Genomic DNA, 54055 nt, shown 5'->3' with positions numbered 1-54055 from the left:
CTTTCAACAGTTGCCTTCTTTACAACAGAGGAGAAGAAAGCTGTTGAGGAAACTCCTTAATTCAAGAGAGGTTTAGCTTGTAGGTTTTAAGGAGCTCCTTCAGTCTTGCAAGGAGCATTAAAGCTTCAAGGGGTGTTGTTGTTGATATTTCAACTTTTTCTATCTCTGAAAGGATTCTCTCAACTTCCTGGGGGAGCTCCTCTTTCACTTTTGGACTTTCCAGCCTGTAGGCTTCTCCCCTCTCTGCAACTGTAAAGAGGGGGAGCTCCTCTATCTCTATCTTCCTATCTCTCTTCTCTAAACCTTCAAGTATCTCTTCTGCCCTCTTAACTACCTCATCAGGCAGACCTGCAAGCTTTGCAACGTGTATTCCGTAGGACTTCTCTGATGCTCCCGGGACTAACCTGTGGGTGAAGAGGACTTTTCCGTCAACCTCTTTTACCTCAACGTGGTAATTTTTAACTCCCTCTACCTTTCCTTCAAGTTCTGTAAGTTCGTGGTAGTGGGTGGCAAAGAGAGTCTTTGCTTTTACTTTCTTAGCCAAGAACTCAACTACAGCTCTTGCTATGCTCATTCCGTCGTAAGTGCTCGTTCCTCTCCCTATCTCGTCTAAGATAACGAGGCTCTTTTCAGTTGCGTTCTTCAGTATGTTTGCCGTCTCTACCATTTCCATCATAAAGGTTGAGAGGCCTCTGCTTAGATTGTCTGCCGCTCCTACCCGGGTAAATATCCTGTCAACTACGCCGACCTTTGCATACTCTACCGGAACGAAGGAGCCTATCTGAGCCATCAAGGTAATCAGTGCAGTCTGCCTTAGGAAAACAGACTTTCCTCCCATGTTGGGGCCTGTGATTATCAGAACCCTTTCTTCCCTATTTAAACGGGTGTCGTTTGGAATGAACTCGTCCTCTAAGAATTTCTCTAAAACCGGGTGTCTTCCTCCCTTTATCTCAATAGAGAAGGAGTCTGTAACTTCCGGCTTTGTGTAGCCTCTCTCTTGGGCAACTTTTGAGAGTGAGAGGAGGACGTCAACCGTTGCAATGATTTCTGCAGACCTTGAGATTCTCGTTGCGTTTTCTGTGATGTATCGGCGGAGCTCCGTAAAGAGCTGATACTCTATCTTCTCTATCCTTTCCTGAGCCGATAGGGCTTTTTCCTCAAATTCCTTTAGCTCCGGGGTTATAAACCTTTCAGCGTTTACAAGTGTCTGCTTCCTTATGTAGTCTTTCGGGACTAAGTGAAGGTTCGGCTTTGAAACCTCTATATAGTAGCCGAAAACGTTGTTAAAACCTACCTTTAAGCTCTGAATTCCCGTTCTCTTCCTTTCCCTCTCTTCTATTCCTTTAATTATCTTTTCTGCGTTCTCCTTTATTTCCCTTAAGCTATCAAGCTCCTCATTTACTCCGTTTCTTATAAGCCCTCCTTCCCTTGAGGTGAAAGGAGGGTTGTCAACTAAAACCCTGTCTATCTCACAGTAAACGTCGTAGAGGTCATCAAACTGAGAGGAGAGTTTCTTGAGAAGTGGGGAGTTAAACTCTGAAATTAGCTTCTTTATCTCTGGAAATACTTTTAGTGAGTTCCTCAGAGCTGAAACGTCTTTCGGGTTTGCAATTCCTGAAGAGATTTTTGAGAGAAGCCTCTCTACGTCGTAAACTTTAGAGAGTTTTTCCCTGAGTTCGTCGGCGATGAAGAAGCTGTTTAGGAGCTCCTCAACGGCAGAGAGCCTTTCCTCTATCTCGTCTCTGTTCTTTAAAGGGTGGAGTATCCAGAACTTTAGGAGCCTCCTTCCCATTCCCGTTTTCGTCCTGTTTAGGACGTTAAAAAGAGTTGCAGAGGAGAGCTTATCGTAGAGTGGCTCAATAAGCTCAAGGTTCCTCTGGGTGTGGGGGTCTAAGTAGATGTAGCGCTCTCCCGTATACCTCTTTGGTTCTTTCAGTTTTGGGATGAACTCAATCTGGGTTTCTCTGACGAAAGAGAGGAGAGCTCCTAATGCTTTCTCCTCCTCTCTGCTTGTTGCGTCCGGTGATTTTTCTTCCTTAAAGAAACTCTCGTCTTTCTCCTGAATGAAGCTCTCCGGGAAGACCTCTTTAATCAGTTTTTCCGGAAACTTCGGCGGAACGATTATCTCCTTTGGCTTAAACTTAGCTATGAGGGAGAGGAGTTCCTCGCTGTTAACGGTTGTAAAGTAGAGGTCGCCGCTTGAGAGCTCTGCCCAGGCTACAGCAAACCTCTCCTTTTTTGGGTAGATTGCCATTAAAAACCTGTCCTCAGTTTCGTCCTCAAAGTAAGTTCCTGGAGTTATTACCCTTACAACTCCCCTCTTAACTACCTTCTTTCTCGGCTTGGGCTCCTCTAACTGTTCACATATTGCAACCTTATAGCCTTTCCTGACCAGTTTTGCTATGTAACCCTCAACCGCGTGGTGGGGTACACCGCACATGGGAGCCTTTTCCCCTCCCTTACCAAAGGAGCGCTTCGTTAGTGCAATCTCAAGCTCCCTTGCGGCAACCTCAGCGTCGTCAAAGAACATCTCGTAAAAGTCCCCCATCCTGAACATTAGGATGGCGTCTTTATACTTCTCCTTTAACTCCAAATACTGCTTAAGAGCCGGAGTTATCTTCTTTGACAAAGATCTCCTCCTCTACTCTATACTCCTCGTTGAGCCACTTAGAAAGGTCTGTAAGCTTGCACTTCTCAGAGCAGAAAGGCCTAAAGGGGTTGTTCTCCCAAACAGTTTCCTTACCGCAGTTAGGACATCTAACCTTTTTCAAGTTTTCCTCACATTAGGTTTCCCGTCTTAAATTAGACTGAAACCCAATTCAATCAAGGCTAAGTATGGAAGTTATTGTTGAGAGAGAGCACTCTGGAAAGAGGTTAGACCAGTTCCTCTCTGAGGTTGCCGGGGTTTCCCGCTCACAGGCAAAGGAGATGGTTGAGGAAGGGTTTGTTTTAGTTGACGGGAAACTCCCTAAGAAGCCGTCTCAGAAGGTTAAGGAAGGGCAGAAGGTTAAGTTTGATGTTCCTGAGCCAGAGCCGGTAGAGCTCCAGCCTGAGAACATCCCTTTAGACGTTGTTTACGAGGACAGGGACGTTATTGTCATAAACAAACCGGCAGGTTTGGTGGTCCACCCGGCTCCAGGCCACTACTCCGGAACTCTCGTAAACGCCCTTCTCTACCACTGTAAGGACTTGGAAGGGATAAACGGAACTCTAAGGCCGGGAATCGTTCACAGACTTGATAAAGACACCGCAGGGCTTTTGGTAGTTGCAAAGAACGACCTTGCCCAGAAGTCTTTAGTTGAGCAGTTTAAGAACAGAACTGTTGGGAGGCTCTACAGAGCTCTCCTCCTCGGAATACCCAAAAAAAAGAGAGAGAGAATCGTTCTACCGATTGGCAGGGACAGGTTTGACAGGAAGAAGTTCTCTCCAAACACAACATCTCCAAAAGAGGCGATAACAAACTACTGGGTAACGGAGAAGTTTCCGAGGTTCAACGTTTCAGAGGTTGAGTGTAAGCTTGAGACGGGAAGGACGCACCAGATAAGGGTTCACATGTCAAGTTTAGGCCATCCTCTCTTGGGAGACAAAACCTACGGATACAAACCCTCGCGAGTTGAGGACGAAACGTTGAGGAAGCTAATTGACGAGATGGGAATGCACGCCCTCTGTGCCTACTACCTCTCTTTTGACCACCCAAGGACGGGAGAGAGGATGGAGTTTAGGGTGGAACTCCCCGCCGGCTACCGGAGGGTTTTAGACTACCTGAAGAGTAAAATTTAGTTTCCTTTATAATCTTACCGAAAATACGTTTTCTGAAGAGGTTAGAGTGAACTTTTTGATGGAGTTCCTTGCAACGGGTTTTTTTACCGGAAAACTTCCTAAAATGCCGGGAACTTGGGGTTCAATCTTTGCCGCCGTTTGCTGTTATTCCTTTTGGCCAACAAACCTCTACGTTCAGCTTGCAGTTATCGGAATAACCTTCGTTTTAAGCGTTATCTCCTCAGACTACGTTTCAAAAAAACTCGGGAACAAAGATCCGGACGAAGTTGTTATAGACGAAATACTTGGAATAGAGCTAACCTTCTTCGGCCTTCAGGCAGCCCACAACGTAAAGCTTGCCTTTTTAGGTCTAATCATCTTTAGAGTTATTGATATAATGAAACCTCCGCCTATAAAGCTTTTTGAGCGTTTGCCGGGCGGCTGGGGAATAACAGTAGATGACGCTGTAGCCGGCGTGATCTCAAATCTCCTTCTAAGGCTCCTTGGAGGTTTTCTGTAATGTTTAAGAAGGTTTTAATTGCCAATAGGGGAGAGGTCGCAACAAGAGTTATTAGAGCCTGTAAAGAGTTGGGAATAAAGACAGTTGCCATCTACTCTGAAGCAGACGTTAACTCTCTCCACGTTAAAAAGGCTGATGAAGCCTACTTAATTCACGGAGACCCGATAAAGGCATACCTCAACTACTATAAGATAGTTGACATAGCTAAAAGAGCTGGAGCTGAAGCCATTCACCCGGGATACGGTTTCCTCTCAGAGAGGGCAGACTTTGCCGACTACGCAAGGAGACACGGGATTGAGTTTATTGGACCCCCTGTTGAGCACCTGAAAATCTTCGGCGACAAGATTGAGTCAAAAAAGCTTATGAAGAGCTTAGGAGTTCCTGTAGCAGAAGGTAGCGATGAGCCGATTTCAAGTGTAGAGGAAGCAAAGGAAATAGCAGAGAGAATTGGCTATCCTGTAATGATAAAGGCTGCCCACGGAGGTGGCGGAAGGGGACTGAGGGTAGCAAGAAACGAGAGTGAGCTGGTTTCTCAGTTTCAGATTGCAGTTAAAGAGGCAGAAGCTGCTTTCGGAAAGGGAGAGGTTTTCATAGAGAAGTTTATTGAGAACCCTCGCCACATAGAGATTCAGATAGTTGCAGACAAGCACGGAAACGTAGTTCATCTCGGAGAGAGGGACTGCTCACTCCAGAGGAGGCACCAGAAGGTTTTGGAGATAGCGCCGTCTCCCGTTCTAACGAGACGCCAGAGGGAGAAGTTAGGAAGAATCTGTGTTGAAGCTGCAAGGGCTATCGGCTATTACGGAGTCGGGACTTGGGAATTCTTAATGGACAAATACGGAAACTTTTACTTTATGGAGGTCAACCCGCGCCTTCAGGTTGAACACACGATAACTGAGGGAGTTACAGGAATAGACATAGTTCAGGAGCAGATAAGAATAGCCGCCGGAATGGGTCTTTCCTTTTCACAAAAAAACATCCACATAAACGGATTTGCCTTCCAGTTCAGGATAAACGCTGAAGACCCGACTAAGGATTTTGTTCCAGTCCCGGGAACGATTACCGCCTACTACTCTCCGGGAGGAATTGGTGTAAGGATAGACGGTGTTGTTTATAAGGGCTACACGATTCCTCCCTACTACGACTCTATGGTTGCAAAGCTCATCGTTTGGGGTAGAAACTGGGACGAAACTATAAGGCGTTCAAGGAGAGCTCTTGGCGAGTTCGTCATTAGAGGAGTTCCGACGACGATTCCGTTCTTCAAGAAGATCCTTAACGACCCGGAGTTTGTTAAGGGACAGTTTGATACATCTTTCATAGACAGGAAGATTAAGGAGTTCACTTTTATTCAGGAGACGGATCCGGAGGTCTTAGCTCTTGCTATATCTGCTGCGATTGCGGCACACCACGGCCTTTAAAGAAGTTTCAGGAGGAGTTTAATGGGCAGGAAGATACAGTTTACAGACGTTACTTTGAGGGATGCCCACCAATCTCTCTTTGCGACGAGGATGAAGACGAGGGACATGGTGGACATAGCTCCCGTTATAGACAAGGCCGGTTTCTGGTCTGTTGAGATGTGGGGAGGGGCAACCTTTGATGTTTGCCTCAGGTTCTTAAGGGAAGACCCTTGGGAGAGGCTGAAAACCTTAAGGAAATTGATGCCGAACTCCCGCCTCCAGATGCTCCTTAGGGGACAGAACTTAGTCGGTTACAGGCACTATCCCGACGACGTCGTTAGGGCTTTTGTAAGGAAGGCCGCCGAAAACGGAATAGATGTTTTCAGGATATTTGACGCACTGAACGACCTTAGGAACGTTGAGGTTGCCGTAGAAACGGCAAAAGAGATGGGAAAGATAGTTGAGGGAGCTCTCTCCTACACCATCAGCCCTGTCCACACAGAAGACCTCTACATAGAGCTTGCCCTTCAGTTTAAAGAGATGGGGGCAGATATAATCACGATTAAAGACATGGCAGGCCTTCTCTCTCCTGAGAGGGCATACTCTTTGGTTAAAGCGTTAAAGGAAGAGGTTGGGCTTCCTGTCCACGTCCATACACACTGCACCAGCGGATTGGCAGAAATGGCTCAGCTGAAAGCTGCAGAGGCGGGAGCCGATATCTTTGACGTTGCAATCTCTCCAATGGCGTCGGATACCTCCCACCCGGCAGTTGAGACGATGGCCTACGCCTTAGGGGAGTTTGGGTTTGAAATAGGTTTAGATAAAAAGGCCTTGAAGAGGATGGCTCAGCACTTTAAAGAGGTAAGGAAAAAGTATAAGAAGTACGACATAGACTTTAAGGGAATTGACGCAGCCGTCCTTGAGCACCAGATACCCGGAGGAATGATCTCAAACCTCGTAAACCAGCTAAAGGAACAGGGAGCTCTTGATAAGTTAGAGGAAGTTCTGGAAGAAGTTCCAAGGGTCAGGGAAGACTTAGGTTATCCGCCCCTCGTTACGCCGACCAGCCAGATAGTTGGAACTCAGGCAGTGTTAAACGTTCTTGCCGGTGAGCGCTACAAGATGATTACCCAAGAAACTAAGAACTATGTTAAGGGACTTTACGGAAGGCCTCCCGCTCCGATAAAGGAAGAGATAATTAAGAAGGTGTTAGGGGACGAGGAACCAATTACCTGCAGGCCTGCAGACCTCCTCCAGCCGGAGCTTGACAAGTGTAGGGAGGAGATAAAAGACCTTGCAAGGAGCGAGGAAGACGTTCTCTCCTACTGTCTCTTCCCTAAAGTTGCCAAAGAGTTCTTTGAGTGGAGAGAAAAGGTTGAAAAGGGAGAGATTCCTGCTATTTCAGAGGAAGACCTCCACGATATGGAGGAAGAAGAGAAGAAGTGCCCTCAGCCCCTTGCTCCAACGGAGTTTATCATTAACGTTCACGGAGAGAGTTACCACGTTAAGGTTGCCGGTGTAGGACACAAGAAAGAAGGTAAGAAACCTTACTTTATAAAGATTGATGGAAGGCTTGAAGAGGTTATGGTTGAACCGCTGGTTGAGATAGTTCCTACAAAGGAAGAGGTTGAGATTGCCGGAGAGTTAACCAGCGCATCTAAGAGGCCAAGGGCAACGAAAGAGGGAGACGTTACTTCTCCGATGCCTGCAAAGGTTGTTGAGATTAAGGTTAAAGAGGGAGACAGGGTTAACGAAGGAGACGTTGTTGCTATCGTTGAGGCAATGAAGATGCAGAACGAAGTTCACGCTCCGATCAGCGGAGTCGTTAAGGCTATCTACGTAAAACCGGGAGACAACGTTAACCCGGACGAAGCCCTTATGACAATTGAGCCGGAGTAGGGATAAAGAGGTTCTTAAATTTTGGAGCTCTGTCACCACAGGGAGTGCACTTGTCCGTGCCGCAGGTAGGGTATATATTTCCCAGTGCGTCGGGGCGTGGCGTAGCCTGGTAGCGCGCTGGCATGGGGGGCCAGAGGTCGCCCGTTCAAGTCGGGTCGCCCCGACCATTTATTAAATAAAAACAGTTAAGGTCGGCTGTGAAGAAAAAAATTTTATTAACTTTACTCTCAGTTTTCCTCTTTCCTTTGAACCTCCTTGCTTCTGAAAGTGGTTGGCTTGAGAGAAACGGTTATTACAAGCCTTTTGTTAAAGTGAAATTAAAGAACTGTTTAGTTCTGTTTGTTACTGAAAAAGGGAAAGTCTACAGAGGAAAGTGTAGAAAAAACCGTTCTATAGTTACTCCTGGGAAAAATTTTCTATCAAATTCTCAAAAATTAACTTACATTGTTCTTAAAATCAGCGACTTTTCTTACCCTCAGGTGGTTGAAACGGGAGAAATAGGTAAGTAATGGTTTCTACTGTTTTAAGCTTTGCAACTATTGGTATTGATGCTATCCTTTTAAAAGTTGAAGTTGACGCTTCAAGAGGACTTCCGGCTACAGTTATCGTTGGCCTTCCCGACTCTGCAGTTAAAGAGAGTAAAGAGAGAGTAAGGTCTGCAATAATAAATTCCGGTTACCCTTTTCCTGTAAAGAGAATAGTTGTAAACCTTGCCCCTGCTGACGTTAGGAAGGAAGGGACTCTCTACGATTTACCGATAGCTCTGGGAATTTTGGGGAGCTCCGGCCTTTTAAACCTTGAACGACTCGGAAAGTTCTTGATAGCCGGAGAGTTGGGGCTTGAGGGAGAACTCCACCCGATAAAGGGTGTTCTTTCAGCTGCAATTCTGACAAAAAAGCTCTCATTTGAAGGTCTCATAGTTCCACCTCAGAACGTTGAAGAGGCACTCCTTATAGACGGCGTTTCCGTTTACCCTGTAAAGAGCTTAACGGAGGCCGTCTCTTTTATAAACGGAGACCTTGAGATAGCTCCGGCTGAGAGGAGCTCCTTTAACCGGTCTTTTAACTACGATGTTGACTTTTCAGATGTTGTAGGCCAGTTTCAGGCAAGGCGGGCACTGGAGGTAGCCGCAGCAGGTAGGCACAATATTTTTATGGTCGGCCCGCCAGGTTCAGGTAAAACGATGCTCTCAAGGAGGCTTCCCACAATTCTCCCGCCTATGACAGAGGAAGAGGTAATAGAGACCAGCCGAATCTACTCCGTTGCCGGGTTAACAGATGAAGTTCCCGTTCTCCGTAGACCTTACCGTTCACCCCATACCTCGGCCTCAGATGTTTCAATAATAGGCGGAGGAAACTCTCTAAAACCGGGAGAGGTGAGCCTTTCCCACAACGGCGTTCTCTTTATGGACGAGTTTCCGGAGTTTAAAAGGAGCGTTTTAGAAGCCCTGAGGCAGCCTTTAGAGGATAGGGTCGTTACTATATCAAGAGCTTCTGGCTCCGTTACGTATCCGGCGGACTTTCTCCTTGTGGCAGCAGCTAATCCGTGTCCCTGCGGTTATTACGGTTTTGAAGATGGTAAGAACTACTGTAAATGCTCACCTTCTCAGGTTAGAAAATACAGGAGCAGAATTTCGGGTCCTATTCTTGACAGAATAGATCTATACGTTCCGGTTCCCGCTGTTAAGCCTGATGAGTTTAAGGGAAGTAATAAAGGGGAGAGCTCCGAGAAAATAAGGGAACGTGTTATAAGGGCGTGGGAAATTCAACAGAAGCGTTTTTCTGAACTGCCTATAAGTTTCAACAGCCAGATGGGGAGAAGGGAGATTAGAGACTTGGCCTCAGTTTCTACAGAGGCCGAGGAACTCCTCATCTCTGCCTCAAAAACCCTTAGCCTTTCAGCCCGAAGCTTTGACAGGGTTTTAAAGGTTTCAAGGACTATTGCTGACCTTGAGGGGAGTTCCACCGTTGAACCCCACCACGTTGCAGAAGCTCTGAGCTTCAGGGAGGAGTCTTGAAGAAAGTAAGGGCTGCGTTTTTAGATAGAGACAATACCCTTATCTACGACCCAGGTTATATACACGAGCCGGAAAAGGTTAGACTGTTAAAGGGAGTTCCTGAAGGGCTTAAGCTCCTGAAGGAGGCCGGTTTTCTGCTAATCGTCGTTTCAAACCAGTCAGGTATAGGGAGAGGGTATTTTGAGGAAAAAGACTTTTGGGCAGTAAACGAGAGGCTTCAGGAGTTCCTCAAACCCTTTGGTGTTCAGATTGATGCTTTTTACTTTTGCCCCCACAGGCCGGACGAAAACTGTAGCTGCAGGAAGCCGAGAACAGGAATGGTTGAGAGGGCAGCTAAAGAGTTGGGAATAGACGTTTCTGAAAGCGTCCTTATTGGAGATAAGGATACCGACGTTGAGCTTGCCTTTAGGTGCGGCTGTAAGGCAGGAATAAAGGTGGGAGAGTTCCCCTTTGAAGACTTTTTAAAGGCCGCTGAATTTACCCTCAGCCTATATTAACCTTCCAAAATCTGGGAGGTTTCCACTTGAAGCTCTACTCCAGAATTAAGACAAGGCCTGAGGACTTTATAGTTGAAGAAATACCGAACCTTGAACCGAAAAACGAGGGAAGTTACCTCTTTTTGAGACTGAAGAAGAGGGACGTTTCAACCCTTGAGGCACTAAGGGTAATTTCAAGGTTTTTAAAAGTTCCACTAAAGGAGATCGGCTTTGCAGGGCTTAAGGACAGATACGCCGTTACGACTCAGTATTTGACAGTTCCGGAAAGCTACTCAATTTCAGATGCCTGTTTCAGGTTCTCCGGTAGGTGGGAGAGGGTTGATGCTTTAGACTGGAGTAGAGAGTCCGGTTTCTGTATAGAGGTTTTGGGGAAAGTTAACAGCCCTTTAACCTTAGGAGACCTTAAGGCAAACAGGTTCACTATAACCGTCAGAAACTTTGAGAAAAACCTGAGAGAGAGGTTCTACAGGAACTACGAGATCGTTAAGAGATACGGATTTCCCAATTACTTTGGAGAGCAGAGGTTTGGAAGCGTTAAGAGTAGAGACGATTTTGTTTTAAGGTATCTCCTTAAAGGGGACTACGAGGGAGCTCTCCGCAGCTACTTCTTCGGCAAGTCTACAATAGACTTCTGGGGAGATTGGAGAAGACTATACAGAACTCTTTCTCCGACCCTTGAAGAGTATGAAAAGGACTTAATTAAAGGGTTAATGAGGGGACTTACTCCCGAAAAGGCTTTCAGAATTCTTCCTAAAAATGTTCGCCTGATGTTTAACTTCGCATATCAGAGTTTTTTGTGGAACGAGATTTTAAGGGAATACGTAGAGGAGAAATACCCGTTTGTAAGGGTTCCCTTTATAAACAACTGGAAGCTGAGCTACTACTTGGAAGTTTACGATTTAGAGCACTTAAAAAGGCTTGAGATTCCCTACACAGGCCACAAGTTCCAGCCTCCAGACGACGTTTTGAGGAGAGCTCTCAAAAAGGTCTTTAAAAAGTATGGAGTTAAAGAGGAGTGGTTTGACAGGGAAGTCGGGGGAATGGTCGTTATGACAGACGGCCTCAGGAAGGCAGTTGTTTTCCCGGAAGGTTTTAAGGTTTTAGAGAAAACGAGGAGCCGGATAAAGCTTCAGTTTTCGCTTCCTTCCGGCTCCTACGCAACGGTTCTTCTCCGTTTTCTACTTAAAGGGTAGCGAGGATTGATTCTGCGCTGTCCTCTGCCATTAGGCAACTCTCTGCGAGGTCTTCCTTGGAGAGGTTTTTGAGGAATTCCGGTATCTCTACCGGCTCTTCGGAGGTGAGTTTGTCGCACTGTTTGAGGAGTTCCTTTGCTGCCACCTTTAATTTTCCTAATTTACTTGAGTTGTCAAGGATTCCGTTTATCACGTGTTCAGATACTCCTGCTTTTTCCAAGACTTCTTTTATCTCGTCGCCGATTTTCTGGTGAACGCTGTCAAGTATTCCAACCATAAAGGCTTCGTCATCGTGTTCAGGCATAAGTTTCTTTGAGAGCTCCCTCATTAAGTATGCAAACTTGAGAACTTGTTTAATTTCCTCTTTGCTGGCGTTTTTCAGGAATGATGAGGTTAGAAGAACGAAAACGTAGTCTTTTAGATTCCTGTATCCTAAGTAGGCAATAGCCTGAACGATTGACTTTATCTCCTTTCTCAGCCCAAAGTAGGGAGAGTTTATAAACTTTAGGAGTTTTGCAGAAAGGTTCGGATCCATACTTACTATCTGTGCAATTCTGTTGAGTTCCTCTCCCTCAAGAAGCGCGTTGATGAGCTTTAACATCACTTCCCTTTTAAGCTCTAACCTCTCTATTTCCGACATTTTCCCTCTCCTCCTTTTAGAGTATTTCCGCAAGTTTCAGAGCTTCTTCCTGAGATTCTAAACAACTTTCTATAACAATTTCCCTTTTTACATCGTTCTGAGATAGTTTAAGTTTTCTTTCCCCTTTTATTATCTTTTCACACCACGGGAAGAGCTTTTTAGCAAGTATTCTCAGTTTCCCTAAGGGAGATGAGCCGTTTCTCAATCCCTCAGTTATTGCCTTTGAAATACTTACACTTTCTAACTCTTTTAGGAGCTCTTCACCATATCTTTCAAAAGCGTGACTCAGTATTCCCACTAAAAAGGCATCTTCCACTAAGTTAAGTTTTGGAAAAACTCTCTTTGCAAGGGCTTTTGTTAGGTAGGCAAACTGGACTGATTTGAGGAGCTCTTCCTTATTAACATTTTTCAGAGTTGCAGATACTAAAAGGGCAAAAGCTATCTCTTTGAGTTTTCTGTAGCCGATGTAGGCTATGGCGTCTTCTACAGAGTGTATCTCCCTCCTTAAATTATAGTAAGCTGAGTTTACGAAAGTCAGTAATTTGGCCGTAAGGTTAGAGTCTGCAGATACTATCTTTGAGATGTTTTCAACCTCCTCTTCCCTCAGTATTGCCTCAATTAGCTTAAGAAGAACCGTCCTGCTTATCTCTCCCCTTTCCATTTTTAAACCCTTAAAATGGTGTAGTAAAAACCGTCTGTATTATCTCTGTGAGGGAAGACCCGGAGCTCCCCGCCCGTTACCCTCTCCCTTAAGGGGGGAGGAACTGCCTCAAACTCTGCCGGTTTAAAGCCGTTCGTAAGGGTGAACTCTCTGTTCTCCTCTCCCTCTTCCCTCTCTAAAGAGCAGACGCTGTAGAGGAGCAGGCCTCCGGGTTTTAAAAGGTCTTTTGCCGCTAAAAGGAGTTCCCTCTGAACTTTCTGGTTGTGTCTTATCAGCTCCATACTCTTGTTCCACTTTCCCTCAGGATGTCTTCTTATAACCCCCGTTGCACTGCAGGGAGCGTCTATCAGGATTTTATCAAAGCTTTTGTAGAACCTTGCCTTAAAGGAATCATCCTTTGAGATGTCGGTTACCACCGGTTCTACCTTTTTTACCCCCAAACGGCGGCAGTTTTCCTTTAAGAGCTCCATTCTCTTTTTGTTTACATCAACGGCGACAATTACTGCCCTGTTCTTTGTTAACGAGGCTATTGCAGTCGTTTTTCCCCCTGGGGCTGCTCCAACGTCTAAGATAAGCTCCCCTTCTTTCGGATTAAGAAAGTATGCAGCCAAGTAGGATGCAGGGTCTTGGACGTAGAAAAGACCCTCTTTAAAGCCGGGGAGCTCCTCAACAATCACCTTTCCTTTTACTCTAACCGTGTGGGGAATGAAGGGGTGGAGTTCTGCCTCTATCCCGCTTTCTTTAAAGAGCTTTAGGAGTTCTTCTGTCGTAGTTTTAATCAAGTTTACCCGAACAAACAGTGGAGGAACTCTGTTTAAAGACTCTAAGAGGGGAAGGAGCTCCTCTCCGTAGAAACTGTGCCACCTCTTAACCATCCAGGTTTCAAAGGAATAGAGAATTGAGACTCTCTCGTAGAAGTCTTTAATCTTTTCAACCTTTTCTTTACAGTTGAAACCGATTAACTTTTTGGAAACCGCGTTAACAAAACCTGCAAACTTCCTGCCGGCTAACCTCTTAACTGCCTCAACAGTTTCGTTAACGGCGGCATACTCTGGAACTCCTGTAAACATCAGCTGGTAGGCAATTAGCCTCAGGCCGTTTCTGACTGCACAGAGCTGTTTTTTCAGTCTCTTCCCCGTTGATTTCTCTACACAGAAGTCTAAAAGCCTAAGGTAGCGGATAGTTCCAGAGACGAGCTCCCTTATAAAGCCTCTGTCAACAGGTTTAAGTGGTTTTATCAATGGCTCTAAGTGTTCCCTCAGCTTCTTGTCGTTTTCAAAGGCACAGAGTACCTTAATAGCTATCTGTCTCGTCTTCCAGCCAGTCAACTTCGTCAAATACCTCCTCTCCTTTTAGAGCTCTCTCTACAAGCTCTGCAATTTCCTCAGGCGTTCTGTTGGTTGTATCTATGTGGGCAATTGGCGAGTTTGGGAAATTCTCAAAAACCTCTGTTGCTATAACTGCAACCCTTTCTGCTTCTGCGTTTTCCCTCAGTTTCTCTTCAGAATATCCCCTTGGCTTTAGCCTCTCAATGACGACTTCGGGCTTTGCCCTTAGAACGACTATCAGGTCGGACGGAACGTAGTGGGCAACAAGCCCTTCTGCTATGTAGTTTTCTTTGTTCTTAAAGAACTCAAAGAGCTTTTCAACATCTACGACGTAAGCGTTTTTCTCTCTGTCAAACTCGGTGTAGAGTTTCTTTTCCTTTATCAGCTCACTTAGGTTGTAAACGGGAATTCCCAGCCTTTCAGAGAGTATCCTTCCTACCGTGCTCTTTCCCGTTCCCGGCGTTCCAGTTATCGCAATTCTCAACTCATCACTCCAAAAGCTTTAGGATAAAATTAGAGCAAAATTTTCCTGGAGGCTCCTTTGCCAAAGAGGGAAGACCTTAAAAAGATTCTAATAATCGGTTCCGGTCCCATAAGGATAGGCCAGGCTGCTGAGTTTGACTACTCAGGAACTCAGGCCTGTAAAGCTTTAAAGGAAGAGGGTTATCAGGTCGTTTTAGTCAACTCAAATCCCGCAACGATCATGACAGACCCGGACATTGCAGACAGGACCTACATAGAGCCCTTAACCGTTGAGGTCCTTGAAAGGATAATTGAGAAAGAAAGGCCAGATGCACTCCTTCCAACGGTTGGCGGACAGACGGCTCTAAACCTTGCCGTGGAGCTCCACGAAGCAGGAATCTTAGAGAAATACGGAGTTGAGCTTATAGGAGCAAAGGTTGAGGCGATAAAGAAGGCCGAAGACAGGGAGCTCTTCAAAGAGGCGATGCTAAAAATAGGCTTAGACGTCCCAAGAAGTGGTCTTGCCCACTCACTTGAAGAAGCAATGGAAGTTCTTGACTACGTTGGTCTTCCGGCAATCATAAGACCGGCGTTTACCCTTGGCGGAGAGGGTGGAGGCGTTGCCTACAATAGGGAGGAGTTCAAGGAGATAGTAAAACGGGGGTTAGACGCCTCTCCGATAAACGAAGTCCTCATTGAGGAGAGCGTTTTAGGGTGGAAGGAGTTTGAGCTTGAGGTTATGAGGGACCTCAAGGACAACGTTGTAATCATCTGCTCAATAGAGAACTTTGACCCTATGGGAGTTCACACGGGAGACTCTATAACCGTAGCTCCTGCTCAAACCCTCACAGACAAGGAATACCAGCTGCTCCGTGATGCCGCAATAGCAATAATAAGGGAGATTGGAGTAGAGACTGGAGGCTCAAACGTCCAGTTTGCCGTTAACCCAGAAAACGGAAGAATAATCGTTATTGAGATGAACCCAAGGGTTTCCCGCTCGTCTGCTCTTGCATCAAAAGCTACGGGCTTCCCCATTGCGAAGATTGCTGCTAAGTTGGCTGTTGGCTACACGTTAGACGAGCTTCCAAACGACATTACAAAGAAAACTCCTGCCTCATTTGAGCCTGCAATAGACTACTGCGTCGTTAAGTTCCCAAGATGGGCCTTTGAGAAGTTCCCAGAGGCAGACCCGACCCTCACGACCCGTATGAAGTCCGTCGGCGAGGTGATGGCAATAGGAAGGACTTTTAAGGAAGCCCTGAATAAGGCCATAAGGTCTTTAGAGATAGGCCGTTACGGTTTAACTATGAAAGGAGTTTCAGAGCTCTCAGACGAGGAGCTTGAGTCAAAGATTGCCGTTCCGAACGCCGACAGGGTCTGGTACATAGCAGAGACATTCAGACGGAAATGGGATTTAGACAGGCTCTACGACCTTTCAAAAATAGACAGGTGGTTTCTCAACAACATCAGGCAGTTAGTTGAGTTGGAAGAGGAACTTAAGAAACACACGATTGATACAGTCCCGTTGGAGCTCCTCAAATGGGCTAAAAAGTGGGGCTTTTCAGATAGAGAGATTGCCAACCTCTTGGGAACTGACGAGCTAAAAGTTAGAGAAAAGAGGAAGGAGGTTTCACCAGTCCTCTACAAAACCGTTGACACCTGTGCCGGAGAGTTTGAGGCTTACACCCCCTACTACTACTCAACCTACGACGGAAGGGAATGTGAGGCAAACCCAAGTAATAAAGAGAAGGTTATCGTTTTCGGTTCAGGCCCCAACCGGATAGGTCAGGGTATAGAGTTTGACTACTGCTGCGTTCACTCTGTTTGGGCACTGAGGGAGTTAGGATACGAAGCCCACATGGTTAACTGTAACCCCGAAACTGTTTCAACCGACTACGACACATCAGACAAGCTCTTCTTTGAGCCCTTAACCTTTGAGGATGCACTGAACATCGTTGAGAAAGAAAAGCCTGTAGGAGTTGTTGTTCAGTTCGGAGGACAGACTCCTCTGAAACTCTCAGTCCCACTTGAAAAGGCCGGAGTAAGAATTCTCGGAACATCGTCTGAAAGCATTGACATAGCCGAAGACAGGGAGAGGTTCAGAGAGCTCCTCAACAAACTAAACCTAAAACAGCCCCCTTCCGGAATTGCCCGCTCACTTGAAGAGGCCGAGAAGATTGCCGAGGAGATAGGTTTTCCAGTTCTCATGAGGCCTTCATACGTTTTAGGCGGAAGGGCTATGAGGATCGTCTACTCAATGGAGGAGCTCCGCCAGTACATGGCAGAAGCCGTTGAAGTTTCTGAGGAGAAGCCCGTTCTCATAGACAAGTTCCTTGAAGACGCCGTTGAGTTTGACGTAGACGCCGTTGCAGACGGAGAGGAAGTTGTAATCGGCGGCGTTATGGAACACATAGAGGAGGCCGGAATCCACTCGGGAGACAGCGCCTGCGTCCTTCCAACCTTCTCAGTTCCGAAGGAGATTGTTGAAAAAATAAAGGAGATAACCCGGAAAATCGCCCTTGAGCTAAAGGTTAAAGGCCTCATAAACATCCAGTTTGCCGTTAAGGACGGAGAGATTTACATCATTGAAGTAAACCCAAGGGCGTCAAGAACCGTTCCGTTCGTCAGTAAGGCAACGGGAATTCCACTTGCAAAAGTTGCGACAAAAATTGCAATGGGTAAAAAACTTAAAGAGCTTGGCGTTAAAGAGGTAGAGCCTAAATACTACTCTGTTAAAGAGGCAGTCTTCCCGTTTGACCGCTTCCCGGAAGTTGACCCGATTTTAGGCCCCGAGATGAAGTCAACCGGCGAGGTTATGGGAATAGATAAAGATTTGGGAATAGCTTTCTACAAGGCTCAGCTTGCTGCCGGTTCAAGGCTTCCGTTAGACCCGTCTTGCGGGAAAGTCTTTATAAGCGTTAAGGACAAGGATAAACCTAAGATTTACTTAATTGCAAAGAAACTTGCCGACATGGGCTTCAAAATCGTCTCAACTGAGGGAACTTACAAGTTTTTAAAGGAAAATGGAGTTCCCGTTGAGCTCGTCTACAAGATTCAAGAGGGAAGGCGTCCCAACGTTGAAGACCTAATTAAGAATGGGGAAGTATGCCTCATAATCAACACTCCAACGGGAACGAAGTCCAAGAAAGACGCCTACAGTATAAGAAGACTTGCCGTTAACTACAAAATTCCCTACTACACGACGGTTAGAGGAGCTCAAGCAGCCGTAATGGCAATAGAGTCTATGAGGAGGTCAAGCTTAGACGTTAAACCACTTCAAGAATACTACGGAGGGAAGTAATGGCCGACGAAAAAAAAGAGCAGAATCAACAACAGCCTCAGGCAATAGTTGGGAGTATGCCCTACAGGGTTTCTATGGCAGAAGTTGATGCCTACGGCGTTATGTATTACTCAAGGTTCTTTGAGCTCTTTGAGAGGGGAAGGACGGAGCTCTTCAGAGCCCTCGGAATAGAGTACAGACAGATTCTCCAGCAGAAGCAGATTCTAATGCCTGTAGTTGAAGCAGCCTGCCGCTACATTGCACCCATTGTCTACGACGACCTCATAACCCTTGAAACGGCAATAACCAACATCGGAACGAGGGGAATCAGGTTTGACTACAGGATTTTAAGGGACGACGTAGTTCTGGCAGTTGGCTTTACTCAGCACATATTCATTGATCCACAGGGAAGGCCTGTTTCTTTCGGTAAAGAGGTTGTAGAGCTCCTCAAGTCTAAAGGCATAATAAAAGACGCACAGTTTGTTGAGGAGCCGCAGGAGGAGCAGCAGCCGTCTCAGGAGGGGATCACCGACAAGCTGAAAAAACTAATAACGGAAAGGGTAGAAAGAAACGACGGCGGAACGACAAATTAAACTTAAAAGTTCAAATTTCGGGGGGAGCTCCCCCTTTCACACCGCTTTGACCTTGATATTGAAGATGAAGAGCTTGAAAAGGAAACCCTTGAAAAACTACACGATAACTATGGAATTACAGGAGAGCTTATTCTTACAAAAGATTATAGACTTATTTAGATAATGCAGCTATTAATCCAATTACTTTAGATGAAACAAAAAATCTTCCAGTAAAAGGCAAATATTCTATTCCAGAGCTTAACATCTATGATGTTTCTTTTTATTGAAACTTTAAAGGAAAATCTTGGAAGCATATCCTAAAGGTACTAAAGGTATACTCCCGGAGTATTTAAAGAAAATGTCACAATCCTGAGTCATCTATTGTTTTTGCTTTCTCTTCTAATTTTTCTTTTTCTACTTTTTGAGATAATTTCAAATCAGCATAAAAAATGATAAAATAAGCTAATTCCTTCAAGTCTTCATATTTCGTTTTGCATGATAGCTCTATTCTTTTTCCATTTTTTATAGCTGTCCTATCAATATCCATACTAAAAACATTTATGAATTTTAAATTATATTTTTTCTCAAGTTTTAATTGCACAGTATTAACTAAATCTTCGCATTCTGATGGGTCAAGACCAGCTTTAACTCCCATTATTGCAGCTACAAGTTTTGATTTCGGAGTAATAAGCACGCCGTAAATATCTATAAAATTAACTTTCTTTGGTGGATCTATTGATACTATTTCATCTCTTTGATTTATTACTTTTAATTTTTCTAAAGGCGTTCCAAATTTAATTCCAAAGGCTCCGGTTATGTCTTCTGAAAAACTATAAGTTGAAAAAGCAAAAATTAGTAACATGGTTAATATTGTTTTTTTCATGGCTACCCTCCATCACAGTTTATTTAAATTTATGCGAGTTCGGAAATAAAAAAGAACCTCCAGATTAAGGTAAGGTTGTGTCAATAATTTTGTGTAAGCCATTTAGGAGTACCTCCTGAGGAACATTTCCTGAATCTCCTCTCTGGCTTCTAAAAAGCCATTCACTACCCTGTTGGACCACCTATCATTAAGCATTGCTACCCTAAGGTAAACAAACTTCTCAACAGCACTAACCGACGGTAAATCTCCTATTACCTTAACCCTCTTCCTTATCTCCTTTATCGTCCTTTCTATTGTATCATTCTCTGTATAGACTCAAGATACTTGAGAAAAGTAAGGTCTGCTAAAATCTTCTGTAGTTCCATTTTTGCCTCCTGGGGTTGGTATTTGTGGGGTGTTCCCCAGGAGGTTATCCCATTTCTCAAGCTTACACAAAATATCGTACACTATCAAAATTGAAATTTTGGAGGTAGATCTGACAATATTTGAAAGATACTTTTACTTTAAAGAGTTTATCTGGAAGCCGGGTTTAGATAGGATAAAAGGGGCTATTGAGGAGTTTGGAGGAAAAGACTACCCTTCTGTTATTGTTGCAGGAACGAACGGGAAGGGTTCGGTTTCTCATTTAATAAGTGAAGCTTTGGTCAGAAACGGTCTGAAAGTTGGTCTTTTTACCTCTCCCCACCTTTACAGGTTTAACGAGAGGATTAAGGTTAACTTTAAAGAGGTTAAGACAGAAAAGTTAGACGAGGCTTTCGGTTCCGTTCTTCTGCTGATAGAGAAGTTTGAGCTTACCTACTTTGAGGCCTCTCTCCTTCTGGCTCTTGAGGTTTTTAAGAGGGAAAACGTTGACGCTGCAGTTTTTGAGGTTGGACTCGGGGGGAGGTTTGACGCAACAAACGTTCTTAACCATCAGGTTGCGGTTTTAACGACTGTTTCTTTAGATCACACGAACTACCTTGGGAGCTCCCTCTCCGAAATCGCAAAAGAAAAGGCAGAGGTTTTTAGGGGCGTTCCTTTCGGTGTTGTTGGAGAGGTCGGCAGTGAGGTTTTGGAACGGGTTGAGGAGGTTTTTGACGGGGAGCTCCACCTCTACGACAGGGATTTCTGGGTAGACGGCGTCAGGGTTTCTGTTTCAGGGACGTCTTTCTACTACATGGGTTCTGTTCCCGTTAAGACTGCACTTATCGGAGAGCATCAGGCAGTTAATGCTTCCGTTGCTATTAGAGCTTCTCAGCTTTTATATGAAAGGTTGTTTGGGAAACACTTTTTAATTCCTAAAGAGTTTACTGTAAAACTTCCCGGCCGGTTTGAGGTTTTAAAGGAGGTTCCGCCGGTTATCTTTGATGTTGCCCACAACGAGGGAGCTCTTAAGAAGCTCTTTGAGACCGCTAAAGGCTTGGGGATTTTAGGGGACGTTTACTACTCAGGGCTTAAAGATAAGGAGCAGATGAAAAACTTAAAAATAGTTTCTGAGTATTTAAAGGAGAGCTCCGGCACCCTCTACCTTCTTCAGATAGAAAATGAAAGGGCTGAAAGCGTTTATGCTCTGAAAAAAATTGCCGCCGAGAGTGGTATTGAGAAAGTGGAAATTCTTGATAGAGTGAGGGTTAGTGACATTGAAAGGCCTTCTATCATTACCGGTTCTTTCTACGTAGGAGGTCTTGTTGAGAGAAGTTGAGTTCAGCTGGAAGAGGAACAGACCAGAGGATTTCATAGTTAAAGAGATCTCTGAAATTCCAGTAGATTCCTCGGGGAAATACTACTTATACCTTCTTGCAAAGAGAAATTTAACTACAAAAGAGGTTTGTAAATGGCTTAACCTCTCTTATGCCGGATTGAAGGACAAGTTTGCTTTAACTTTTCAGAAAGTTTCATCTGAGGAGTTTTTGGGAGACTTTTTAAGGGAAAACGTTAATAGTGAGAGCTGGTTTATTCTGAAATTTTTGGGAAAAACGAGGAAAAAACTAAAAATAGGTCAGCTGAAAGGAAACAAGTTTGCCGTTAACGTTTCAGGATTTGAGGTAAAAGAGGTTCCGGCCTTTATCAACTACTACGACGTTCAGAGGATTTCGGGAAACTGGAGGAGGGGAAGGGAGCTCCTTTTTAAACTCTCCGAAAAACCTAAGAAGAGGCTCAGCTGGACTCAAAACTTCCTCTTAGACTCTTACCTCTCTTATCTTTGGAACAGGAGCTTGGAGCTCTACCTAAAAGAGAGGTTTTCTGGCTACTACGTTTTAGATGGAGAGGAGAAGTTTTTCATTCCGGAAAGATTTAGTGTTGATGAGCTCCCCAAATTTTGGACGATACTGGGTTACAAGAAGAAACTCCTTGACTCAGATGAGTTATACAGACAAGTTCTAAGAGAAGAGGGATTGGGCTTAGAGGAGCTTTTGGAACTCTTGAGGTTTCTCAGAATAAAGGGTGACTACAGGATGACTTACGTTATTCCCCGTGAGGTCAAGAAAAACAGTAACTACCTCTTTTTCTTCCTGCCGAAAGGAAGTTTTGCTACTATGTTCTTAAAGCACGCCTTTATTTGAGGTTCCAGATGGCGAGTTTAAAGGGCCTTATCTCCCCCTGTCGGCTCTGCCCGAGGAACTGTATGGCTAAACGTTCTGAAGGGGAATTAGGCTTTTGCAGAGTAACCGATAGGCCAATGGTTTCCTCTTTTGGCCCCCACTTTGGAGAGGAGCCTGTTTTGGTAGGGTGGAGCGGTTCGGGAACTATTTTCTTTACAGGGTGTAACTTGGGGTGTGTCTTCTGTCAGAACTACCAGATCTCCCACCTGATGGAAGGGGAGTATATAACTACCGAGGAGCTCTCGGAGATTATGCTCTACCTTCAGAAAAGGGGCTGTCACAATATAAACCTTGTCACTCCAACTCACCAGGTTACGCAGATCTTTGAAGCCGTTGAAGTTGCAAAGAGTAAAGGGTTAACACTTCCCATTGTCTACAACTGTGGTGGTTACGAGAGCGTTCAGGTTCTAAAGGAGTTAGAAGGGCTTGTTGACATATACATGCCGGATGTAAAGACTTTCAGCAGAGAGTTTGCAACCAAATACCTGAAAGCTCCCGACTACCCAGAGGTTGTAAAAGAGGCGGTGTTGGAAATGCACAGACAAGTGGGGCACCTGAAGGTTAACGAGTACGGCCTTGCCCAAAGGGGGTTAATCGTCCGCCACCTGGTAATGCCGAACTGGACTGAAGACAGTAAAGAAGTTCTAAGGTGGATTGCCGAAAACTTGGGAAGTGAGACCTACGTCAACGTTATGGACCAGTATTACCCTTACTACAAGGCCTGTGACTATCCAGAGATATGCAGAAGGGTAACTGATAAAGAATTCAATACCGTTTATAATTATGCGAAGAGTTTTGGTTTAAAGCTTGCTGTTTAGGGGAAATCATGAAAAAGGTTATTGTTTGTGGTCCTTACAACGCTGGGAAAACCTCTTTTGTGAGGAACGTTAATCGGCACGAGTTTTTGGGAACAGAGGAGCCTGAGATTAATCCTGTCTCTTTCAAAGAGATGGGCACAACTACAACTGTTGGAGTTGAAGTTAACTTCTTAAAACACCAGGATAAGGAAGTAATGTTTATAGGTGTTCCCGGCCAACCCAAGTTTGACTTTATCTGGGAAATTGTGGGAAATCGTTTTGATGCTTTGCTCTTTCTCATTCCATCATTTTCAACCTTAAGGGATGCTAAGCTTTATGTAGACTTTTTTTCACAGTTTAACTCTTACAGAGAGGCTTTTAAGCTTCTTGTTGTCACTTATCCTCATAGGGTGAATCAGGATAAGTTGTTCGCTTTTAAGTCTTTAGGACTTCCAGTGGTAGTTCTTGACCCTACAGATGAGAAATCTGTAAGGAAGCTTGCGTTGGAGGTTGCAGCAAAAATTTAGGGAGAGATAATGTTCTGGATTTTTGGCAGGAGGGACGATAAGGCAAGGAACCTGAGGGAGCTCCTTGAAAAGAAAAGCTCTGAGATTGAAACAACAGCTTGGATATCAACGGCTATTTTTACCTCAGACGGCCTTAAGGTTTTCCTGAAGAAGAAGAGCCACAACTACGAAGTAGAGAAAATATTTCCTTATGCCATTAAGCTCTTTCAGACGGCACAGAAGTTCCACGACAAGGCCCATCCCGGCTTAAAAGTTGGAGGTTTTGAACCGCCAAGACTCCTTTTTTACCAGATGGACACCCGAGAGGTGGTTTTTGTTATGAAGGGCTTCTCTGAAAGGCTTAACTTCTTTCTCATCTACGTTGCAGATCCGGAGCTCTCTCCGCACTTTTCAATAGATAAGACGGTAAAGAGACTTCACTCTTGGCTTTACAGAACTTCTAAACTAATTGATGAAGTAATTACAGAGAGAGAGGTGAAATGACTTTTCAGGAGCTCCTTCTTAACCTTATGGGAACGCGTACCAGCAGGAAGCTGAAAGTTATTGCAGATGATTGGGAGGGGGAGCTCCTTATAAAGGGTGACGAAATAATAAGGGTAGAAGTTCATAACGATGAAGAACTTTTTGGAATGGATGCCCTAAAGTTTATGCTTAACGAGCAGGAAAACATAGACCGGATAGAGTTTTTGCCTTACCAAAACGCTGAATCTAACGTTAGAGTTGGCCAAATGGACTTGTTCTTGCTTATTCAGGAAGAGTCTCCAGATGTTCAGGAGGAAGTTTCTCAGGAAAAGTTTGAAGAATTTTTTGTTCCTGAACTTGAAAAGAAAGAGAAGGCAGAGGAAGATTTAGAGGAAACTCCCGGGAGGTTTTTAGAGGTCTGCAAGAAGTATTTTAAGCAAGAAAACTTGAAGTTGGTTTACTGTAAAGGTAGGCTTGAGTTCTCCTCACTTAACTCTCCAGAGGACGCACTAAGCCTTATAGAAAACCTTGTTCAGAAAGTTAGAAATGAAGATCCCTGCGGCGTAAAAAAGATTTTGCTTAAGTTCAACAGAGCCTTCTGTCTCATCCTTATTTCAGGCGGAACTTTCGGAGCCGTAGCTGCCGATATAGAGGAGTATCCCAACTACGAACTCGACCAGCCCTTTATAGAGGATGAGCTGTCTGAAGCTCTCTTAAGTTAAGCTTGAATTTAATGAGGATTACAGTTTTTGAGTTTTGCAGCCTTATAAGAGAAACCTGGAATGAGATTTACTAGGTAGTTTCAGATAGGTGTTAAAATTATTTTTGTGGAGGTAGGACATGGCCAGTAAGAGAGAGAGGCTTGAACAGATACTTTCAGACCTTACGGACGCAATGGGCTCAGATATGTTAGGAGCCCTTATAGCAACCCCCGACGGTCAGGTAGTTGTCTCAATGATAATGAAGGGGCACTTGAGTGCTGAGAAGCTTGCTGCAATGGCCGCTGCTGTTGTAGGAACCTCTGATAGGCTCTCAAAGGTTGTTGACGCTGGAGATTTCCAGGACGCCCTTATTAGGTGTTCAAAGGAGAACATTCTCTCCAGACGGGCTGGAAGAAGGGCAATTCTGGTCTGCGTTATTAAGTCAGATGCTAATATAGGACTTTTAAACATAGAGGTTGAGGACGCCATAGAGAGAATAATCTCCGTTTTAGGTTCTTAACCCTACGACTGTTGGGGTAACTTCAACTATCATGTAGGCAGCGGTGTTTTTAAAGTGTGGTTTTGCCGCAGGGAACTCCCCCTTAAGCTACTACAAGAGCTTTGTTAAAACCGAGGAGCAGGTTAAAGAAGCTGCACTCTCTATTGAGTTGGCGTCAGTATTTCAGCAGGTTACGGCAATTTTCGGCAGGTTTTTAACTGCTGTTAAAGTGGTAAAGCGAGTAACGGATTTGATGTTCTGGTAAACGTCGGAGGAGACCTTAGTAGAGAAAAGAAGGTTGTTCAGTTAAAGATACCTACAAGCCTGTTTGATCTTCTTCAGACACCTGCACTCAGGAAAGCCCTTGCAGGGAGAAGTATTTCAGATTGTGATCTTCTCCTTGCAAGGGGAAGGTTGGGACTACCCGGTTCGGGAGTTTCTACCCTTGCCTAATCAGAAAATATCGTTAAGTATAGACTGGACGGGAGAATCCTCGTGGAGTAAGTCTATGCCGCACTTTAGGTTCTCTAAGAACTCAAGGGCGTCTTTAACGTGTTCCTGAGGGATAATTGAACCGTGCTGTGGAACTATTGCCTTTATGGGAAAAGGTCTAATTTTCTCTACAAAATACCTGAGAGCTCTGTTTGACGCCATGTAGTAGACGTGGAAATACATCATCTCTGTTTTGTGTCTTTCCCAGTCTGAGACGATAAGCTCCCACTTCTGCTGAATTGCGGCGAATATGTCTCCTGAGAAAAGGAGCTCCGCCCTTGAATCGTAGGTTACGAAGGCGTCGGGGAAATGGAGAAACGGAGAACTTAGAAACAGCAGGTGGCTTTTGTCTCCCAATTGGAGCATTGTATCGTCTAAGGAACTTACATCTAACCAGTTTACGCTGTTTCTGTCAAAACCGTAGTAAGGTAGCAGGACTTTCGTTCTTGGAGTTGTAACTATGGTGATTTCGGGGTTTATCTCAAGCCACTTTGGAATTGAGCCTGCAACGTCTGGGTCTTGGTGGTGGGAAACGATGTAATTAACCTCTTTTGGGTCTATGAGCTGTGAAACTCTCTCCTTTACCTGTTCAAAGTGCTGAATTCCCCCAGGGTCTAAGAGAACGTTTACCGCGTTTGAGGAAATGAGGTAGGCGTTACACCTGAAGATAAAGTTTTCAGAGCTCCCTACCCATGCTACCCTGTGTTCACTATCCTCGTAGAGAATAACTGGTTTGTTAAGGTCAAAGTTCCCAGCCTTTAGCTCTTCTATTTTAAGTCCCATACTTACCTCTCCCTTAGTTTACTTTGAGAGCTTTTGAGCATACTCGTGGAGTTTATACCTTGTAAATCCAAGGTTTGCGTCACTGTGAAGGATTGCTAACTGGTAGAGCTCCTCGTTGTAGAAGATTCTTATTAGCATAAAAAGTTCTGTTGTACTCATGAGTATCTCTTTCGGCATTCCAACGGAGTACTCTCCAAGTGCTCTGTAAATTTTCAAGTACTCGTTTACGATATTTTTCACGTTATCAAGGATCTTTTCCGTCTCGTCTCCATAGGCTGCAATAACGTCTCCGTTGAACCTAACGGCAGCGTAGCCAACTATAAAGGGAATCTCCTCTTTTGCTTTTTCTTCAATACCCATGTTCTCCTCCGTAATTTAAATTTTATGACTATACAGTTTCTATTATACGGAGTTTAGTATGTTAAAGATAGATAGGGAAGTTATTTTAGCCCCTATGGCAGGTTATACCCATTCGGCCTTCAGGTACCTCTGTAGAAAGCTTGGGGCAGATAGAGTCTACTCAGAGCTTATGAACGCAACTGGGATAATCCACAGAGGAGAAGAGTTAGAACTTGCTTACTTTACAGACGAGGAAAGGCCTATCCACCTTCAGCTCTACGGTAGAAACCCTGAAGAGATTGCAGAAGCTGCCGTGAAAATGGTTGAGAAGTATAAACCTGAGGCGATAGACATAAACTTCGGCTGTTCCGTTAAAAAAGTTCTAAAAGCAAAGGCTGCCGGTTACCTCCTTCAGTTTCCGAAAGAAATGGGAAGAATTGTAGAGGAGACCGTTAAAGCTCTGAAACCTTATAACACTCCAGTTTCAGTTAAGATAAGGTTAGGTTTTTACGAGGACAACTTGGAAGAGATTGCAGAGAACCTTTTAAGTGCCGGCATTTCTGCAATAGCTCTCCATCCAAGGACTGCCAAACAGGGATTTTCCGGAATGGCAAACTGGAAGAGGGTAAAGGATTTAAAGAGAATGGCTGGAAGCGTTCCGATTATCGGTAGCGGAGATATAAGGGGCTGGAGGGAGGTGGATGTAAAGTTTGAGGAGACCGGCTGTGACGGTGTTATGATAGGTAGAGCAGCCGTTTCTAACCCCTGGATATTTAAGGAGTACAAGGAGAAGAGGGACTACAGCCCTTTAGTTTCGGAGAGAGTTGACTTTATCTTGAGGGAGCTCTCCCTAATGTGGGAGTTTTTTGAGAAGGAAAAGGCCTGCAAGGCTATAAAGGCTCAGATAAGCCAGATATTTAAAGGAGTTAGAGGTAGGGCGAGGCTTAACGATGCCGTTATGAGGAGTAAGAGCTGCGAGGAGCTCCTTGAGAACCTCATAAAAATAAAGCTGGAATACGCCGAAGAAGAAAAATAACTTTAAAACCGAGTAACAGGGTTTTAGAGGTTTTTTTGAGGTCTGAAATCGTTATTCCTAACCGAGTTCAGGCAATTGAACCTGCCGTTGAGTTTGTAAGGAGCTGGGGTTTAAAGGTCGGTCTTCCGCCACAGAAGGCCAACGAGCTCGCCCTGTGTGCCGATGAAGTAATTACGGACGTGGTCTCAACCCTCATTCTCTCTGTTCAGAACTTTATAGACACTGCAGAGATTGTAGTTAAGATTTTTGACAGGATAAGTAAGAAGAGGAAAGGGTAAGTTGAATGTGGAGCTCCTTGGAGATTTTAACTACGAAAGAGTGCTGAAACTGAGGGAGCTCCTTAAAGAAGGTGAAGAACTAATTCTTAACCTGAAAAACTCCCGATTTGTTGACACAGAGGCCGTTGACTTCCTCTACAACTTAAAACTAAAAGGAAGAAGTTACAGGCTCTTTAACCGACCGGAGCTCCTTGAAAGAGTCTGCTCAATTTTGGGCGTAGAGGTTTAGTTTTTCATTCGGACTTCCCCTTCTGTCATAAATTCTAATCCCTTCCGTTGTTAATTTATCAGAAAATTTGGCTCCTCTGCCCCTTTACAACTTCCTATCCTTCTGCTAAATTTCCACTTGCCTTTTGCCACCGGTGAAACGAAATTGGAGGTAGAGATGCCCATAGATAAGGACGTAGTTCAAGAAATCGTTAAGAAGTATGGTTTCCACGACAAGGATACCGGTTCTCCGGAAGTTCAGATTGCCATTTTGACCGAAAGAATTAAGAACCTAACAGCTCACTTTAAAGAGCACAAGCACGACAACTACAACAAGAGAGCTCTCCTAAGGTTAGTCGGTAGAAGGAAGAAACTCCTAAAGTATCTTAGAGAAAAAGACTTTAACAGGTATCAGAACATCGTTCTTAAGCTCGGTTTAAGGAAGTAAAAGGCGTTTTAGGGGGGGAGCTCCCCCTTTCCCCATCTTAACCTCTGTTAATTTCTGCTTATTATGTCCTGTTTACTTTTCATTTCCGATAGGTTCTTGTCAAGGTTTTTAAACAGCTCTTCACTTGAAGTTGTGTATACTCCTTGAAACGGGTTTCCTCTAACTTTAAATATATTTTCAAAGAAAACTTCTGTGCATTCCTCTACCTTGTGCTATTATCCGTCAATAAGTTAACGGGTGAAAAACAGATATCGGAGGTAAAAATGCCCATTTCAGAAGTTGCAGTAGAGGTTGGCGGCCGGTCTATGAGGTTCCAGACCGGAAAGGTTGCAAAACAGGCCGACGGTTCTGTAGTAGTTTCCCAGGGCGACACTATGGTTTTGGTTACTGCAGTTATGAGCGATGAGCCAAGGGAGGACATTGACTTCTTCCCTCTCTTGGTTGAGTATAGAGAGAGGGCTTACGCTGCCGGTAAGATTCCCGGAGGTTTCATAAAGAGGGAGGGAAAACCGACAGACGAAGAGGTTTTAAAGTCAAGGGTGACCGACCGTTCAATCAGGCCGATATTCCCGAAAGGTTTTAAGAACGACGTTCAGGTTATTGCCTTTGTTATCTCTGCCGACCAAGAGAACGACCCTGCAGTTTTGGCAATCAACGGAGCATCTGCTGCCCTTCATATATCGAGGATTCCCTTTGAAAAGCCGGTTGGGGCTGTCAGGGTTGCAAGGGTTGAAGGGAAGTTGGTTATAAACCCGTCCTATGAGGAGCAGCAGAAGGCCGATATAAACTTAATCGTCTCTGGAACGGAAGATGCCGTAGTTATGGTTGAGGGTGGAGCTCAAGAAGTTCCTGAGGAGGAAGTCCTTGATGCTATTCTCTTTGCCCACGAGGAGATTAAGAAGATAGTCAAAGCTCAAGAGGAGCTTCGCCAGCTCGCAGGTAAGCCGAAGTACGAGTTCATTGCTCCTTCACTAAGCGAAGAGGCAAAGGAGAAGATTAAGAATTGGGTCTTTGAGAGGATTGAGCCGATTATAACCATTCCAGATAAGCACGAGAGGAGGGAGAAGTTAAGGGAGCTCCGGGAGCTTATGCTCATAGATCTTAACATTCCTGAGGAGGAGCACCACCTCGCAAAGGAGGCCTTTGCAGAGGCCGAGAAAGAGTTTGTAAGGAAGATGGTTCTTGATAGGGGCGTAAGGATTGACGGAAGGAAGCCTGACGAGATAAGGCCGATTTCCGTAGAGGTTGGCGTTCTTCCGAGGGCCCACGGCTCTGCCCTCTTTACGAGGGGACAGACTCAGGCGTTGGTTACAACAACCCTCGGAACGCCTGAGGAGTATCAGTTAGTAGAAGGTTTAATGCCTGAGGAGCAAAAAAGGTTCATGCTCCACTACAACTTCCCTCCCTTCTGCGTAGGTGAGATTTCCCCGATGAGAGGCCCTGGAAGGAGGGAGATTGGACACGGAGCACTTGCAGAGAGAGCTCTCACTCCAGTAATTCCGCCGGAGGAGGAGTTCCCCTACGTAATCAGAGTGGTTTCTGATATTCTTGAGTCAAACGGTTCCTCTTCTATGGCAACGGTCTGTGGCGGTTCACTTTCCTTAATGGACGCCGGAGTTCCCATAAAGGCTCAAGTTGCAGGTATAGCGATGGGTCTCATTATGGAAGGAGACAGGTTCGTCGTTCTCTCAGACATTCTTGGAGACGAAGACCACCTTGGAGACATGGACTTTAAGGTTGCCGGAACCAGAAAAGGCGTAACTGCAATTCAGATGGACTTAAAGGTTAAGGGAATAAGCAGAGACGTCCTCTCAAAAGCCCTTGAACAGGCAAGGCAGGGGAGGCTCTACATCTTAGACAAGATGGATGCCGTTATCAGTAAGCCGAGGGAAGAGGTATCACCTTACGCTCCGAGAATCGTTACAACACACATTGAACCAGAAAAGACCAGAGACCTAATAGGGCCGGGGGGTAAGACGATTAAGACGATAATAGACAAGGCGGGAGTGAAGATAACGATTAAAGAGGATGGAACCGTTTTAGTTTCAGCTCCAAGTGAAGAGGCTGCAGCTCAGGCCCTTAAGATGATTGAGGACGTTACAAAAGACCTTGAGGTAGGAAACACCTACCTTGGAAAGGTTACAAGGGTGGAGAACTACGGAGCCTTTGTTGAGCTTGCCCCGGGAAAAGTTGGCTTAATTCACATATCTAAGCTTCCTCCAGAAGTTAGAGAGAATATCTTTGAGCACATTAAAGTTTCAGACGTTATTCCGGTTAAAATCGTTGAGTTTGACCAACTCGGTAGGCCGAAGCTCAGCCGCATAGACGTTACTCCAGAGGAGGAAAGGAAGCTCCGCCAGCAGGGAGGATTCTACGCTCAGCCAGAGGGAAGCAATGAGTAACTGGGCCTTAGGCTGGGTCTACGGCAGGGGAACGGTAATTGATTTTGAGGACAGATTCTTAGACGTTGCGGTAAAGATTCAGCAGGCTTTAGGTGGAAGGCTTGAAAACTGGCTCAGCAGGAAGGTCTTCCGCCTTATCTTGGACTCCACATCACTACCTGAGCCTACAGTTGATATTGACTTCGTCAGGGGTCTATTTGAGTCAAACGGAGTTTGGGGAAACAGAAGTCTCTTTATCCCTGCTCCCGAAAAGGTTAAGAGTGAGCTTAGGGAGTTCCTAAGGCCCTTTTCCCCAAAGGAGGCAGAAGACGGTTTCTTTGTAGTGGGAGCTCCTGCCGACCTTCTCCTTCACCTATTCTACGACGAGGAGACTGAGGAGAGGTCTGAGTTCTACTTTGAGAGGTTTTTAAGCTACTTAACCGGCAGGGAGTGGGAGAGAAAGGCTTTTAGGTTCTCTTTAGAAGAGGGAGCTCTTCCCCCCTTTAAGAAAAGGGTTTCAGACAGCGGTTTTGACCTATACCTGGTTAAACTTTTAAAGGTTGATGGAAACGTTTACTTCTTTGACACCGGCGTCAGGGTAGCCCCACCTCCGGGTTTCTACTTTGACCTTGTTCCCCGCTCCTCTATCTACAAGAGCGGCTTTGTCCTTGCAAACTCCGTCGGAATAATTGACATGACCTACAGGGGAACGATAAAGGTTCCTCTTGTTAAAGTTAACCCTGAAAAGGAAGTGCCGGAGCTCCCCTGGAGGGCAGTTCAGCTAATTCCACGCCGCTTCTTTCCCATTGAGGCGGAACAGGTTGAGAGTTTGGAGGAAACGATAAGAGGAGAAGGAGGTTTCGGCAGCACAGGATAGGAGGAATCCTTGATACCCATAAAAGACCTAAACCCGAGCCGTTCAACTCCCGTTGTAACAATTCTCATAATAGTAGCCTGCACTCTTATTTTTATCTACGAACTCATCCTTCCACCTACTTATCGGGAGATTTTCATAAGAATGTTTGCAGTTATTCCCTACGAAATAATGCACGGCATTGATTTACCCCCTCCTGACCCTTTAACACCTTACGGAAACTTGGTTTCTTACCAGTACCTTCACGGAGGACTTTTCCACATATTTGGAAACATGCTCTTTTTGTGGGTTTTCGGAGATAACGTTGAAGACAGATTAGGGAAGTTAAAGTATTTTCTCTTCTACACCTTCTGTGGAGTTGTAGCTGCTCTTGTTCAATCGGTTGTTTCTCCTCAGTCAACTATTCCCCTAATAGGAGCTTCCGGAGCAATCAGCGGAGTTCTTGGAGCCTACCTTGTTCTCTTCCCGAGAGCACAAATAGTAACGCTAATCTTCATTTTCTTCTTTGTTGACGTTATTGTTCTACCGGCGGTTCTCTGGATAGGCATTTGGTTCCTTATGCAGTTTGTAAGTGCGCTTGTCTCTATTAACCACCTGTCAATGGGCGGGGTAGCTTGGTTCGCCCACATAGGAGGTTTTCTGACAGGAGTTCTGTTAACAAAACTCTTGATTTCGGGTAGGGAGAGTAAAGAGGAGTTTATTTAAGTCAAAAGATAGCCGATGACCAAGTTTACTTAAGCGTTATAATAGGTAAGATTACCGTGTCTATTGACAAAAGATTGCAGTTAGAAATAGTTTTAAGCTGAACCCTAACCGGAGGTTGGAATTGACAAGGAGCAAGGAAAAGCTCTACATATTTGACACTACTTTAAGGGACGGTGAACAGACGCCGGGAGTTAACTTAACAGTAGATGAGAAAGTTCAGATAGCAAAGCAGCTTGAGAAGTTGGGAGTTGACGTTATTGAGGCCGGTTTTGCAATAAGCTCTCCTGCCGACTTTGAAGCAATTAAGAGAATTGCAGGAGAGGTTAAGAAATCAACTGTTTGTTCACTTGCAAGGGCAAAAGAGGAAGACATAAAAGCGGCTTGGGAAGCCCTTAAAGAGGGAAACAGGGTAAGAATTCACACGTTTATAGCAACGTCTGACATTCACCTCCGGTATAAACTGAAAATGAGCCGTGATGAGGCTTTAAAGAGGGCTGTTTGGGCAGTTAAGTTTGCAAGGGAGATTATGGGAGAGAAGGCAGAAGTTGAGTTTTCAGCTGAAGATGCCGGTAGAACAGACCTTAAATACCTGTGTGACGTTATTGAAGCAGTTATTGAGGCCGGATCCGACGTAGTTAACATTCCCGATACCGTTGGTTATGCTATTCCAGACGAGTGGTATGAAAAGATAAGCTACATCATGGAAAACGTAAAAAATGTTGATAGAGCAGTTATTAGTGTTCACTGTCACAACGACCTCGGCCTTGCAACTGCAAACTCACTTATGGCAGTTATGGCGGGAGCAAGACAGGTTGAGTGCACAATAAACGGCCTTGGAGAGAGGGCAGGAAATGCAGCCCTTGAAGAAATTGTTATGGCCGTTAAAGTTCGTTCAGACCACTTTCCGGTTTATACAGACGTTGATACAACTCAGATATATAGAACTTCTCAGCTTGTGAGCCGGCTTACCGGAGTTCTTATCTCTAAAACGAAACCTATTGTTGGTGATAACGCCTTTGCCCACGAGTCCGGTATTCACCAGCATGGAGTTCTTGCCTGCAGGGAAACTTATGAGATTATGAAGCCTGAGGACATTGGCCTTAAGGAATCAAAAATTGTTCTCGGAAAACACTCCGGAAGGCACGCCTTTAGGAAAAAGCTTGAAGAGATGGGAGTGGAGCTCTCCGATGAGCAGTTTGAAGAGGCCTTTAGAAAGTTTAAAGAGCTTGCCTCAAGGAAGAAGGAGATATACGACGTTGACATAGAGCTCCTCATTGAAGGCCTTGAAGGAACGAGAGAGAGAAACTACGAGCTCCTCTACAACCAAGCGGTTAGCGGTGAAGGAATTATTCCGTCGGCTACTGTAAAGATAAAAACGCCGGAGGGAGAGAAACTTGGGCTGGCCGTTGGTAATGGCCCCGTTGATGCTACTTATAGAGCCATAAAGAACGCTCTTGGTATAGGAGATGAGGTTAACCTTAAAGACTTCAAAATAAGAGCTTTAACTGCCGGAACCGATGCTCAGGCAGAGGTTTACGTAACCTTAGAGGGGGACGGTTTTAGAGTCAGTGGAAGGGGAGTTGACCCCGATATAGTAAGAGCTTCTGCCCTTGCCTTCTTAGAGGCTTTAGACAGACTTGAGAGAAGAAAGAACAAGAAGAAAGGAATTTAATTTTGGGGCTTTTGCCCCTTTACTCTTCTATTTTGGAATAAATGAGGTTGTTGAGAACCTGTTTATCTACTCGGCATTTATTAGTGTCTTCTTTTTTATCTTTGTCTTGGCTTATACGCTTAAAGCTTCTAAAGACTATAGGGCTCTTGAAGAGTATGCTAAGTCTCTTTCACAGGGTAAATTACAGATAAACTTAGAAGGAGTTTAATTCTGTCTTAGGAGCTCCTGAGGAAAAAGGAGAGAAGGATAAGTTAAATAAAGCCCCCAAAGGGGGCTTTATTGTTATAGGTGTTTCTGGATATACTCTATTGCATCTCCAACAGTTTGAATCTTTTCAGCGTCTTCATCTGGAATTTCAATTCCAAACTCTTCCTCTAAAGCCATAACGAGCTCAACCGTGTCAAGGGAATCTGCTCCAAGGTCTTCTACGAATGAAGCCTCAGGTGTTATCTCGTCTGGGTCAACTCCGAGCCTATCGGCTATGATCTCTTTTACTTTTTGCTCAATGTTTTCCATTTTTTACCTCCCTGTGGTTTTATAGCCAACTGGAATTATAAGCAACCTCTTAGAAAAGTCCACCGTTTACGTGAATTGTAGTTCCTGTAATGTATGAGGCCATGTTTGAGGCCAAGAACAAACATACGTCTGCAACCTCTCTTGGCTCACCTTCTCTCTTCAGGGGAATAGACTTTATGAGCTCTTCCTTTATCTTTTCGGGTATTGTCTTTGTCATGTCTGTTGTGATGTATCCCGGAGCTACGGCAACAACTCTTATGTTTCTTCCTCCGAGTTCTTTTGCCAGTGATTTTGTGAACCCTATTAGGGCAGACTTCGTCGCAGAGTAGTTGACTTGGCCAACGTTCCCTGTAAATCCGACGACTGAAGAGATGTTTATGATTACTCCTTTACGTTTTTTCACCATTGCAGGAACAACGGCTCTTGTTACATTGTAAACGCCGTTGAGGTTCGTATTGATGACGGCGTCCCAGTCTTCGTCTTTCATCCTGAGAAACAGTGTATCCTTCGTTATTCCTGCGTTGTTTATCAGAATGTCAATCTTTCCTTCCTTCTCAATTATTTCGTTAACTACGCGTTTTACCTCTTCTCTGTCTGTTACGTCCATTTTTACGCCGTTTACGCCAAGCTCCTTTGCAGCGGCCTCTGTTCTTTCTCTGTTTGTTCCCGTTATGTAAACGGTAGCTCCAGCGCCTTTAAAGGCTTCTGCTATGGCTCTTCCTATTCCTCTCGTTCCTCCTGTAATTAAAACTACTGCACCTTTTAGCTCTTTAAACACACTGTCCTCCTTTCCGATTTTTTAAATTATCTCATTTTGCCGCATCTAAACCGAAGCTACCCATCGTTGAGAAGAGGAAAACTAAGATTACCGCCTTAAGAAACCACTCTGAATTGTTGATTACTGAAGGGTAAACGCCAAGTATTAGAAGAGAGAGGGCTGATACTGTTAAGGATATTACCGTTATTGTTAGGAGTCTAAGGGGTAGAAATCCTCCTAAGTTCTGTATCTTCCAGTTTCCGATCTTCCCGAACTTTATCACTATATAAAGTCCTAAAATTGTTAGGAAGAGGAGGAAAAGGGCATGTAAGAGGGACATTTTTTCAGAGAGCTCCCATACATCCTCACTTGCCGCAAACGGGAAAGCCAACAGTGCTGCTCCAGCGGCTTCTTGAATGATGTCTGACAGTTTGAGGTTTGAGCTTTCATTTTCTAACTTTCTGCTTATGGCGTTAATTTTCTCGTTAATCTGGTGTAACTCCCTTTCTATCTTTTCTATTTCTCTCCTCTCCAAGTTTCCCTCTCTGGTAAAATAGATTCCACAATGAAGAAGCTAATATTTATGGTTCTGTTTCTTTTCTGGGCAACTTCTCTGTTTGCGTCGGAGTGCCCGTCTGCTCCCGAAGTTCAGTCTATTTTAAACAGGGTTTTAAAGTTTCCCGTTATTGTGAAGTCTGTAAGTTTTTTAAAGTCGTTTAACGCCTGTAGAGTTGAAACGGCATCGGGGGATACATTCTTTATATCCCAAGACCGTAGGTTTCTCATAGAGGGTGTCCTTTTAGAGGTTCCTCCGTTAAGAGTCTCTAAGAAAGATTTTGACTTTTTTAAGGGTAAGGCTCTCTTTTCTGTAGGAAGAGGGAGGGAGCTCCTCGTCTTCACAAACCCGATGTGTAAAGCGTGTAGGGAGAATAGGGAGCTCCTCAAGAAACTGGAAGGTAAGTTTAGAATGTATTTCATTCCTTTAGGTTTTAGTGGAGAGGAGTTTAAGGCAGCAGTTGTCTCTTACTGTGAAAACGCTACTGGAGAAAAATTTTTTAACCTGAATCCACCGTTTAAACTCTGCGCTTTAGGAAAACTGAAGGTGTGGAGCGTTGAGGATAAGTTCAAGAGGTTGGGTATTACGGGAACGCCTGTTTTTATAACAGATGAGGGAAATGTTATCGTCGGAGTTGACGGTTTAAAACGGTTCCTCTCTCACAACTGAACGTGGAGTTTCTTAATTTTCTGTTTTCTCACAGATTCGGGTATCTCCTCAAGCTCCGGAAGGTTTCTTATCTCGTCTGGGTCGCTGATTCCGTTGAAGTTTATTAGGTAGAAGTTGGGTCTGTCTCCGTATAAGTTGTCTTCGTCCAGTATAAGGCCGCAGACGGCAAGTTTACTTTCTTCTACCGGTTCCTTTATTTCAGGAATGGAGAGGAGCTTGTCTATTTGGTTGTCTACGTTTATTTCCATAAGAGCTGCGTTGAAGGTTTTTGGGTTGTCGTAGAGGGAAAGGAGTATTTCTGCGTTCTCTTCGTAGGTTTTCCGTAAGAGTTTAAACTCAACCTCTGCAGACTGGGTAGGAAGAGTTATCAGTTTTTCAAGGTCAACGGTTGTAGTTCCAACAACGGCTATGAGGGGGACTTTCAGGTCTCTAACTGCGTAGTAGATTGAGGCTAAATTTGGAAAGACTTGGGCAGCTGCGTTGGAGATTATGAAACCTTCGGGAAACAGGGTTGATATCCTCCAGACTACAGTGGAAGCACAGACTATACAGGATTCGTATCGGTTAAGCGGCTCTTTAGCTCTACACTCTCTGATAAGGAGCTTCTCTATTACTTTTGCAGGGCTCATTACACCTCTACTATCTTAACTGTTAGGTTTTGGGTGTCAAGTATAGCAAAGGTGCTCTTTCCCGTTATGTAGCCGCAGAGCTCCCCTGGGTTCACTACCTGGCATCCGTTTATAACGCTTGTGTCAACTTGGTGGGTGTGACCGTAGAGGATAAAGTCAAAGTCTCCGGACTTTGCAAGTGATTCAACAAACAGTGGCTCGTGCATAACGGCAAACCTCTGGCCGTCTATGAGCCTTGAAGCTGGTGGTTTCTCTACTACTCCCCCTGAAACATTTAACAAGCCTACTACTTCTCCGTCGTTGTTCCCGAAAACTGCCATAAAGTCGCACTTAAGGTTGTTGAGGAGCTCCTTAACTGCAAAGGGGGAGACGAAGTCTCCACAGTGGATTAAAAGTTCCACCCCTTCTCGGTTTACGATTTCCACCGTCTTTCTAATCTTCTCAAGGTTGTCGTGGGAGTCTGAAACAACTGCTATTTTCACTTTTCACTCCCTTTAGGAGGTTTTGAGGAGACGTAGTTACACTCAGGGTACCTGCTGCAGCCGTAAAACCTTTTACCCTTCTTGCTCCTTCTTTCAACTACTTCTCCCTTTCCGCACTTCGGGCACTTTCCGTAGGTAATTGGGGCAGTATACTTACACTTGGGGTAGTTTGAGCAAGCTATAAACCTACCGTATCTACCAGATTTTATAACAAGGGGAGCTCCGCACTCTGGACACTTCTCCCCGGTTTCTTTTGGCTCTTCCTTCAAGCTCTCTTTGTATTTACATTCCGGGTAGTTTGAACAGGCTATAAATGCTCCGTACCTACCGTGGACTTTTAGGAGTGGAGCTCCACACTCCGGGCACTCCCTTCCGATTTCTTCGCCTTTTAAACCTTTAAGCTCTTTTTTAGCGTTCTCAAGTAGCTCTTTAAACTCTCCGAAGTAGAACTCGGTAAGGAGCTCCTTCCAGTTCTTCACTCCCTCCTCAATCTTGTCAAGTTCCTCCTCAACAGAGGCTGTAAACTTTACGTCAACGACCTTTGGAAAGAGTTTAACAAGGAGTGAATTTATAAACTCACCAAGCTCAGTAGGCTTTAGTTTCTGCTTCTCTTTCTCTACGTAGCCCCTCTGGATAATGTTTGAGATTATTGTTGCGTAAGTTGAAGGCCTTCCGACTCCAGCCTCTTCAAGGGCTTTAACCAGGGTTCCCTCAGTGTAGCGAGATGGGGGCTCTGTAAAGTGCTGAACACCTTTTACCTCTTTAGCTTCAACCTCTTCTCCCTCGTTAAGGTTTGGAAGGAGTTTCTCCTCTACTTCAATCGGGTAAACTTTTAAAAAGCCCTCCTCTTTCAGGGTTGAGCCTGTAGACCTGAAGGTTAAGCCGTTTCCATCTATATCAACAGAGACCGTGTTAAAAACGGCGTCCTTCATCTGAGAGGCAACAAACCTACGCCAGATAAGGTCGTAGAGCTTGAACTGTTCAGGAGTTAGGTAAGGCTTCACGCTCTCCGGAGTTCTGTAGACTGAAGTTGGTCTTATTGCCTCATGGGCATCTTGGGCGGAAGTTGGCTTTTTTGTTTCGTAGCTCCTTGCCCTTGAAGGGAGGTAGTTCTTTCCAATCTGGTTCTCTATGAACTCCCTTGCCTCCTTTACGGCCTCTTCTGAAACTCTCGTTGAGTCTGTTCTCATGTAGGTAATCAAACCTACCCTTTCGCTCCCAAGGTCTATACCCTCATAGAGCTGCTGGGCTATCTGCATCGTTAGCTTTGCAGAGAAACCGAACCTCTTTGAGGCCTCCTGTTGAAGGGTTGATGTTATGAAGGGAGGAAGCGGTTTCCTTCTTCTCTCTTTCCTTTCTACCTTTGTAACTCTGAACTGAGCCTTTTCTGCTCTCTCTACTAACTCTTTTGCAGTCTTCTCGTCCGGTATATCAAACTTTCCCAATTTTTTTCCATCAACGGCAAAGAGCTTTCCAGGAAACTCTTCACTTTCCTTTTTAAACGTAGCCTCTACCGTCCAGTACTCTTTCGGGACGAACTTTCTTATCTCCTCTTCTCTCTCACAGATGAGCCTTAAAGCAACAGACTGAACTCTTCCGGCTGAAAGGGCTTTCTTGAACTTTTTGGAAAGAAGCGGAGATATTGTGTAGCCCACAATCCTGTCAAGTATTCTCCTTGCATGTTGGGCGTAAACCTTGTTCTCGTCTATCTTGTCGGGGTTTTTAACGGCTTCCTGAATGGCTTTTTTTGTAATCTCGTGGAACCTTACCCTGTAGATGTTATCCCTCTTTACCCTTTTTAGGGCGTTTGCAATGTGCCAGCTTATTGCCTCCCCTTCCCTGTCCGGGTCTGTTGCCAAGAAAACTTCTTCACTCTTCTTGGCCGCCTCTTTTATCTCCTTTAATACTTTATCTTTTCCCTTAATCGTTACGAACTTTGGCCTGAATCCCTTTTCAATGTCTACTCCGAACTCCTTTTCAGGGAGGTCAATAACGTGGCCCATAGAGGCCTTAACGACGAAGTCTTTACCCAAGTACTTCTGAATCGTTTTGGCCTTTGCCGGAGATTCAACGATTAACAGCTTCTTTCCCATATTTCCCCCATTTACGGAGTAAACTCAAAATCTAAATAGAGCCCCTTTTAAAGTCAAACTGTGTAGCCTAAACTGTTCCTTGACAAACTCTTTTCCCTTTGCTTATATTCAGCCCGTCAAACTATATAAGGAGGAGTAGTATGCCCACAATTAACCAGTTGGTTAGAAAGGGGCGCGAGAAGAAGGTAAAGCGCTCAAAGGCTCCAGCCCTTCAGGGTAACCCTCAAAAAAGGGGAGTCTGTGTAAGGGTATTTACGACAACACCTAAGAAGCCTAACTCTGCCCTCCGAAAGGTTGCAAGGGTAAGGCTCTCAAATGGAATTGAGGTTACTGCCTACATCCCAGGTATCGGACACAACCTGCAAGAGCACTCCGTTGTTCTTGTAAGGGGTGGAAGGGTTAAAGACCTTCCGGGTGTTCGTTACAAGATTATCAGGGGAGCTCTTGACGCAGCAGGCGTTGAGGGAAGGAGACAGTCTCGTTCCAAGTACGGAACAAAGAGACCTAAGACGAAAAAATAATTTAGGAGAGGAGTGACATGCCCAGGAAAGGACCAGTTCCACCAAGGGAAATTCTTCCAGACCCCGTTTACGGTGACAAGCTTGTAGCAAAGCTTATCAACAAAGTTATGAAGGACGGTAAGAAGAGTAAGGCTGAGAAGATCGTCTACGGCGCATTTGAGATCATTAAAGAGAAGCTTGGAGAGGATCCTCTCAAGGTGTTCCACAAGGCCGTAGAGAACGTAAAGCCACTTATGGAAGTTCGTCCACGCCGTGTTGGTGGTGCAACTTACCAGGTTCCAATGGAAGTAAGACCGGAAAGACAGATCCACCTGGCCTTAAAGTGGATCGTAGACGCAGCACGTGCTCGTTCTGAGCGCGGAATGGTTAACAAGCTTGCAAACGAGCTTATAGACGCCTACAACGAGAGAGGCGGAGCCTTCAAAAAGAAGGAAGATACCCACAAGATGGCCGAGGCAAACAAGGCTTTTGCCCACTACAGGTGGTAAGTAACTCAATTTAGGAGGAGAAGTTGAGCAAGCAGCAGGCTCTCATAAAACAGATTAAGGTTCCCCTGGAAAAGGTTAGGAACATTGGAATAATTGCTCACATTGACGCTGGTAAAACTACGACTACCGAGCGTATTCTCTACTACACCGGCCGTATCCACAAGATAGGAGAGGTTCACGAGGGTGCGGCCGAGATGGACTGGATGGAGCAGGAGAAGGAGAGAGGTATTACTATCACCTCTGCTACAACAACCTGCTTCTGGAGAGACCACCGTATCAACATCGTTGACACCCCGGGGCACGTTGACTTTACCATCGAGGTTGAGCGTTCACTTAGGGTTCTTGACGGTGCCGTAACGATCCTCTGTTCAGTTGGTGGAGTTCAGCCTCAGACAGAAACTGTTTGGCGTCAGGCAGATAAGTATAGGGTTCCGAGGATCATCTTCGTCAACAAAATGGACCGTATAGGTGCAGACTTTTTCAGGGTTGTTGGTGAAGTTGAGGAGAAGCTCGGAGCAAAGCCAGTTCCCGTTCAGATTCCAATTGGAGCTGAGGACGAGTTTAAAGGAGTCGTTGACCTTATCACTATGAGGGCAATCGTTTGGGAAGAGGAGACCTTAGGGGCTAAGTACCACTACGAGGAGATACCTGAGGACCTCCTTCCAGTTGCCGAAGAGTGGCGTGAGAAGATGCTTGAGGCTCTGGCAGACGTAGACGAAGAGATAATGATGAAGTACCTTGAGGGTGAGGAGATTACCGAAGACGAAATTAAGGCCGCCCTCAGGAAGGGAACTATAGAGCTCCAATTTTTCCCCATGCTCTGCGGTTCTGCTTTCAAGAACAAGGGGGTTCAGCCACTCCTTGACGCTATTGTAGACTACCTCCCATCTCCACTTGACGTTCCTCCAATTAAGGGGATTAACCCGAAGACTGGTGAGGAAGAGGAAAGACCGGCTTCCTACGATGCTCCATTTGCAGCACTTGCCTTTAAGATCCTTACAGACCCATACGTTGGTCAGCTTACGTTCGTAAGGGTCTATTCAGGTCTTATGGAATCTGGTTCCTACGTCTACAACGCTACGAGAGATAAGAAGGAGCGTCTTGCAAGGATTCTCCGTATGCACGCAAACAAGCGTGAGGAGATTCCGGTTTTAGGTGCCGGAGACATTGCTGCTGCAGTCGGTTTGAGGGAGACCTACACAGGAGATACCCTCTGCGACCCAGAACACCCGATACTCCTTGAGGCTATGGAGTTTCCAGAGCCGGTTATCTCTGTAGCTGTTGAGCCAAAGACAAAGGCAGACCAGGAAAAGCTCTCCATTGCTCTCCAAAAACTTGCAAAAGAAGACCCATCCTTTAGGGTTTCTATGGATCACGAGACCGGGCAGACGATAATCTCCGGAATGGGAGAGCTCCACCTTGAGATTATCGTTGATCGTTTAAAGAGAGAGTTCGGAGTTGACGTAAATGTAGGTAAGCCTCAGGTTGCCTACAGGGAAACAATTAAGAGTGAAGTAACATCTGAAGGTAAGTTCATCAAACAGACAGGTGGTAGAGGTCAGTACGGTCACGTTTGGCTCAAAATTGAGCCCCTTGAGAGGGGTAAAGGTTTTGAGTTCTATGAGACAATTAAGGGTGGTGTCGTTCCTAAAGAATACATTCCAGCTGTCGAGGCTGGAGTAAGGGAGGCAATGGAAACGGGAGTCGTTGCCGGCTACCCGATGACGGACATTAAGGTTACCCTCTTTGACGGTTCTTACCACGAGGTTGACTCGTCTGAAATGGCCTTTAAGATAGCCGGTTCAATTGCCTTTAAGGAAGGAGCTAAAAAGGCTAATCCAGTTCTCCTTGAGCCCATTATGGAGGTTGAGGTAACGACCCCAGAGGAGTTCATGGGAGACGTTATCGGAGACCTCAACAAGCGCCGCGGAAGAGTTCAGGGAATGGAGGCAAGGGGTAACGCTCAAGTTATTAGAGCTTTAGTTCCCCTTGCAGAGATGTTCGGTTATGCTACAGACCTTCGTTCAATGACCCAAGGTAGGGCAACCTACATAATGAGGTTCAGCCACTACGAGGAGGTTCCACCAAACGTGGCTGAGCAGATAATAGGAGAAAGAAGTAAGTAACTATTAGCCCCCTCCTGGGGGCTTTTTCTTTTCCCCTTTACAAGTTAGTAACTTTGCATATAATACCAGCCTGCAAGAAGTTTGGTCTTTTACAAACCAATAAGGCTATTTAGGAGGAATAACCATGGCGAAGCAAAAGTTTGAAAGGACGAAGCCCCACAAGAACGTGGGAACAATTGGTCACGTAGACCACGGAAAAACAACCCTTACAGCAGCAATTACCCACTGCCTTTCACTCCAAGGAAAGGCACAAGAAGTATCCTACGACCAAATTGACAAAGCCCCAGAAGAGAGGGAAAGGGGAATCACAATCGCAACAGCCCACGTAGAGTACGAATCAGACAAGTACCACTACGCCCACGTAGACTGTCCCGGTCACGCAGACTACATCAAAAACATGATTACCGGTGCAGCCCAGATGGACGGAGCAATCCTCGTAGTATCAGCAGCAGACGGTCCAATGCCCCAAACGAGAGAACACGTTCTCCTTGCAAGACAGGTAAACGTTCCATACATCGTAGTATTCCTCAACAAAGTAGACATGGTAGACGACGAAGAACTACTTGAGCTTGTTGAGCTTGAAGTAAGGGAACTTCTCTCAGAGTACGGCTACCCGGGAGACGAAGTACCAGTAATCAGAGGTTCAGCGTTAAAAGCCCTTGAGTGCACATCAGCAGACTGCCCAGACTGTCAGCCTATCTATGAACTGGTAAACGCCCTTGATGAATACATACCTGAGCCTGTAAGAGAAGTAGACAAGCCATTCCTCATGCCAATAGAGGACGTCTTCTCAATCTCTGGACGTGGAACAGTCGTAACGGGAAGAGTAGAGAGGGGTAAGCTTACAGTAGGAGAAGAAGTAGAGATAGTTGGTTTAAAGGAAGAGCCTATAAAGACAGTAGCGACAGGAATAGAGATGTTCAGGAAAGTGCTTGACGAGGCACTTCCTGGAGACAACATTGGAGTACTGCTCCGTGGAGTAGGTAAAGACGAAGTAGAGAGGGGAATGGTAGTAGCAAAGCCTGGTTCCATCAAACCTCACAAGAAGTTCAAGGCAGAAGTTTACATTCTCTCAAAGGAAGAAGGAGGAAGGCACACGCCGTTCTTCAACGGATATCAGCCCCAGTTCTACTTCAGGACGACAGACGTAACGGGAAAGGTTAAGCTGCCTGAAGGCGTAGAGATGGTAATGCCTGGGGATAACGTAACGTTTGAGGTAGAGCTACTTAAGCCTGTAGCTATAGAAGAAGGGTTAAGGTTTGCGATCCGTGAAGGTGGAAGGACGGTAGGAGCTGGCGTAGTTACGGAAATTCTTGACTAATTAGAGAGGGGTAGTTATGGCTCAGGACCGCATCAGAATAAAGTTAACGGCCTACGACCACAGGCTATTAGATAGATCAGTTCAGGAGATAATAGATACAGTTAAGAGGACCGGTGCCATCGTTGCCGGTCCTATTCCACTTCCTACTAAACGTTCCTGGTGGAGCGTTATCAGGTCTCCACACAAGTACAAGTACTCTCAAGAACAGTTTGAGATAAGGAAGCACAGGAGACTCTTAGACATAAAGAACCCTAAACCTCAAACCGTGGAAGCTTTAATGGACCTGAAGCTTCCCGCCGGTGTTGACGTAGAGATAAAGCTTGACTAATGAAGAGGTGAAGTGATGAAAGGCATACTCGGAAGAAAAGTAGGAATGACTCAAATCTTCACAGAAGACGGTAAAGCTATTGCTGTTACTGTTATAGAGGCAGGTCCTTGCACAGTTGTTCAGAAGAGGACTCCCGAGAGGGACGGCTACTCTGCTCTACAGCTTGGTTTTATGGAGAAAAACAAACATGAGAGTAAGTTTCCTAAGCCTCTCCTTGGTCACTTTAAGAAGGCCGGTATAAAGCCTACAAGGTGGCTCAAGGAAGTTAAGTTTGGCAACGTTGACCAGTACGCAGTTGGAGACAAGATAACTGTTGAGATCTTTAAGCCGGGAGAAAAGGTAGATATTACAGGTAAGTCTAAAGGAAGGGGATTTGCAGGCTACCACAAACGCCACGGTTTCGGAGGCGGTAGGAGGTCCCACGGTTCAGACTTTCACGAGGGGCCTGGTTCAATCGGTGCCTGTGCAGATCCAGGAAGGGTTCACAAGGGTAAGAGGATGGCAGGCCACTACGGTAACGAAACTGTTACCGTTAAGAATCTTGAAATTGTTGACGTTATTCCTGAGAAGAACCTCCTCCTTGTTAAAGGCGCCGTTCCCGGCCACAAAGGTGGACTCGTAATAGTCAAAGGAAAGTAAGGGGTGAAAGATGGAGATTAAAGTAGTTAACCCTCAGAACCAGGAAGTTGGAACTGTAGAGATAAGGGAAGAGATAGCAAAAGCTCCCATAAAGCAGCACGCCGTTTGGGAAACCGTTAAGTGGCAGCTTGCAAAGCGCAGGCGCGGAACCCACTCAACTAAGACCCGCGGTGAAGTAAGGGGCGGGGGAAGGAAACCATGGCCTCAGAAACACACAGGTAGGGCACGTCAGGGGTCTATCAGAGCTCCCCAGTGGGTCGGCGGTGGAGTCGTCCACGGTCCAAAGCCGAGGGACTACTCCTACAACCTTCCTAAAAAGGTTAGGAAAGTTGCCCTCAAGAGCGTTATTTCCGGAAGGATTCAAGAGGGTAACTTCATCGTAGTTGAGGACTTCTCCTTTGAGAAACCAAAGACGAAGCAGGCCGTTGAGTTCTTAAAGAACCTTGGCCTTGAGAACGAGAAAGTTCTCTTACTTGTTCCTTCAGACCTTGACGAGAACACTTACCTGTCTTTCAGGAACCTTCCAAACGTTAAGGTTCTCCCAATAGAGGGACTCAACGTTTACGACGTTCTCTGCTACAACAAGTGCGTCTTCTTTAAGTCAACTCTACCTAAGTTAGAGGAGAGGTTATCATGAGAACTCCCTATGATATAATCCTGCGCCCTGTCATTACTGAAAAGAGCGTAAGGCTTGCAAACCTTGAAGTAAAGAGCTCTAAGACGAAGGAACCTAAAAAGATTACAAAGGTTACCTTTGAAGTGGCGATGGACGCCACGAAGCCTGAGATAAAGGAAGCCGTTGAGAAGATTTTCAACGTGAAGGTTGAGAAGGTCAACACTATGATCGTTAAGGGTAAGAGGAAGGGTATCAGGTTCCTTCGTGGTAAGAAGAAGGACTGGAAGAAGGCAGTTGTTACCCTTAAGCCCGGTTATGAGATTGACCTTGAGAAACTCTAAGTGAAGGAGTTAGAAAATGGGAATCAAGAGGTTTAAGCCATACACGCCCTCAAGGCGTTTTATGACTGTTTCAGACTTCTCAGAGATTACGAAGACTGAGCCCGAGAAGTCTCTCACTGTAGGTTTCGTTAGAGGAACTGGGAGGAACAACCAAGGTAGGATAACTTGCCGCCACAAGGGTGGTGGGCACAAGCGCCGCTACAGGATAATTGACTTTAGAAGGGACAAGATAGGTGTTCCTGCTAAGGTTGCCGCTATTGAGTATGACCCGAACAGGTCTGCCCGTATTGCACTTTTAGTCTACGCAGACGGTGAGAAGCGCTACATCCTCTGGCCTGAAGGCCTGAAGGTCGGAGATACTGTTATTGCAGGGCCTGACGCCGAAATTAAGGTAGGAAACGCTTTACCCTTAAGGAACATTCCCGTAGGTACTATCGTTCACAACGTTGAGCTAAAGCCCGGTAAGGGCGGACAGCTTGCAAGAGCTGCAGGTTCCTTTGCACAGGTTATGGGTAAGGTCGGAGACTACGCTCAACTGAGGCTTCCATCTGGAGAGCTCCGCCTCGTCCACCTTGACTGCATGGCAACCGTTGGTCAGGTCGGAAACCTTGACCACGAGAACATCGTAATCGGTAAGGCCGGACGCTCAAGGTGGCTCGGTATTAGGCCAACCGTTCGCGGAACTGCTATGAACCCGGTTGACCACCCCCACGGTGGTGGTGAGGGTAGGACTTTCGGTAAGCACCCTGTTACTCCTTGGGGACAGCCTACAAAGGGATACAAGACAAGGCGTTCCAAGAAGTACTCAGACAGGTTTATCATTAAACGCCGTAACCAGAAGTAGGAGGTTTAAATGGGACGTTCACTAAAGAAGGGGCCCTACGTTAACCCTAAGATACTGAAGAAAGTCCGTAAGATGAACGAAACCGGAGAGAAAAAGGTAATAAAGGTTTGGGATAGGGCCTGCACAATTGTTCCTGAGTTTATTGGCCACACCTTTGCCGTTTACAACGGCCAGAAGTTCATTCCCGTTTACGTTACAGAACAGATGGTTGGCCACAGACTTGGAGAGTTCTCACTTACAAGGACTTTCCGCGGACACGCCGGCCAGAAAGTAGCTAAGAAGAAGTAAGGAGAGGTAGAAGATGGCTGTTGAGCAGAGGGATTACTATCAGGCAGGTGAAAGGGGATTTACCACCCCGACTGAGGCAAGGGCTATTTGGAGAAGGGCGAGGATGTCTGCTTCTAAGGTGAGGCTCGTTGTTGACCTCATCAGAGGAAAGCAGGTTGACAACGCTCTTGCCATACTCCAGAACAGCCCAAAAAAGGCTGCTCGTATGGTTGAAAAGGTTTTGAAAAGCGCCATTGCAAACGCCGAACAGAAAGGTTTAGACCCTGAGGAGCTCATCGTTAAGAGGGCTTACGTTGACGAAGGCCCTACAATGAAGAGGGTAAGGCCCAGGGCTATGGGAAGGGCTAACATCAGACGCAGGAGAACTTGCCACATTACCGTTGTGGTAGGTAAACCTGAGGAGAAAAAGTAATTTCGGAGGTAAACCTTGGGACAGAAAGTTCACCCGATAGGATTTAGGCTTGGAATCACAAAAGACTGGGAGTCTAAGTGGGTAGCCAAGAAAAAGAAGGAATTTGTTGATACTCTCCACGAAGACCTCAAGATAAGAAACCTTATTAAACAAAAGTATTACCATGCCGGTATAGCCCGTATAGATATTGAGAGAACTCCAGACAAAATTAACATCAGGATCTGGGCTGCAAGGCCGGGTCTTCTGATTGCAAGGAAGGGGGCTGAGGTTAAGGCTCTCAGGCGTTTCCTTGAAGATCTTACAGGAAAGAGCGTTTACATCAACATTGAGGAAGTTAAATATCCTCAGCTCAACGCTCAGCTCGTTGCTGAAAACGTTGCTCAACAGCTAGAGCGCCGTGTGGCGTTCAGGCGTGCAATGAAGAGGGTTATTGCCGACGCTATGAAGGCAGGAGCTAAGGGAATTAAGGTTCAGTGTGCCGGAAGACTTGGCGGTGCCGATATGGCAAGGAAAGAGTGGTACAGAGAGGGAAGAGTTCCGTTGCAGACTATCCGTGCCGACATAGATTATGGCACTGCCATTGCAAAGACAAAGTACGGTGTTATCGGCATTAAGGTTTGGATCTACAAGGGAGACGTTTACAAGGACGAGACTGAAGAGCTCCTCAAGAAAATTGAGAAGGAAGTAAAACAAGAGATGGCGAGAGGTGAGTAACCATGTTAATGCCGAGGAGAACCAAGTATAGGAAGCAGCAGAGAGGAAGGTTAAAGGGTAAGTCCTACAGAGGAAACAGACTTGCCTTTGGAGACTACGGAATTCAAGCCCTTGAGCCTCACTACGTTACTACAAACCAGATTGAGGCTGCAAGGGTCGCAATGACAAGGACGATGAAAAGGGGTGGTAAGGTCTGGATCCGCATCTTCCCGGACAAGCCTTATACCAAAAAACCCCTTGAAACCCGTATGGGTAAGGGTAAGGGTAACGTTGAGACTTGGGTTGCTAAAGTCCTTCCGGGACGCATCATGTTTGAGATTGCAGGTGTTCCGGAAGATGTTGCTATGGAAGCTCTTAGACTTGCCATTCACAAGCTTCCAATGAAGTGTAGAATCGTTAAGAGGGAAGAAACTCCAGCTGGTGAGGAGTAAGTGATGAAGAAGTATACAGAGGAACTGAGACAGAAGTCTAACGAGGAGCTCCTTAAAATGGTTGGGGAGCTTAAAGAGAAACTCCTTAAACTTCGTTTTAAGAACGCCTTTGGTCAGCTTGAGAACCCTATGGATATCAGGAAGACGAGGCGTCAAATCGCCCGCATTCTCACAATCTTAAGAGAGCGCGGCGTTAAGGCTTAACGGAGGAGACAATGGCAGAAAGGGTTAACAGGAGAAAGGTAAGGGTTGGCGTAGTTGTAAGCGACAAGATGGACAAAACAGTTGTTGTTCGCGTTACGAGAGAGTTCCGTCACCCCGTTTACGGTAAAAGGGTTAAGTTCTCCAAGAAATACATGGCTCACGACGAGAACAACCAATGCCAGGTTGGAGACGTCGTGAGGATTATGGAGACAAGACCTCTCTCCCGCCGTAAGAGGTGGAGAGTGGTTGAAATTATTGAGAAGGCCAAGAAGCTCGGAGAGGTTTCTGAAGAAACCTCAGGAACTACAGAGGAGTAAATCCTTTAAAGGAGTGTAGCGATGATTCAGGTTCAAACATACCTCAACGTTGCAGACAACACAGGTGCAAAGAGGGTTCAGTGTATAAGGGTTCTTGGCGGTTCAAACAGGAAGTATGCTTCCCTTGGCGACCAGATAGTTGTTACTGTTAAGGACGCTGCTCCTAACGCTACTGCCAAGAAAGGTGAGGTTTACAGGGCGGTAGTCGTTAGGACTAAGAAAGAGTTAAGGCGTCCTGACGGAACGTACATAAAGTTTGACGATAACGCCGTTGTTTTGCTCAACAAGCAGGGAGAACCCCTCGGAACCCGTATCTTGGGACCGGTTGCCCGTGAGGCAAGGCAGAAAGGGTTTACAAAGGTTGCAACCCTTGCTCCAGAAGTTATCTAAGGGAGGAACTAATGGCTAAGAAGAAGTTTAAGATAAAGGCCGGTGATAAGGTTGTTGTTATCGCCGGGAAAGACAAGGGAAAAGTCGGGAAAGTTTTAAAAGTCCTTCCCGAGGAAGAGAGAGTTATTGTTGAGGGCGTAAGGCTCGTTAAAAAACACCTTCGCCCTAGCCAGAAATATCCTGAAGGTGGCATCATAGAAAAAGAGGCTCCTATTCACATTAGCAACGTTATGTTGGTTGACCCTAAAACTGGTAAGCCAACGAGGGTTGGTATTAAGTTCGTTAACGGTAAGAAAGTTCGCTACGCAAAGCGTTCCGGCGAGATAATTGACGAGATAAGCAAACCCCAGAAGGCGGGTCGGTAATCCGCTAATGAAGGAGGAGTGATGGCAGAAGAGAAGTATGTTCCAAGGTTAAAAAAGAAGTATAAAGAGGAAGTTGTTCCAGCTCTTATGAAAAAGTTCGGCTACAAGAACGTTATGGAAGTTCCGAAGATTGAAAAGATCGTCGTAAACATGGGAGTTGGTGAGGCCGTTCAGAACATTAAGGAGCTTGAGAACGCAATGAACGACCTTGCCCTCATCACAGGACAGAAGCCTTCCGTTAGGAGGGCAAAGAGGTCTGAGGCTGGTTTTAAGCTCCGTAAGGGAATGCCTATCGGAGCTAAGGTCACACTGAGAAGAGACAGGATGTGGGACTTCTTAGACAGGCTTATCTCTATGGCACTTCCGAGGGTTAGGGACTTTAAAGGACTCTCTCCCAAGTCCTTTGACGGAAGAGGTAACTACAACTTTGGCCTTGAGGAGCAGACCGTTTTCCCCGAAATTGACTACGACAAAGTTGACAAGGTTAGGGGAATGAACATTACTATCGTTACAACTGCAGAAACCGACGAGGAATCTAAGGCTCTCCTTGAAGCCCTTGGATTCCCATTTAGGAAGTAATTAGGAGGAGTAGATGGCAAGGAAAGCTCTTATCGTTAAAGCTCAGAAAGAGCCGAAGTATAAGGTTAGGAAGTATAACAGGTGCCCCCTCTGTGGCCGTCCGAGGGGATACATCAGGGCTTTCGGAATGTGTAGGCTCTGCTTTAGAACACTTGCTCTCCAGGGTAAAATCCCTGGCGTTAGAAAGGCAAGCTGGTAAAAACTTGTAGGAGAGGTAGAAGAGCCATGATGATGGACAGCGTTGCAGATTTCCTTACCCGTATAAGGAATGCTAATTTCGTTTACCACGAGACGGTTGACGCTCCCTACTCAAAGGTAAACGAGGCTATTGCCAAAATTCTTAAAGAGGAAGGTTTTATTAAAGACTACGAGATAGTTGAGGAGCCTTTTAAGAGGTCTAAGAACCCTGATAACAAGAAGAAGATAATTAGGATTCACATGAAGTATGGCCCGAATAAGGAGAGAGTTATCAACGAGATTAAGAGGGTTTCTAAGCCTGGTAGGCGTATCTACGTTAGCAAGGATGAGATTCCTCTTGTTAAGGCAGGGCTTGGAGTTGCAATCCTGTCAACTAACAAAGGGATTATTCCCGGCTATAAGGCCAGGAAGCTTGGAGTAGGCGGAGAGGTTCTCTGCTACGTTTGGTAAAACCATTAAAGGAGTGAGGAGATGTCAAGGATTGGTAGGCTTCCGGTTGAGATACCTCAGGGTGTAACTGTTGAAGTTAAGCCCGGTAACCACGTTATTGTTAAGGGTCCTAAGGGGCAACTTGAGTTTACGTTTAATCCAAAGCTTACTATTAAGGTTGAGGACAACAAGGTTATAGTTGAAAGGCCTAACGATGAAAAGCAGATGAGAGCTCTCCACGGAACAACGAGAGCTCTCATCAACAACATGGTAATCGGAGTTTCTAAAGGTTTTGAGAAAGTCCTTGAGGTAAAAGGTCTCGGTTACAGGGCCTTTGTTAAGGGAGATACTTTGGAGCTCCACCTCGGTTTCTCCCATCCCGTCCTCTATAAGATACCCGAAGGCATCCAGGTAGAGGTTGACAGGGAGAACAACATCTACGTGCGTGGAATTGACAAGCAGAAGGTTGGTCAGGTTGCAGCTGAAATCCGCTCCTTCAGGCCACCTGAGCCCTACAAGGGTAAAGGTATCAGGTATAGGGGCGAGAAGATTATCCTTAAAGCTGGTAAATCTGCTAAGAAGTAACCTTAGAGGGGAGAGAAAATGGCAAAGCTTACAAGGCGTGAAAGGATTGCTAAGAAACACAGAAGGGTTAGGAAGAAAATATTTGGAACTCCTGAAAGACCGAGGCTTGCCGTTTATAAAAGCCTTAAGCACATATACGCTCAGATAATTGATGACACTAAAGGAGTTACCCTCGTTTCGGCTTCTACGCTTGACAGAGAGTTGAGGGATAAGCTTCCTGAGCTTACTAAGACAGAAGAGGCAAGGGAAGTAGGTAAGCTCATCGCTAAGCGTGCCCTTGAGAAGGGTATTACAAAGGTGGTTTTTGACCGTGGTGGCTTCATCTACCACGGCCGTATTAAAGCTCTGGCAGAAGGTGCCAGGGAAGGTGGACTTGAATTTTAGGGAGGTAGTTGATGGCTAAGAGAGTAAGACCTGAAGGGCTTGAGTTAAAGGAAAGACTTGTTCACATTAATAGGAACGCTAAAGTTGTTACTGGTGGTAGAAAGTTTAGCTTCACGGCTTTCGTTGTCGTTGGAGACGGTAAGGGAGTTGTAGGCTTTGGTAGGGGAAAGGCAGCAGAGGTTCCAGACGCAATAAGGAAGGCTACAGAGGACGCTAAGAAAAACCTCATTAAAATTCCTGTTGTTGACGGAACTATTCCTTATGAGGTAGAGGCAAAGTTTGGGGGTTCAAAGGTTATAATGAGGCCTGCAGCTCCTGGTACAGGAGTTATTGCCTCCGCTCCTGTTCGTGCAGTCCTTGAGTCTGCAGGGGTTACAGACATCCTTACTAAAGTTATCGGTTCTACAAACCCCCATACTGTTGTAAGGGCTGTTATGAAAGGGCTTGAGCAGCTTAAAACTCCTGAGGAGTTTGCAAAGCTCCGTGGCGTTCCAGTTGAGGAGCTCCGCAAACGCTGGAAGCTTCCAGGTAGGAGAGTAACAAAAGAAGGTGAGATCGTCAGGAGGTAGTGATGGCTAAGGTTAAGATAACCCTCATTAGGGGGCTTGCTGGAAAGAGCAAGAGGAAAAAGGCTACTTTGGCTGCCCTTGGACTTCACAAGAGGGGAGCTACAACGGTTAAGGAGTTAAACCCCGCCATTGAGGGCATGATTGAGAAAGTTAAGGAACTACTAAAAGTAGAACCCGTGGAGGAGTAAAATGGGACTTGAGCTTCATAACTTAAAGCCAAACCCTGGAGCAGTTAAAGAGAAAAAGCGTGTAGGTAGGGGTCACGGTTCAGGTCATGGAAAGACATCGGGAAGGGGACAGAAGGGACAGACTGCCCGTTCTGGATGGAAGGGTGGAACGAGGCCTGGATTTGAAGGTGGACAGACTCCCCTTTACATGAGGTTCCCAAAGAGGGGATTCTCCAATGCTCCTTTTAAGAAAGAGTACGCCGTTATAAACGTTGGTGACCTCAACGAAGCCTTTGAGGAGGGAACGGAGATTACTCCGGAGCTCCTTCGTGAAACAGGCCTTGTTAAGAAGAAACTCCCTGTAAAAATTCTTGGAGATGGTGAGGTTACCAAGAAGTTTACCGTTAAGGCCCACAAGTTCTCAGCCTCTGCAAAGGAGAAGATTGAGGCTGCCGGGGGTTCTTGGGAGGAGATAGATTAAGGAGAGTTAAATGAACTTAGCAAAGATAGTTGCTAACGTTACAGAGGTTCCGGAGCTCCGTAAGAGGTTCCTCTTTACCTTGGCTATCCTGGCCGTCTTCCGGCTGGGGGCCCACATTCCCGTTCCCGGAATAAACGTTCAGGCCTTGGTTGAGTTCTTCCAGAGGGCTCAAGGAACGGTTTTCGGAATGATGGACGTTTTCTCCGGTGGAGCTCTCCGGAAACTTACGGTCTTTGCCCTCGGCGTAATGCCCTACATCAGTTCCGCAATCATAATGCAGCTCTTAACCGTTGCAATTCCCTCTATAGAAAGACTTGCCAAAGAAGAAGGAGAATACGGTAGAAAAAAGATTTCCCAGTATACCCGTTATGGAGCAGTTCTCCTTGCGTTTATCCAAGCCCTGGGTATCTCCATCGGGCTTCAGAGTCTGACGAGCCCTTCGGGAGTTCCTGTCGTTCCAAACCCCGGATTTACCTTTATATTTGTTACCGTTACAACTCTAACTGCCGGTTCAACTTTTCTTATGTGGTTAGGTGAGAAGATAACAGAAAGGGGAATCGGTAACGGAATTTCCCTACTCATTTTTGCTGGAATTGTCTCCCGAATTCCGAATGCCGTTATCACTATGATTACAATGCTTAAGAACGGTGATATGTCCCTCTTTAAGGCCATTGGGGTCGTTGCCATAATCGTTCTGATGATTGCCGCCATTGTCTACATTCAAG

The 54055-nt window shown here is 45.5% G+C and carries 71 protein-coding genes and 1 tRNA gene (2 of these 72 cut by a window edge); 57 read left to right on the top strand and 15 right to left on the bottom strand.

What is annotated here, in order from left to right:
• Positions 1-60, top strand: the end of a protein-coding gene (locus ACZ424_RS04625; RefSeq protein WP_464903835.1) for a DUF996 domain-containing protein. The gene continues 468 nt to the left of window position 1, outside the view; only the last 60 of its 528 coding nucleotides appear in the window; its start codon lies off the left edge, out of view; the stop codon is at positions 58-60.
• Position 61: 1 nt separating this feature from the next.
• Here ACZ424_RS04625 and mutS read toward each other — a convergent pair whose 3' ends face one another.
• Together mutS and ACZ424_RS04615 are read right to left on the bottom strand one after the other, a co-directional pair.
• Entirely contained in the window at positions 62-2629 is a 2568-nt protein-coding gene (gene mutS, locus ACZ424_RS04620; RefSeq protein ID WP_464903834.1) for a DNA mismatch repair protein MutS, read from the bottom strand.
• Complete coding sequence (locus ACZ424_RS04615; RefSeq protein WP_464903833.1) at positions 2601-2771, bottom strand: DNA gyrase inhibitor YacG; 171 nt, start codon at positions 2769-2771, stop codon at positions 2601-2603. Before ACZ424_RS04615 ends, mutS begins: the two co-directional genes overlap by 29 nt.
• Before the next feature lie 64 nt (positions 2772-2835).
• Between ACZ424_RS04615 and ACZ424_RS04610 the strand changes: the two genes are divergently transcribed.
• The 9 genes from ACZ424_RS04610 to truD (ACZ424_RS04570) all read left to right on the top strand — a co-directional run bounded on the left by ACZ424_RS04610 (position 2836) and on the right by truD (ACZ424_RS04570) (position 11282).
• Positions 2836-3780, top strand: coding sequence for an RluA family pseudouridine synthase (locus ACZ424_RS04610; RefSeq protein WP_464903832.1), 945 nt, complete (start codon positions 2836-2838; stop codon positions 3778-3780).
• Between the two features lie 46 nt (positions 3781-3826).
• Positions 3827-4279 carry a phosphatidylglycerophosphatase A family protein gene (locus ACZ424_RS04605; RefSeq protein ID WP_464903831.1) on the top strand — a complete coding sequence of 151 codons (453 nt, stop codon included), beginning with the start codon at positions 3827-3829 and terminating at the stop codon, positions 4277-4279.
• Positions 4279-5697 carry an acetyl-CoA carboxylase biotin carboxylase subunit gene (gene accC, locus ACZ424_RS04600; protein ID WP_464903830.1) on the top strand — a complete coding sequence of 473 codons (1419 nt, stop codon included), beginning with the start codon at positions 4279-4281 and terminating at the stop codon, positions 5695-5697. The genes ACZ424_RS04605 and accC overlap by 1 nt, the downstream gene beginning before the upstream one ends.
• A 21-nt stretch (positions 5698-5718) precedes the next feature.
• Positions 5719-7575 (top strand): sodium-extruding oxaloacetate decarboxylase subunit alpha, encoded by a 1857-nt coding sequence (gene oadA, locus ACZ424_RS04595; protein ID WP_464903829.1) that lies wholly within the window; start codon positions 5719-5721, stop codon positions 7573-7575.
• A 90-nt stretch (positions 7576-7665) separates the two neighbouring features.
• Positions 7666-7742: transfer RNA gene (locus tag ACZ424_RS04590), tRNA-Pro, on the top strand.
• A 30-nt stretch (positions 7743-7772) separates the two neighbouring features.
• On the top strand, positions 7773-8084 hold the full coding sequence (locus ACZ424_RS04585) for a hypothetical protein (protein ID WP_464903828.1): 312 nt from the start codon (positions 7773-7775) through the stop codon (positions 8082-8084).
• Positions 8084-9592, top strand: a complete 1509-nt coding sequence (locus tag ACZ424_RS04580) for a YifB family Mg chelatase-like AAA ATPase (RefSeq protein ID WP_464903827.1) — start codon at positions 8084-8086, stop codon at positions 9590-9592. The genes ACZ424_RS04585 and ACZ424_RS04580 overlap by 1 nt, the downstream gene beginning before the upstream one ends.
• Positions 9589-10089: a D-glycero-alpha-D-manno-heptose-1,7-bisphosphate 7-phosphatase gene (locus ACZ424_RS04575; RefSeq protein WP_464903826.1), complete on the top strand. Its 501-nt coding sequence runs from the start codon at positions 9589-9591 to the stop codon at positions 10087-10089. Before ACZ424_RS04580 ends, ACZ424_RS04575 begins: the two co-directional genes overlap by 4 nt.
• A 26-nt stretch (positions 10090-10115) precedes the next feature.
• Positions 10116-11282, top strand: a complete 1167-nt coding sequence (gene truD, locus ACZ424_RS04570) for a tRNA pseudouridine(13) synthase TruD (protein WP_464903825.1) — start codon at positions 10116-10118, stop codon at positions 11280-11282.
• Here the strand turns inward: truD (ACZ424_RS04570) and ACZ424_RS04565 are convergent.
• From ACZ424_RS04565 to ACZ424_RS04550, 4 genes are read right to left on the bottom strand one after another with little or no spacing between them, the layout of a single operon-like run.
• The gene (locus ACZ424_RS04565) at positions 11272-11922 is read right to left on the bottom strand and encodes an HDOD domain-containing protein (protein WP_464903824.1); all 651 of its coding nucleotides are present in this window, start codon (positions 11920-11922) and stop codon (positions 11272-11274) included. The two genes, truD (ACZ424_RS04570) and ACZ424_RS04565, sit on opposite strands and share 11 nt — an antisense overlap.
• Before the next feature lie 16 nt (positions 11923-11938).
• Positions 11939-12583, bottom strand: coding sequence for an HDOD domain-containing protein (locus ACZ424_RS04560; protein WP_464903823.1), 645 nt, complete (start codon positions 12581-12583; stop codon positions 11939-11941).
• A 2-nt stretch (positions 12584-12585) separates the two neighbouring features.
• Positions 12586-13920, bottom strand: a complete 1335-nt coding sequence (rsmB, locus tag ACZ424_RS04555; RefSeq protein ID WP_464903822.1) for a 16S rRNA (cytosine(967)-C(5))-methyltransferase RsmB — start codon at positions 13918-13920, stop codon at positions 12586-12588.
• Positions 13877-14395 carry an adenylate kinase family protein gene (locus tag ACZ424_RS04550; protein ID WP_464903821.1) on the bottom strand — a complete coding sequence of 173 codons (519 nt, stop codon included), beginning with the start codon at positions 14393-14395 and terminating at the stop codon, positions 13877-13879. Before ACZ424_RS04550 ends, rsmB begins: the two co-directional genes overlap by 44 nt.
• A 57-nt stretch (positions 14396-14452) precedes the next feature.
• Here ACZ424_RS04550 and carB point away from each other — a divergent pair, with 57 nt between their 5' ends.
• Both carB and ACZ424_RS04540 read left to right on the top strand, forming a co-directional pair.
• The gene (carB, locus tag ACZ424_RS04545) at positions 14453-17674 is read left to right on the top strand and encodes a carbamoyl-phosphate synthase large subunit (RefSeq protein WP_464903820.1); all 3222 of its coding nucleotides are present in this window, start codon (positions 14453-14455) and stop codon (positions 17672-17674) included.
• Positions 17674-18246 (top strand): acyl-CoA thioesterase, encoded by a 573-nt coding sequence (locus ACZ424_RS04540; RefSeq protein ID WP_464903819.1) that lies wholly within the window; start codon positions 17674-17676, stop codon positions 18244-18246. Before carB ends, ACZ424_RS04540 begins: the two co-directional genes overlap by 1 nt.
• Positions 18247-18586: 340 nt before the next feature.
• Here ACZ424_RS04540 and ACZ424_RS04535 read toward each other — a convergent pair whose 3' ends face one another.
• Positions 18587-19108 (bottom strand): hypothetical protein, encoded by a 522-nt coding sequence (locus tag ACZ424_RS04535; RefSeq protein WP_464903818.1) that lies wholly within the window; start codon positions 19106-19108, stop codon positions 18587-18589.
• Between the two features lie 463 nt (positions 19109-19571).
• Here ACZ424_RS04535 and ACZ424_RS04530 point away from each other — a divergent pair, with 463 nt between their 5' ends.
• The 9 genes from ACZ424_RS04530 to ACZ424_RS04490 all read left to right on the top strand — a co-directional run bounded on the left by ACZ424_RS04530 (position 19572) and on the right by ACZ424_RS04490 (position 25129).
• Positions 19572-20789, top strand: coding sequence for a bifunctional folylpolyglutamate synthase/dihydrofolate synthase (locus ACZ424_RS04530; protein ID WP_464903817.1), 1218 nt, complete (start codon positions 19572-19574; stop codon positions 20787-20789).
• On the top strand, positions 20776-21651 hold the full coding sequence (gene truD / locus ACZ424_RS04525) for a tRNA pseudouridine(13) synthase TruD (protein ID WP_464903816.1): 876 nt from the start codon (positions 20776-20778) through the stop codon (positions 21649-21651). The genes ACZ424_RS04530 and truD (ACZ424_RS04525) overlap by 14 nt, the downstream gene beginning before the upstream one ends.
• Positions 21652-21659: 8 nt before the next feature.
• Entirely contained in the window at positions 21660-22508 is an 849-nt protein-coding gene (locus tag ACZ424_RS04520; RefSeq protein ID WP_464903815.1) for a radical SAM protein, read from the top strand.
• Positions 22509-22516: 8 nt separating this feature from the next.
• Positions 22517-23014, top strand: coding sequence for a hypothetical protein (locus tag ACZ424_RS04515; protein ID WP_464903814.1), 498 nt, complete (start codon positions 22517-22519; stop codon positions 23012-23014).
• Positions 23015-23023: 9 nt separating this feature from the next.
• The gene (locus tag ACZ424_RS04510; protein WP_464903813.1) at positions 23024-23497 is read left to right on the top strand and encodes a hypothetical protein; all 474 of its coding nucleotides are present in this window, start codon (positions 23024-23026) and stop codon (positions 23495-23497) included.
• The gene (locus tag ACZ424_RS04505; RefSeq protein ID WP_464903812.1) at positions 23494-24198 is read left to right on the top strand and encodes a hypothetical protein; all 705 of its coding nucleotides are present in this window, start codon (positions 23494-23496) and stop codon (positions 24196-24198) included. Before ACZ424_RS04510 ends, ACZ424_RS04505 begins: the two co-directional genes overlap by 4 nt.
• 118 nt (positions 24199-24316) lie before the next feature.
• On the top strand, positions 24317-24697 hold the full coding sequence (locus ACZ424_RS04500) for a roadblock/LC7 domain-containing protein (RefSeq protein ID WP_464903811.1): 381 nt from the start codon (positions 24317-24319) through the stop codon (positions 24695-24697).
• Between the two features lie 43 nt (positions 24698-24740).
• On the top strand, positions 24741-24941 hold the full coding sequence (locus ACZ424_RS04495) for a hypothetical protein (protein WP_464903810.1): 201 nt from the start codon (positions 24741-24743) through the stop codon (positions 24939-24941).
• Positions 24935-25129, top strand: a complete 195-nt coding sequence (locus ACZ424_RS04490) for a FeGP cofactor biosynthesis guanylyltransferase HcgB family protein (RefSeq protein ID WP_464905210.1) — start codon at positions 24935-24937, stop codon at positions 25127-25129. The genes ACZ424_RS04495 and ACZ424_RS04490 overlap by 7 nt, the downstream gene beginning before the upstream one ends.
• Here ACZ424_RS04490 and ACZ424_RS04485 read toward each other — a convergent pair whose 3' ends face one another.
• Complete coding sequence (locus tag ACZ424_RS04485; protein WP_464903809.1) at positions 25130-25951, bottom strand: oxygen-binding di-iron domain-containing protein; 822 nt, start codon at positions 25949-25951, stop codon at positions 25130-25132.
• Positions 25952-25969: 18 nt separating this feature from the next.
• Positions 25970-26311 carry a hypothetical protein gene (locus ACZ424_RS04480; RefSeq protein WP_464903808.1) on the bottom strand — a complete coding sequence of 114 codons (342 nt, stop codon included), beginning with the start codon at positions 26309-26311 and terminating at the stop codon, positions 25970-25972.
• A 58-nt stretch (positions 26312-26369) separates the two neighbouring features.
• Here ACZ424_RS04480 and ACZ424_RS04475 point away from each other — a divergent pair, with 58 nt between their 5' ends.
• The 9 genes from ACZ424_RS04475 (at position 26370) to ACZ424_RS04435 (ending at position 34099) form a co-directional block, all read left to right on the top strand.
• The gene (locus ACZ424_RS04475; protein ID WP_464903807.1) at positions 26370-27326 is read left to right on the top strand and encodes a tRNA dihydrouridine synthase; all 957 of its coding nucleotides are present in this window, start codon (positions 26370-26372) and stop codon (positions 27324-27326) included.
• 35 nt (positions 27327-27361) lie between these two features.
• Positions 27362-27604: a hypothetical protein gene (locus tag ACZ424_RS04470; protein WP_464903806.1), complete on the top strand. Its 243-nt coding sequence runs from the start codon at positions 27362-27364 to the stop codon at positions 27602-27604.
• Between the two features lies 1 nt (position 27605).
• Positions 27606-27833: a hypothetical protein gene (locus tag ACZ424_RS04465; RefSeq protein WP_464903805.1), complete on the top strand. Its 228-nt coding sequence runs from the start codon at positions 27606-27608 to the stop codon at positions 27831-27833.
• A 156-nt stretch (positions 27834-27989) separates the two neighbouring features.
• The gene (gene rpsO / locus ACZ424_RS04460; RefSeq protein ID WP_464903804.1) at positions 27990-28259 is read left to right on the top strand and encodes a 30S ribosomal protein S15; all 270 of its coding nucleotides are present in this window, start codon (positions 27990-27992) and stop codon (positions 28257-28259) included.
• Between the two features lie 263 nt (positions 28260-28522).
• The gene (locus ACZ424_RS04455) at positions 28523-30661 is read left to right on the top strand and encodes a polyribonucleotide nucleotidyltransferase (protein WP_464903803.1); all 2139 of its coding nucleotides are present in this window, start codon (positions 28523-28525) and stop codon (positions 30659-30661) included.
• On the top strand, positions 30654-31517 hold the full coding sequence (locus ACZ424_RS04450; RefSeq protein ID WP_464903802.1) for a dUTP diphosphatase: 864 nt from the start codon (positions 30654-30656) through the stop codon (positions 31515-31517). The genes ACZ424_RS04455 and ACZ424_RS04450 overlap by 8 nt, the downstream gene beginning before the upstream one ends.
• Positions 31518-31526: 9 nt before the next feature.
• The gene (locus ACZ424_RS04445; protein WP_464903801.1) at positions 31527-32219 is read left to right on the top strand and encodes a rhomboid family intramembrane serine protease; all 693 of its coding nucleotides are present in this window, start codon (positions 31527-31529) and stop codon (positions 32217-32219) included.
• A 121-nt stretch (positions 32220-32340) separates the two neighbouring features.
• Complete coding sequence (locus ACZ424_RS04440; RefSeq protein ID WP_464903800.1) at positions 32341-33891, top strand: 2-isopropylmalate synthase; 1551 nt, start codon at positions 32341-32343, stop codon at positions 33889-33891.
• On the top strand, positions 33857-34099 hold the full coding sequence (locus ACZ424_RS04435; RefSeq protein WP_464903799.1) for a hypothetical protein: 243 nt from the start codon (positions 33857-33859) through the stop codon (positions 34097-34099). The genes ACZ424_RS04440 and ACZ424_RS04435 overlap by 35 nt, the downstream gene beginning before the upstream one ends.
• Before the next feature lie 74 nt (positions 34100-34173).
• On the opposite strand, the gene acpP is transcribed toward ACZ424_RS04435, so the two are convergent.
• From acpP to ACZ424_RS04420, 3 genes are read right to left on the bottom strand one after another with little or no spacing between them, the layout of a single operon-like run.
• Entirely contained in the window at positions 34174-34407 is a 234-nt protein-coding gene (acpP, locus tag ACZ424_RS04430; protein WP_464903798.1) for an acyl carrier protein, read from the bottom strand.
• Positions 34408-34456: 49 nt separating this feature from the next.
• The gene (gene fabG / locus ACZ424_RS04425; RefSeq protein ID WP_464903797.1) at positions 34457-35185 is read right to left on the bottom strand and encodes a 3-oxoacyl-[acyl-carrier-protein] reductase; all 729 of its coding nucleotides are present in this window, start codon (positions 35183-35185) and stop codon (positions 34457-34459) included.
• 31 nt (positions 35186-35216) lie between these two features.
• The gene (locus ACZ424_RS04420) at positions 35217-35699 is read right to left on the bottom strand and encodes a DUF2391 family protein (protein ID WP_464903796.1); all 483 of its coding nucleotides are present in this window, start codon (positions 35697-35699) and stop codon (positions 35217-35219) included.
• A 30-nt stretch (positions 35700-35729) separates the two neighbouring features.
• Between ACZ424_RS04420 and ACZ424_RS04415 the strand changes: the two genes are divergently transcribed.
• A complete protein-coding gene (locus tag ACZ424_RS04415; protein ID WP_464903795.1) occupies positions 35730-36389 on the top strand; it encodes a thioredoxin domain-containing protein in 660 nt (219 codons plus the stop codon).
• Here ACZ424_RS04415 and ACZ424_RS04410 read toward each other — a convergent pair.
• From ACZ424_RS04410 to topA, 3 genes are read right to left on the bottom strand one after another with little or no spacing between them, the layout of a single operon-like run.
• Positions 36380-37018 (bottom strand): carbonic anhydrase, encoded by a 639-nt coding sequence (locus tag ACZ424_RS04410; RefSeq protein WP_464903794.1) that lies wholly within the window; start codon positions 37016-37018, stop codon positions 36380-36382. The genes ACZ424_RS04415 and ACZ424_RS04410 overlap by 10 nt on opposite strands.
• Positions 37018-37500 (bottom strand): metallophosphoesterase, encoded by a 483-nt coding sequence (locus ACZ424_RS04405; protein WP_464903793.1) that lies wholly within the window; start codon positions 37498-37500, stop codon positions 37018-37020. The genes ACZ424_RS04410 and ACZ424_RS04405 overlap by 1 nt, the downstream gene beginning before the upstream one ends.
• The gene (gene topA / locus ACZ424_RS04400) at positions 37497-39593 is read right to left on the bottom strand and encodes a type I DNA topoisomerase (protein ID WP_464903792.1); all 2097 of its coding nucleotides are present in this window, start codon (positions 39591-39593) and stop codon (positions 37497-37499) included. The genes ACZ424_RS04405 and topA overlap by 4 nt, the downstream gene beginning before the upstream one ends.
• Positions 39594-39733: 140 nt before the next feature.
• Between topA and rpsL the strand changes: the two genes are divergently transcribed.
• The 26 genes from rpsL to secY form a co-directional block, all read left to right on the top strand.
• Positions 39734-40114, top strand: coding sequence for a 30S ribosomal protein S12 (gene rpsL, locus ACZ424_RS04395; protein WP_464903791.1), 381 nt, complete (start codon positions 39734-39736; stop codon positions 40112-40114).
• Positions 40115-40131: 17 nt separating this feature from the next.
• Complete coding sequence (gene rpsG / locus ACZ424_RS04390) at positions 40132-40602, top strand: 30S ribosomal protein S7 (protein WP_464903790.1); 471 nt, start codon at positions 40132-40134, stop codon at positions 40600-40602.
• A 23-nt stretch (positions 40603-40625) separates the two neighbouring features.
• The gene (fusA, locus tag ACZ424_RS04385) at positions 40626-42728 is read left to right on the top strand and encodes an elongation factor G (RefSeq protein WP_464903789.1); all 2103 of its coding nucleotides are present in this window, start codon (positions 40626-40628) and stop codon (positions 42726-42728) included.
• A gap of 124 nt (positions 42729-42852) precedes the next feature.
• A complete protein-coding gene (gene tuf / locus ACZ424_RS04380) occupies positions 42853-44049 on the top strand; it encodes an elongation factor Tu (protein WP_464903788.1) in 1197 nt (398 codons plus the stop codon).
• A 16-nt stretch (positions 44050-44065) separates the two neighbouring features.
• Positions 44066-44377 (top strand): 30S ribosomal protein S10, encoded by a 312-nt coding sequence (gene rpsJ, locus ACZ424_RS04375; protein WP_013537015.1) that lies wholly within the window; start codon positions 44066-44068, stop codon positions 44375-44377.
• Between the two features lie 15 nt (positions 44378-44392).
• A complete protein-coding gene (gene rplC, locus ACZ424_RS04370; protein ID WP_464903787.1) occupies positions 44393-45016 on the top strand; it encodes a 50S ribosomal protein L3 in 624 nt (207 codons plus the stop codon).
• A gap of 10 nt (positions 45017-45026) precedes the next feature.
• Positions 45027-45653, top strand: a complete 627-nt coding sequence (rplD, locus tag ACZ424_RS04365) for a 50S ribosomal protein L4 (protein ID WP_464903786.1) — start codon at positions 45027-45029, stop codon at positions 45651-45653.
• Positions 45650-45973 carry a 50S ribosomal protein L23 gene (gene rplW, locus ACZ424_RS04360; protein ID WP_464903785.1) on the top strand — a complete coding sequence of 108 codons (324 nt, stop codon included), beginning with the start codon at positions 45650-45652 and terminating at the stop codon, positions 45971-45973. The genes rplD and rplW overlap by 4 nt, the downstream gene beginning before the upstream one ends.
• Positions 45974-45989: 16 nt before the next feature.
• A complete protein-coding gene (gene rplB, locus ACZ424_RS04355; RefSeq protein ID WP_464903784.1) occupies positions 45990-46817 on the top strand; it encodes a 50S ribosomal protein L2 in 828 nt (275 codons plus the stop codon).
• 9 nt (positions 46818-46826) lie between these two features.
• Positions 46827-47105: a 30S ribosomal protein S19 gene (rpsS, locus tag ACZ424_RS04350; RefSeq protein ID WP_013537020.1), complete on the top strand. Its 279-nt coding sequence runs from the start codon at positions 46827-46829 to the stop codon at positions 47103-47105.
• A 13-nt stretch (positions 47106-47118) separates the two neighbouring features.
• Complete coding sequence (rplV, locus tag ACZ424_RS04345) at positions 47119-47517, top strand: 50S ribosomal protein L22 (protein WP_464903783.1); 399 nt, start codon at positions 47119-47121, stop codon at positions 47515-47517.
• A 15-nt stretch (positions 47518-47532) separates the two neighbouring features.
• Positions 47533-48231 carry a 30S ribosomal protein S3 gene (gene rpsC / locus ACZ424_RS04340; protein ID WP_464903782.1) on the top strand — a complete coding sequence of 233 codons (699 nt, stop codon included), beginning with the start codon at positions 47533-47535 and terminating at the stop codon, positions 48229-48231.
• Positions 48232-48233: 2 nt separating this feature from the next.
• Positions 48234-48662, top strand: coding sequence for a 50S ribosomal protein L16 (gene rplP, locus ACZ424_RS04335; RefSeq protein WP_464903781.1), 429 nt, complete (start codon positions 48234-48236; stop codon positions 48660-48662).
• A 3-nt stretch (positions 48663-48665) separates the two neighbouring features.
• A complete protein-coding gene (gene rpmC / locus ACZ424_RS04330) occupies positions 48666-48866 on the top strand; it encodes a 50S ribosomal protein L29 (protein WP_464903780.1) in 201 nt (66 codons plus the stop codon).
• Between the two features lie 11 nt (positions 48867-48877).
• A complete protein-coding gene (gene rpsQ, locus ACZ424_RS04325) occupies positions 48878-49183 on the top strand; it encodes a 30S ribosomal protein S17 (protein WP_464903779.1) in 306 nt (101 codons plus the stop codon).
• Positions 49184-49204: 21 nt separating this feature from the next.
• Entirely contained in the window at positions 49205-49573 is a 369-nt protein-coding gene (gene rplN, locus ACZ424_RS04320) for a 50S ribosomal protein L14 (protein ID WP_464903778.1), read from the top strand.
• An 11-nt stretch (positions 49574-49584) separates the two neighbouring features.
• Positions 49585-49938, top strand: a complete 354-nt coding sequence (gene rplX, locus ACZ424_RS04315) for a 50S ribosomal protein L24 (RefSeq protein ID WP_464903777.1) — start codon at positions 49585-49587, stop codon at positions 49936-49938.
• A gap of 21 nt (positions 49939-49959) precedes the next feature.
• Positions 49960-50517, top strand: coding sequence for a 50S ribosomal protein L5 (gene rplE / locus ACZ424_RS04310; protein WP_464903776.1), 558 nt, complete (start codon positions 49960-49962; stop codon positions 50515-50517).
• Positions 50518-50530: 13 nt separating this feature from the next.
• The gene (locus ACZ424_RS04305) at positions 50531-50716 is read left to right on the top strand and encodes a type Z 30S ribosomal protein S14 (protein ID WP_464903775.1); all 186 of its coding nucleotides are present in this window, start codon (positions 50531-50533) and stop codon (positions 50714-50716) included.
• A gap of 26 nt (positions 50717-50742) precedes the next feature.
• Positions 50743-51165 (top strand): 30S ribosomal protein S8, encoded by a 423-nt coding sequence (rpsH, locus tag ACZ424_RS04300; protein WP_464903774.1) that lies wholly within the window; start codon positions 50743-50745, stop codon positions 51163-51165.
• Between the two features lie 21 nt (positions 51166-51186).
• The gene (gene rplF / locus ACZ424_RS04295) at positions 51187-51729 is read left to right on the top strand and encodes a 50S ribosomal protein L6 (protein WP_464903773.1); all 543 of its coding nucleotides are present in this window, start codon (positions 51187-51189) and stop codon (positions 51727-51729) included.
• Positions 51730-51747: 18 nt separating this feature from the next.
• The gene (rplR, locus tag ACZ424_RS04290; protein WP_464903772.1) at positions 51748-52113 is read left to right on the top strand and encodes a 50S ribosomal protein L18; all 366 of its coding nucleotides are present in this window, start codon (positions 51748-51750) and stop codon (positions 52111-52113) included.
• 11 nt (positions 52114-52124) lie between these two features.
• Positions 52125-52682, top strand: a complete 558-nt coding sequence (gene rpsE, locus ACZ424_RS04285) for a 30S ribosomal protein S5 (RefSeq protein WP_464903771.1) — start codon at positions 52125-52127, stop codon at positions 52680-52682.
• A gap of 2 nt (positions 52683-52684) precedes the next feature.
• Positions 52685-52870 carry a 50S ribosomal protein L30 gene (gene rpmD / locus ACZ424_RS04280; protein ID WP_464903770.1) on the top strand — a complete coding sequence of 62 codons (186 nt, stop codon included), beginning with the start codon at positions 52685-52687 and terminating at the stop codon, positions 52868-52870.
• 1 nt (position 52871) lies between these two features.
• Positions 52872-53330: a 50S ribosomal protein L15 gene (rplO, locus tag ACZ424_RS04275; protein WP_464903769.1), complete on the top strand. Its 459-nt coding sequence runs from the start codon at positions 52872-52874 to the stop codon at positions 53328-53330.
• Positions 53331-53340: 10 nt separating this feature from the next.
• A protein-coding gene (gene secY, locus ACZ424_RS04270) for a preprotein translocase subunit SecY (protein ID WP_464903768.1) crosses the window boundary here: on the top strand, positions 53341-54055 show its 5' portion. It continues 614 nt past the right edge of the window; 715 of the gene's 1329 nt are visible here — the first part of the coding sequence; it begins with the start codon at positions 53341-53343; its stop codon lies off the right edge, out of view.

Source organism: Thermovibrio ruber, from assembly GCF_055380895.1.
Note: the sequence above shows the minus strand (reverse complement) of the source record. Positions and strands in the feature narration are given on the sequence as shown.

Excerpts from the sequence above, each read along its gene's own strand:
- ACZ424_RS04610 (WP_464903832.1), top strand. The coding sequence starts at position 2,836 with ATGGAAGTTATTGTTGAGAGAGAGCACTCTGGAAAGAGGTTAGACCAG.
- accC (WP_464903830.1), top strand. The coding sequence starts at position 4,279 with ATGTTTAAGAAGGTTTTAATTGCCAATAGGGGAGAGGTCGCAACAAGA.
- oadA (WP_464903829.1), top strand. The coding sequence starts at position 5,719 with ATGGGCAGGAAGATACAGTTTACAGACGTTACTTTGAGGGATGCCCAC.
- ACZ424_RS04580 (WP_464903827.1), top strand. The coding sequence starts at position 8,084 with ATGGTTTCTACTGTTTTAAGCTTTGCAACTATTGGTATTGATGCTATC.
- ACZ424_RS04565 (WP_464903824.1), bottom strand. The coding sequence starts at position 11,922 with ATGTCGGAAATAGAGAGGTTAGAGCTTAAAAGGGAAGTGATGTTAAAG.
- ACZ424_RS04560 (WP_464903823.1), bottom strand. The coding sequence starts at position 12,583 with ATGGAAAGGGGAGAGATAAGCAGGACGGTTCTTCTTAAGCTAATTGAG.
- ACZ424_RS04540 (WP_464903819.1), top strand. The coding sequence starts at position 17,674 with ATGGCCGACGAAAAAAAAGAGCAGAATCAACAACAGCCTCAGGCAATA.
- ACZ424_RS04535 (WP_464903818.1), bottom strand. The coding sequence starts at position 19,108 with ATGAAAAAAACAATATTAACCATGTTACTAATTTTTGCTTTTTCAACT.
- ACZ424_RS04520 (WP_464903815.1), top strand. The coding sequence starts at position 21,660 with ATGGCGAGTTTAAAGGGCCTTATCTCCCCCTGTCGGCTCTGCCCGAGG.
- ACZ424_RS04515 (WP_464903814.1), top strand. The coding sequence starts at position 22,517 with ATGAAAAAGGTTATTGTTTGTGGTCCTTACAACGCTGGGAAAACCTCT.
- ACZ424_RS04510 (WP_464903813.1), top strand. The coding sequence starts at position 23,024 with ATGTTCTGGATTTTTGGCAGGAGGGACGATAAGGCAAGGAACCTGAGG.
- ACZ424_RS04505 (WP_464903812.1), top strand. The coding sequence starts at position 23,494 with ATGACTTTTCAGGAGCTCCTTCTTAACCTTATGGGAACGCGTACCAGC.
- ACZ424_RS04500 (WP_464903811.1), top strand. The coding sequence starts at position 24,317 with ATGGCCAGTAAGAGAGAGAGGCTTGAACAGATACTTTCAGACCTTACG.
- ACZ424_RS04485 (WP_464903809.1), bottom strand. The coding sequence starts at position 25,951 with ATGGGACTTAAAATAGAAGAGCTAAAGGCTGGGAACTTTGACCTTAAC.
- ACZ424_RS04480 (WP_464903808.1), bottom strand. The coding sequence starts at position 26,311 with ATGGGTATTGAAGAAAAAGCAAAAGAGGAGATTCCCTTTATAGTTGGC.
- ACZ424_RS04475 (WP_464903807.1), top strand. The coding sequence starts at position 26,370 with ATGTTAAAGATAGATAGGGAAGTTATTTTAGCCCCTATGGCAGGTTAT.
- rpsO (WP_464903804.1), top strand. The coding sequence starts at position 27,990 with ATGCCCATAGATAAGGACGTAGTTCAAGAAATCGTTAAGAAGTATGGT.
- ACZ424_RS04455 (WP_464903803.1), top strand. The coding sequence starts at position 28,523 with ATGCCCATTTCAGAAGTTGCAGTAGAGGTTGGCGGCCGGTCTATGAGG.
- ACZ424_RS04450 (WP_464903802.1), top strand. The coding sequence starts at position 30,654 with ATGAGTAACTGGGCCTTAGGCTGGGTCTACGGCAGGGGAACGGTAATT.
- acpP (WP_464903798.1), bottom strand. The coding sequence starts at position 34,407 with ATGGAAAACATTGAGCAAAAAGTAAAAGAGATCATAGCCGATAGGCTC.
- ACZ424_RS04415 (WP_464903795.1), top strand. The coding sequence starts at position 35,730 with ATGAAGAAGCTAATATTTATGGTTCTGTTTCTTTTCTGGGCAACTTCT.
- ACZ424_RS04410 (WP_464903794.1), bottom strand. The coding sequence starts at position 37,018 with ATGAGCCCTGCAAAAGTAATAGAGAAGCTCCTTATCAGAGAGTGTAGA.
- topA (WP_464903792.1), bottom strand. The coding sequence starts at position 39,593 with ATGGGAAAGAAGCTGTTAATCGTTGAATCTCCGGCAAAGGCCAAAACG.
- rpsL (WP_464903791.1), top strand. The coding sequence starts at position 39,734 with ATGCCCACAATTAACCAGTTGGTTAGAAAGGGGCGCGAGAAGAAGGTA.
- rpsG (WP_464903790.1), top strand. The coding sequence starts at position 40,132 with ATGCCCAGGAAAGGACCAGTTCCACCAAGGGAAATTCTTCCAGACCCC.
- tuf (WP_464903788.1), top strand. The coding sequence starts at position 42,853 with ATGGCGAAGCAAAAGTTTGAAAGGACGAAGCCCCACAAGAACGTGGGA.
- rpsJ (WP_013537015.1), top strand. The coding sequence starts at position 44,066 with ATGGCTCAGGACCGCATCAGAATAAAGTTAACGGCCTACGACCACAGG.
- rplC (WP_464903787.1), top strand. The coding sequence starts at position 44,393 with ATGAAAGGCATACTCGGAAGAAAAGTAGGAATGACTCAAATCTTCACA.
- rplD (WP_464903786.1), top strand. The coding sequence starts at position 45,027 with ATGGAGATTAAAGTAGTTAACCCTCAGAACCAGGAAGTTGGAACTGTA.
- rplW (WP_464903785.1), top strand. The coding sequence starts at position 45,650 with ATGAGAACTCCCTATGATATAATCCTGCGCCCTGTCATTACTGAAAAG.
- rplB (WP_464903784.1), top strand. The coding sequence starts at position 45,990 with ATGGGAATCAAGAGGTTTAAGCCATACACGCCCTCAAGGCGTTTTATG.
- rpsS (WP_013537020.1), top strand. The coding sequence starts at position 46,827 with ATGGGACGTTCACTAAAGAAGGGGCCCTACGTTAACCCTAAGATACTG.
- rplV (WP_464903783.1), top strand. The coding sequence starts at position 47,119 with ATGGCTGTTGAGCAGAGGGATTACTATCAGGCAGGTGAAAGGGGATTT.
- rplP (WP_464903781.1), top strand. The coding sequence starts at position 48,234 with ATGTTAATGCCGAGGAGAACCAAGTATAGGAAGCAGCAGAGAGGAAGG.
- rpmC (WP_464903780.1), top strand. The coding sequence starts at position 48,666 with ATGAAGAAGTATACAGAGGAACTGAGACAGAAGTCTAACGAGGAGCTC.
- rpsQ (WP_464903779.1), top strand. The coding sequence starts at position 48,878 with ATGGCAGAAAGGGTTAACAGGAGAAAGGTAAGGGTTGGCGTAGTTGTA.
- rplN (WP_464903778.1), top strand. The coding sequence starts at position 49,205 with ATGATTCAGGTTCAAACATACCTCAACGTTGCAGACAACACAGGTGCA.
- rplX (WP_464903777.1), top strand. The coding sequence starts at position 49,585 with ATGGCTAAGAAGAAGTTTAAGATAAAGGCCGGTGATAAGGTTGTTGTT.
- rplE (WP_464903776.1), top strand. The coding sequence starts at position 49,960 with ATGGCAGAAGAGAAGTATGTTCCAAGGTTAAAAAAGAAGTATAAAGAG.
- ACZ424_RS04305 (WP_464903775.1), top strand. The coding sequence starts at position 50,531 with ATGGCAAGGAAAGCTCTTATCGTTAAAGCTCAGAAAGAGCCGAAGTAT.
- rpsH (WP_464903774.1), top strand. The coding sequence starts at position 50,743 with ATGATGATGGACAGCGTTGCAGATTTCCTTACCCGTATAAGGAATGCT.
- rplF (WP_464903773.1), top strand. The coding sequence starts at position 51,187 with ATGTCAAGGATTGGTAGGCTTCCGGTTGAGATACCTCAGGGTGTAACT.
- rplR (WP_464903772.1), top strand. The coding sequence starts at position 51,748 with ATGGCAAAGCTTACAAGGCGTGAAAGGATTGCTAAGAAACACAGAAGG.
- rpsE (WP_464903771.1), top strand. The coding sequence starts at position 52,125 with ATGGCTAAGAGAGTAAGACCTGAAGGGCTTGAGTTAAAGGAAAGACTT.
- rpmD (WP_464903770.1), top strand. The coding sequence starts at position 52,685 with ATGGCTAAGGTTAAGATAACCCTCATTAGGGGGCTTGCTGGAAAGAGC.
- rplO (WP_464903769.1), top strand. The coding sequence starts at position 52,872 with ATGGGACTTGAGCTTCATAACTTAAAGCCAAACCCTGGAGCAGTTAAA.